This window comes from Paracoccus sp. TRP, assembly GCF_000185925.1.
Classification (GTDB): domain Bacteria; phylum Pseudomonadota; class Alphaproteobacteria; order Rhodobacterales; family Rhodobacteraceae; genus Paracoccus; species Paracoccus kondratievae.
Genome location: NZ_AEPN01000031.1, coordinates 1 through 45,000, shown reverse-complemented (window position 1 = coordinate 45,000; position 45,000 = coordinate 1). Strand labels below are relative to the sequence as shown.

Below are 45,000 nucleotides of genomic sequence, written 5' to 3'. Positions count from 1 at the left end.
AGTAAAGGAAGGATCATCTCTGCCTGTCTATTCACTCGCGTGAACCGACAAACAGTGAAGCTGACACCTGGATCATCGGGGAAATCCCCTACCAGGCCGATATGCAAGTCATCCGTCGACTGAACGACCAGACCGCCCGCATATCCCTTCAGATATCCAATAATGTCAAAAAGCAGAGGAAACAAAATAACCCGAACAACACCACATCCATGGCGCCATCCAAGCCATCAGGTCTCCTGAATTTTCAGACTTGGCGTTGCTTTCGCGCCGCTTCGTCCGTCCGCCGCAGCGCCTCGCCGCGTCGGTGAAGCGGTATCTAGGCCCTGTAAGATGATCTTGCAAGCACAAAAATGCGCGTTCCGAGTAAGAAAAGTGCAACCATATGATTTATTGTCATTTTTATGTCGTAATCTTCGGGGAGAATTCCGATCTTTCTGACAGCGCAGCCATAGGTTGCACCCTGAATAGCGCGCGACCGGTGCCTGACGACTCGGACTGAGCGGAATCGGAGGCCGAAAAAGCAAGACGCGGCCCCAATGGGACCGCGCCAGGAAGCAAAATCGAAAGGCCGATCAGCGTTTCGAGAACTGGAACGAACGGCGAGCTTTGGCTTTACCGTATTTCTTCCGTTCAACCACGCGCGAGTCGCGGGTCAGGAAGCCAGCAGCTTTAAGTGCAGCGCGTAGCGACGGCTCGTGCAGTTGCAGAGCTTTCGAGATACCGTGCTTCACGGCACCCGCCTGCCCCGACAGACCGCCGCCGGCGACGGTGGCATAGACGTCGTACTGGCCCGAAACGCCGGCCACTTCGAAAGGCTGGCGCAGGATCATCTGCAGCACCGGACGGGCGAAATACTCGGCAATATCCTTGCCGTTCACCACCACCTTGCCCGAGCCCGGCTTGACCCAGACGCGAGCAACCGCGTCTTTACGCTTGCCGGTAGCATAGGAGCGGCCAAGCGAGTCGCGCTGCGGCTCACGCGAAGGGGTCGCTGCAGGAGCCGCCGCCGCGACCGATTTCAGATCGTCGAGGGTCTTGATGTCTTCGGCCATGGCTTACGCGCTCCGGGTGTTCTTGGCGTTCATGGACTTGACGTCCAGCACTTCGGGCTGCTGCGCCTCGTGCGGGTGCTCGGCACCGGCATAGACGCGCAGGTTGCTCATCTGTTTGCGGCCCAGCTTGTTACGCGAGATCATTCGCTCCACAGCCTTGATCACCACGCGCTCGGGGTGGGCGCCTTCCAGGATCTGACGCGCAGTCCGGTGCTTGATGCCGCCCGGATGGCCGGTGTGCCAGTAGTATTTCTTGGCGTCACGCTTGTCGCCGGTCATCTGCACCTTGTCGGCGTTGATGATGATGACATTGTCGCCCATGTCCATGTGCGGGGTGAAAGTCGGCTTGTGCTTGCCACGCAGGCGCATGGCGACGATCGAGGCGAGCCGGCCCAGAACAACGCCCTCGGCGTCGATCAGGATCCACTTCTTCTCGATCTCCGCCGGTTTCGCGGTATAGGTTTTCATTTGTCGGTCCCTTTGGGGGCTGCAATTCGAGATGGGGGTATATCGGCAAAACTCGCGCGCAGGTCAAGCGAGATGGTTCTGAATTTATATCGCAGTTTCATATAGTTATGAAATAGGTATTATAATACCCCATTGTAACCCCCGCCAATATCACCGGTTCGGCGGAATCGAATAGGTCATCGAGCAACGCGCGACCGGCTCATCGCTGCCTTCCGAGCGCATCAGCACCTCGCCGACCGCCAGTACCCGCCCAAGCTTAAGGATACGACAATCGGCCAGTAAATCGCGCCCAGACTCAGGTTTGCGCATGAAGTCGATTGAGGCGTTGGTCGTCACCGCCAGCGCCACCTCTCCGATGCGGGCAAGGATCGCCAGATAGATCGTCACATCGGCAAGGGCAAACATTGCCGGACCGCTGATGGTACCTCCCGGGCGCAGATGTTGTTCATTGACCAGCAGCCGGGCAGTCATTTGCTGCTCATCTAGCGCCTCGACGCGGATCTGCCCCGCGACTTGCGGAAAATTCCGGTCAAGAAATACGTTCAGTGCCTCGCGGTCCATCACCAATGCCATGCTTCCCCCCTGTCGGAACCACAGCTAGAGTGATCGGCAAGGCAGGGAAAAGACAAGCCGCATCATAGCTGTCAGGAGGAAAGCATGAAGGACGGAAATCCCGAACCGCTGGTGCTGCGTCAGGACGAAGGCGCCGTTGCCCGGCTGATCCTGAACAGCCCAATGAATTACAACGCTCTTTCCACGGCGATGATCGATGCACTTTCCGATGCGCTGGACGAGGTGGCGGGGGATGAGGGCATCCGCGCCATCATACTTGCCGCGCGGGGCAAGGCTTTCTGCGCCGGTCACGACCTGCGCGAAATTCAGGGCGCGCGGCGTGACGAAGATAGCGGTCGCAACGCCTATGAACGGCTGTTTTCACGCTGCGCGGCGATGATGCAAAAGCTCCCTGCCCTGCCCCAGCCGGTGATTGCCGAGGTGCAGGGCATCGCCACCGCTGCCGGCTGCCAGCTGGTCGCCAGTTGCGATCTGGCTGTCGCGGCAGAAGGCGTGCGTTTTGGCGTCAACGGCGTGAACGTCGGGCTTTTCTGCTCAACCCCCATGGTGGCGCTGTCGCGCGCCATTCCGCCCCGCGCTGCATTCGAGATGTTGGTTACCGGCGATTTCATCGACGCCGCCCGGGCGCGCGAGTTGGGGTTGGTAAACCGGGTGACTCCGACCGCAGAGCTTGGGGCAGAGGCTATGGCGCTGGCGCAGCAAATCGCCGCCAAACTGCCCGCAGCGGTGCGGATGGGCAAACGCGCCTTTCACGCTCAGCGCAACCTCGGCCTTGCAGAAGCTTACGCGACCACCGGCGCAGTGATCTGCGAAAACCTGCTACGGCCCGACACAGCCGAAGGCATTCAGGCTTTTCTGGAAAAACGGCCGCCGAACTGGGATTAACCCAGCCCCGCCAGCCAAGGAAAAGTTTCAAGCAGCCAATAGGCAAACGCAGGGAATGCACCAGTCAGCAGCGCGATACCGACCACGACCAGAAGCCCGCCCATAATACGCTCGATCAGCTTCAGATGCGGCTTGATCCGATTCATCAGGCCGATGGCACGGTTGATGAAAATGGCCGAAAGCAGAAAGGGAATGCCCAGCCCTAAAGCATAGATCGCCAGCAGCGCCGTTCCCTTGCCCATCGCCCCGCCGGTCGCGGCCAGGGACAGGATCATGCCAAGCTGCGGTCCGATACAAGGTGTCCAGCCAAAGGCAAAGGCCAGCCCCAGCACATAGGCACCAAGTGCGCTGCCGCCCTGCTCTTTCGCATCAATCCTTGCCTCGGTATCAAGAAAGGGAATGCGCAGGACATGCAGGAAATGCAGGCCAAGCAGGATCACCACCACACCAGCGCCACGCGCCAGCAGGTCCTGCCATTGCAGGAACATCCGCCCAAAGGCCGATGCCGCCATGCCCATCAGCAGGAAAACAGTAGAGAGCCCAAGAACAAAGAACAGCGCCGGCACGACCGCGCTGCGCTCGCCCGATTTTAGCCCGCCAACACCGACCCCGGTCATATAGGCCAGATAAGGCGGCACGATCGGCAGCACGCAGGGCGACAGAAAGGACAGGATACCAGCCAGCAACGCAACCGTCGCGGCAGGCAAGAAGGCAGCATCTGCAAGCTCGATTCCCAACATGCCCGGTACCTTGGCTTATGAAGAGGGCGCGGGAAAGCCCCGCGCCCCTCACGCTTTCGTGGAAAGCTGCGACAGATCAGCCCATCGACCACCAGCCGCGACGCTTGGGCCGGGACGCTTCCTCGACAGCGGGTGCGGGCGCGGGTTCAGGTTTTGCCGTGACAACCTCTTCGACCAGCGCTGGTTCAGGCTGGGCCTCGACATCGGTTACCTCGTTTACCGGCTCATCAGCTATCGTGGGCTCCGGCTCGACAGCCTCGACTGGTTCGACAGCAGGCTCTGCCTGATCGACAGTCCCGGCTGGCGCGCCCTCGGCCACGGCCTCTTCCGCAGGCGCGGCGGTGACCGGATCAGCAGAGGCGACAACCTCGGCTGCCTCAGCCTCGGCAGGTTCGTCAGCCTTGCGACGGCGGGCACGAGTGCGGCGACGGGGCTTGGCTTCCTCCTCGGCCTCAGCAACAGGGGCGGGTTCAGCGACCACCTCGGGCTCAGGTTCCGCCACGTCCGGCGCTTCGGCGGTCACCTCTGCCTCGGCCTCATCTTCACCCTCGGCCAAGGCGTCATCAGCCCCGTCCTCACCGTGATGGGCATCACCTTCACCATTGCGGCCACCCCGGCGACGGCGGCGGCGGCGGCGGCGCTTGCCAGCCGCATCGCCATCCCCATTTTCGGCCCGCGCATCATCGATGCGCTCTTCGGTGGCATCCTCTTCGGTTTCCGCTTCCTCGGCGGGCTCTTCGCCGTCGATCTGCGCCATCAGCCGCGCATCGACCGAGACAACAGGCGTCACCACCTCAGGCAGGTTGCGGGTTGCGGTCTTGAATTTCTCAAGCGCGTAATCGGGCGAGATCAGCGTCGGGTCGGCCTCGACCCGCACGGACAGGCCATAACGTGCCTCGATCCCGGCGATATGTTCGCGCTTGGCGTTCATCAGGAAGTTCGCCACAGCGACGGGTGCCTTGACCAGCACTTCGCGCGAACGCTTACGGGTACCCTCTTCCTCAATGGCACGCAGGATGGTCAGCGCCAGACTGTCGTCCGAGCGGATCAGACCGGTGCCATGGCAGTGCGGACAGGGCTGCGTGGTCGATTCCAGCATGCCTGGCCGCAGGCGCTGGCGCGACATCTCAAGCAGACCAAAGCCCGAGATGCGCCCGACCTGAATGCGCGCCCGGTCGGTCTTGAGCCGTTCCTTGAAACGCTTCTCGACCGCAGCGTTGTTCTTACGCTCTTCCATGTCGATGAAGTCGATGACGATCAGACCGGCAAGGTCGCGCAACCGCAGTTGCCGCGCGATTTCCTCGGCAGCCTCAAGGTTCGTCTTGAGCGCGGTTTCCTCGATCGAGCCTTCCTTGGTGGCGCGGCCCGAGTTCACGTCGATGGCGACCAGCGCCTCGGTCACGCCGATGACGATATAGCCACCCGATTTCAGCTGCACGACCGGGTTGAACATGCCAGCCAGATAGCTTTCGACCTGATAGCGCGCATAAAGCGGCATCGGATCGCTGTAATGCTTCACGTTCTTGGCGTGGGACGGCATGATCATCTTCATGAAGTCCTTGGCCGTGCGATAGCCACGCTCGCCCTCGACCAGAACCTCGTCGATCTCTTTGCTATAAAGATCGCGGATCGTGCGCTTGATAAGATCGCCTTCCTCATAGATCGGGGCGGGCGCGATGGACTTGAAGGTCAGATCACGGATCTGCTCCCACAGGCGCATCAGATATTCATAGTCCCGCCGGATCTCGGTGCGGGTGCGCTGGCTGCCAGCGGTGCGGATGATGAGGCCCGCCCCCTCTGGAACCGCCAGTTCCGAGGCGATTTCCTTAAGCTTCTTGCGGTCGGCAGCATTGGTGATTTTGCGGCTGATCCCGCCACCACGCGCGGTATTCGGCATCAGGACACAATAGCGACCGGCCAGCGACAGATAAGTGGTCAGCGCAGCACCCTTGTTGCCACGCTCTTCCTTGACGACCTGGACCAGCATGATCTGCCGGACCTTGATCACCTCCTGGATCTTATAGCGGCGGGCGCGCGGCTTTTTGGGGGCCCGGATTTCCTCGGCCACGTCCTCTTCGGCGACGGATTCGATACCATCATCCTCATCGCTGTGCTCGGACGCGTTTTCCTCGGCGGGTTCGGCCGTCTCGGCGGGCTCGTCGCCGGCGTCACCGCTCGTCGGCAGTTCTTCGACCAGAACGGTTTCACCCTCCGACGGGTCCAGCACGGTCATGCCGGCGATCTCTTCCGAGACCTGCACAGCATCGCCATTCCCGGTAGCGGCTGGTTTGGCGGATTTGCGGCGACGGCCATTGCGGCGGGGCTTTTCGCCCTCATCAGAGTCGGCCACGGCGGCCTGACGCTCCTCTTCCAGAAGCGCCTGCCGGTCGGCAGCGGGGATCTGGTAATAATCGGGATGGATCTCGGCAAAGGCGAGAAAGCCGTGGCGGTTGCCGCCGTAATCCACAAAGGCCGCCTGCAACGAGGGTTCGACCCGCGTGACCTTGGCCAGATAGATATTGCCGGTTATCTGTCGCTTGTTGACTGTCTCGAAATCAAATTCTTCGACCTTGGTCCCATCGACCACGACAACCCGAGTCTCTTCGGGATGCGTGGCGTCGATCAGCATTTTCTTTGACATGTTTCCGTCTTTCGGACAGCCGGACCAACCCGCCCAAAGGCGGGGGCAAGACCCGGCTGCTGTATGAGGGGACGGCGAAAGCCGCGCGGCCAGCAGCAATCGCGGCGGTCAGGGTTTTCCCCTGCCACCGTTGCCGATCAAGCTGCGCTGCGCGATCCATCGCGTCTGTTTACCTTTCTTGGCCCCTTGCCGCTTGCGCGGCTAAAGGGCGGCGATCACGATTGCCCAGAGGCCCGACAGGGCATGGGCAGATTTTCCCGCGCGGGACACCACCGGCACGTCATACGTGTCGCGGCTGGCTGGCGCGCTGCGAAACTGGCAAGAGGGGGCGTCCGTAAATTGAAGGCGCCCCGCCCTACAGGGGCAAGATAGCGGGGAAGGGCACGCAGATACAATCTGTTTTTGGCCCAGGCCCCGTTTGGCCCCCGAATGGGCGGCGCCCTGCCCTGCTCAGGACAGATCCAGCCGCCCGGACAGCCGGGCCCGCCTAGAGGTAATCGCTGCGGCTCAGCCCGTATTTCGCCATCTTTTCGTTCAGCGTACGACGCGGCAGGCACAGTTCGTCCATGACTGCGGCAATACTGCCCTTGTGACGGCGCATGGTGTTGTCGATCAGCATTTTTTCAAAGCTTTCGACATATTCTTTCAGCGGCTTGCCCTCGGTCGTGGTGGCCTGCTGCATATCCTCACCATCCGCCATCAAGAGCGAGGCGATCGACCCCGAGCCACGGCGGTTTTGCAGAACGGCACGCTCAGCGACATTGATAAGCTGACGCACGTTGCCCGGCCATGGAGCCTGCAAAAGCTGCGCCGCCTCTTGCGCGGTGACCTGCGGCGGCTCGCAACCGTACTCCTCGGCAAATTGTTCGGTCATGCGGGTAAAGAGCGCAAGGATATCCTCGCCTCGCGAACGCAGCGGCGGCAAGGTGATCTTAAGCGCGGTCAGCCGGTAGAACAGGTCGGGACGCAGCGAATCCTCGGCCCGCCGCCCCTCACCACGCGCATTCGAAATGGCGATGATCCGCGTCTCGGCCGGGGTGCCCTGATCGGCGATAAAGGCCAAAAGCCGGGCCTGCAGCGGGTCCGACAGCGCCTCGATATCTTCAAGGCACAGGGTGCCGCCGCGCGCCTCTTCAACTGCGGGCAGGCCACTTTCAACGGGGCCGAACAGCTTTGCCGCCAGAATCTCGTCATTATAGGCAGCGCAGGAAATCGGCACGAATTTCTTGGACGCGCGCGGCCCCACGGCATGCAGCGCATGAGCAACCAGCGTCTTGCCGGTGCCGGTCTCGCCGTCGATCAGCACATGGCCGTCGGCCTGCCCCAGATCAAGGATATCCTCGCGCAGGCGGTCCATGACCGGGCTGGTGCCGATCAGTTTGGACATGACCTGCTGGCCTTCGGACAGGTCACGGCGCAGGGCACGGTTGTCCAGCGTCATACGACGCGCCTGCGTCGCTTTCTTGACCAGCTCGGTCAGGCGCTCGGGGTTGAAGGGCTTTTCCATGAAGTCCATGGCGCCGATGCGCATCGCCTCAACCGCCATCGGCACATCGCCATGGCCGGTGATGACGATGACCGGCAGACCGGAATCTATATTCATCAGGCGTTTGAGGAAAGCCATTCCGTCCATGCCCGGCATACGGATATCCGAGATCACGACCCCCGGCCAGTCGGCGCCGATCATCTTCAGCGCCTCATCGGCGCTGGCAAAGGTTTCGGTGTCAAAGCCTGACAGCGCCAGCCACTGACTGATCGATTCACGCATGTCGGGTTCGTCATCGACAACGGCTATCTTCAACGTGCGGCTCATGGGCCCTTACCTCATTTTTATCATTCTGCCGCCAGTTGCTGCTTTCCCGGTTGCTGGCCGGGATCGTGCAGCGGCAGCTCTAATTCGAATACGGCGCCGCTTCCCCCTTCGTCCGAGGCGTTATGCGCTGTCAGACGCCCTCCGAAATCAGCGGCAATCCCAGAAGAAATCGCCAGACCCAGCCCGGTTCCCTCTCCGGGCTTTTTTGTGGTAAAAAATGGTTCAAACAGATTTTCCAGATCCGATACACCCGGCCCATTGTCGCGTACGGACAAGAATGCGTGAGAGCCCGAGCTGACGGTGATCTCGATTGCCGGGTCGCGAACGTCCTTGATCGCATCGACGGCGTTGCGCAGCAAGTTGATGATGATCTGCTCAAGCCGGATGCGGTCGCAATAGACCATTACCGGATAACGCGGGATATTGCGCTGCAACCGAATGGTGCGGGAACGCAGCTGCGGCTCCATCATCACCAGCGCGCCGGATAGCGCAACGCGCAAATCGACCGGCTCAAACGCCTCGCCGCCCTTGCGTGCAAAGGATTTCAGCTGGCGCGTGATGGCGCCCATACGCTCGACCAGATCGTCAATCCGCTGAAAGCTAGACAGCGCCTCTTCGGCCCGGCCGCGCTGCAACAACAGGCGCGCGCCAGCCAGATAGGTCTTCATCGCGGCAAGGGGCTGGTTCAGCTCATGGCTGACGCCCGCCGACATCTCGCCCAGGGCGGCCAGTTTGCTTGACTGTTGCACGGTCTGTTCGGCGACGCGCAGCTCGCGTTGCATGCGCTCACGTTCGGCAATCTCGCGGGTCAGCCGCGCGTTCAGCGCCCGCAGATCGGCCGATTCGCGCATCCATGCCGCCGATTCCACCCGCGCCCGACGCGAGAACAGGTAAAAGACCGCCGCCAGCAGGATGGCAAAACCCATGATCACCATGGCCAGCACCGCGTTCACCCGCTCGCGCACCGATTCATAGGTGGTAAAGGCGATCATCTTCCAGCCGCGGAAGGGGATGCGGGTCTCGGCCTGCATCACCGCACGTCCTTTGACATAGGCATCGGCCGGGGGTGCGGCCCAATCCGCCGTGACCTGAAAAGCCCGCGCGATTGCCGAAGGGGCCGAGCGTACCGCCAGCGCCTCGGGCAGTGTCAGCCCGCGCCAGCGCGGCTCAGTGGACAGGATAATCTGCCCCTCACTGTCGGTAACAGCAATCGCGTCCGAGATCCCTGCCCAGGACCGCACCAGCCGGGTCAGATCCGCCCCAACGACCACAACGCCCAGCGTTCGCCCATCAGCAACGACCGTACGGGAGTAAGTGAATTCATAGGCCCCCTGCGGCGAGGATGAGACGGTAAACACCGTATCCTTTGAACGCAGCGCCTCGACAAAGAACGGCTCCTGCACGTAATTCGTGCCGATCAGGTTGCGGTCGGTTGAGCCGACCACCCGGCCCGAAGCATCCAGCAGCTTGATCGAAGCAGCCGCGATTTCCTTTTGCGCCGAGATCAGCCGCGCCGAGGTGCCCGAGAAATCATTGCCCGACAGGGCCGAGATCAGCGCAGGGTCGCGCGCCAGCAATAGCGGCACCACCGAGGTACGCTGCAATTCCGACAGAAGGTTGCCGATATACAGTGCCGAGCGCAGTTCGGTCCGGACCCGGGTGGTTTCGGAAAATCTTGCCGTCAGCCAGGCGTTAGTAAACCAGACCGTTGCCGCAGCGACGATCAGCAGTACGGCAATGACGCCGCGCAGACCCCAGCGACTGGTCAGGCTTGACCTGCCTTCCGGGTATCTGGTGGATTCGTCATCCTCTTGCATGCGCCTCCGAGACCGCCCCCTTCCGGGACCGGTGCAGTCTAGTGCGCGAAGGATCGCGGCTCAAGTCAGGCTGCGACCAGCTCACGCATCAGCGAGGCAAACAGCCCTGCCCCGTCCGTACCGCCATGGGTCGCGTCAACAGCACGTTCAGGGTGCGGCATCATGCCCAGCACCCGGCGATTTTCCGACAGCACACCGGCAATATCGGCGACCGAGCCGTTGATGCCCGGCGCATAGGTAAAGGCGATACGGTCCTGATCCTTCAACACGGCAAGCCCTTCGGCATCAATCTGATAATTGCCGTCGTGATGCGCAACCGGCAGGCGGATAGCCGTCCCCGCCGCATAGGCCGAGGTAAAGGGGCTTTGCGCGGTTGCTACCTTCAGCTCAACCTCGCGGCAGATAAAGCGCAGCCCGGCATTGCGCATCAGTGCACCGGGCAGAAGGTTCAGTTCAGTCAGGACCTGAAAGCCGTTGCAGATACCCAGCACATAGCCGCCGCGCGCCGCATGGGTGCGGACCGCATTGGCGATGGGCGAATGCGCTGCAATGGCGCCGCAGCGAAGGTAGTCCCCGAACGAAAAGCCGCCGGGCACGGCGACCAGATCAATGCCCCCGGGCAGCGCCTCGTCCTTGTGCCAGACCCGTGTCACCTTGGCCCCTGCCTGTTCCAGCGCGACGGCAAGGTCACGGTCGCAGTTCGATCCGGGAAAGGTGATGACGGCAGCTTTCATGGCGGGCCTCCGGGATAATGCCTCGCCCCTCCCATACGCCAAGCCGGAGCGACTGTTAAGCTGCTTCGCGCCAAATCGGGAAACTTCTTCGCAACAAGGCGCGCCGCCAAAGAAAAAGGGCCGGGATCAACCCGGCCCTTTCCCCATGTCCGACGGATCAGCCCGCCAGCGCCTTGTTCAGATATTCGTCGACCTTTTCCAGGTAACCCATGGTGGTCAGCCATTTTTGATCCGGACCGACCAGCAGGGCGAGGTCCTTGGTCATGAAACCATCCTCGACGGTCTGGACGGTAACCTTCTCCAGCGTCCTGGCAAAGTTCATCAGCGCCTCGTTGTTGTCGAGCTTGGCGCGATGCTTCAGACCGCCGGTCCAGGCAAAGATCGAAGCAATCGAGTTGGTCGAGGTCTGGTTACCCTTCTGATGCTCGCGATAGTGCCGGGTCACGGTACCATGAGCAGCTTCGGATTCCACGATCTTCCCATCCGGGGTCATCAGGACCGAGGTCATCAGGCCAAGGCTGCCGAAACCTTGCGCGACGGTGTCGGACTGCACGTCACCATCGTAGTTCTTGCAGGCCCAGACATAACCGCCCGACCATTTCATCGCCGAGGCGACCATGTCGTCGATCAGACGGTGTTCGTAATGGATGCCCTTTTTCTTGAACTCGGCTTCAAACTCTTCCTCATAGACCTTTTGGAACAGGTCCTTGAAGCGGCCGTCATAGGCTTTCAGGATGGTGTTCTTGGTCGACAGATAGACCGGGTAGCCACGGTTCAGACCGTAGTTCATCGAGGCGCGGGCAAAGTCGATGATCGACTGGTCAAGGTTGTACATCGCCATGGCGACGCCGGCGCCGGGCGCCTGATAAACCTCATGCTCGATCACCTCGCCGTCATCGCCGACGAATTTGATCGTAAGCTTGCCCTTGCCCGGGAAGCGGAAGTCGGTCGCCTTGTACTGATCGCCAAAGGCGTGACGGCCGACGACGATGGGCTGGGTCCAGCCGGGCACCAGACGCGGCACGTTGCGGCAGATGATCGGTTCGCGGAAGATCACCCCACCCAGGATGTTGCGGATAGTGCCGTTCGGCGATTTCCACATCTTTTTCAGGCCGAATTCCTGAACGCGTGCCTCATCCGGCGTGATGGTGGCGCATTTCACGCCAACGCCGTATTTCTTGATCGCCTCGGCCGCATCAACAGTGATCTGATCCTCGGTACGGTCACGCTCTTCGATGCCGAGGTCGTAATATTTCAGGTCGATGTCCAGATAGGGAAGGATCAGCTTCTTCTTGATGAAGTCCCAGATGATCCGGGTCATCTCGTCGCCGTCAAGCTCGACGACGGGGTTCTCTACCTTGATCTTCGACATGGGTGGTCCCTTCGATTAGGATTCGGCTCGCAGCCCTATAGCCGCATTCCTGACGAAAGGAAAGCCCGGTATGCGATTGCATACAGATCGGGGCGAACAGGTTTCAGACCCCGAAATAGACCCGCGCGCTTTCGCTCAGCCATGACCACAGCGCGGGCGCGCCGCGGTCGATGCGCTGACCCACGCGTTCGACCAGTTGGGTATAGGTCACGCGGTATTCAGCCCAGGTCCCGCCACCTGACGCGATGTTCTGCATCACCGGCTGAGCCCGGTCGAGCGATTTGGCAAAGACCGCATCCGGGGTCTCATTGGCCTCGAACTCAGCCCAGAGGGCATGCAGCTCGCGCCCCTGAGCCTCGGGCAAAAGACCAAAGATGCGTCGGGCGGCCGCCTCTTCGGCAGCAAGCTGCGCCTCGCTGTGATGTGCCTGGCCGTTTTGCGAGTGGATTGGCACGTCGCCGGTGTCAATCTCGACCAGATCATGCAGCAAAAGCATGCGGATCACCCGGCCGATATCGACCCCCGGCCCGGCATGTGCCGCCATGACCAGCGCATAAAGTGCCAGGTGCCAGCTATGTTCGGCGCTGTTTTCACGTCGCGAGGCATCGCAAAGCAGGCTGGCCCGCAGGACCGATTTCAGCCGGTCAGCCTCGGCCAGAAAGTCCAGACGTTGGGCAAGCTCACCCCCGGGTGTCTGCCCGGCCAGCATGGCCCCGGCCGCGGCCATCACTTCGGGCCATTCGGTCCACAGCCTTTTGGCGCGACCCGAAGCCATATTGTCACGAACGATGGTGACGTGATCGGGCAAGGGCCGAGGCGCGCAAAGTACCTGAAACAGCGGCTGGACATGATCCATCCGCTTGGCCATGCGGGCATCCGCACTTTCGCCCGCCTCGAATTCACGCCACAGCGCCAGTGCGTCCTCGCCACCCGGGAACATGCCGAAAAGCCGGCGCGCCGCAGCGTCTTCTGCGGCATGAACGGCGGCAGCGTCATGGGCCAGATGGATTGGATGGTCGCCGGTGTCGATCTCGACCAGATCATGCAGCAAAAGCATTGCGATGGCGCGATCCGAGGCGCCAAAGACCAACCCGTACAGCGCGACATGCCAGCTGTGCTCGGCGCTGTTCTCGGGCCGCGACAGGTTCATCAGCACATTCGCCCGCTCGACCGATTTCAGGCGGTCAGCCTCGACCAGAAAGGCAAAACGCCGGGTCAGATCGGACATGTGCAAAGCCTCCGGTGGCAGCGAAGGCCGGGACCAGCAGCCCGGCCCCGCAAGTGTCAGCGCGTGGTTTCAGTCAGGCGGCGGCGGACATAGGCCTGAACCGTCTCGATCATCGGCTTCATGTGGACTTCGTCATCGCGGAAGAAGTGGTCCGCGCCCTCGATTTCCTCATGGGTGATGGTGATGCCCTTTTGCTCGCGCAGCTTGCCGACCAGCGCGTGAACATCCTTGGGCGGAGCGACGCGGTCAACAGTACCGTTGATGATCAGCCCCGAGGACGGACAAGGCGCAAGGAACGAAAAATCATACATGTTCGCGGGCGGCGCGACCGAGATAAAGCCGGTGATCTCGGGCCGGCGCATCAGCAGCTGCATGCCGATCCAGGCGCCAAAGCTGAAGCCCGCGACCCAGCAGTGCTTGGAGTTCGGGTTCATCGCCTGCAGATAGTCCAGCGCGGCCGCCGCGTCCGACAGCTCGCCGACGCCCTGATCGAATTCTCCCTGGCTGCGGCCGACGCCGCGGAAGTTGAACCGCATGACGGTAAAGCCCATGCGATGGAAGGCATAGTGAAGGTTATAAACAACCCTGTTGTTCATCGTCCCGCCATATTGCGGATGCGGGTGCAGAACGATGGCGATGGGGGCATCAGGATTGGGTTGCGCGTGATAGCGCCCCTCAAGACGACCTTCGGGACCGGGGAAAATCAGTTCAGGCATGGGCTTCCTTTGAAACTCGGGTTTCTTGACCCTGTGGCGGCGCGGCTCTAGATCGTCAATCTGGGAAGCGCGCCCGTCATAGGCAAGACGCATTCAAAGACGGCGGTGGCCGATTAGCCTTTGGTTAGCGCCTCGTCAATCCGTTTGCGCCAGGAGGAGATGCAAGATGAAACTATCCACCAAGGGGCGTTATGCAATGGTCGCCTTGGTCGACCTGGCCACAGCCCAGGGCGATGATCTGACCTCGCTGGCGGAAATCTCGCGTCGTCAGGACATCTCGCTGCCCTACCTTGAGCAGCTGTTTGTACGCCTGCGCCGCGCGGGCCTGGTCGATTCCGTGCGCGGCCCCGGCGGCGGCTATCGTCTGGCCCGAGCGCCTGAAACCATCCGCGTCGCCGATGTGCTGGAAGCGGTGGACGAAACCGTCAGCGCGCTGCATGTCGGGGCGGGCGTGTCGGGCGGCGTCTCGGGCTCGCGGGCGCAGACGTTGTCGAACCGGCTGTGGGAAAGCCTGTCGGCACATGTCTATGTGTTCCTGCACAACCATACGCTGGCGGATGTGGCACGCAACCAGCTCTTGCCCTGCCCCGCCCTGCCCAAGATCCTCTCGATCGTGGACGACTAAGCCATGCGGGTTCTGGTCGCAGGTCTGGGCAATATGGGACGCAGCCATGCGGTTGCGTGGCTGAAGCAGCCGGGGGCCGAGATCGTCGGCCTCGTCAACCGCTCTCCGGTCGAACTGCCGCCGGAACTGGCCGCCATTCCGCAAAGCCAGGATTATCACGAAGCGCTGCGGCGCCTGCGGCCGGATGTCGTGGTCGTCGCCACCTATTCCGACAGCCATGCCGAATATGCGCTGGCCGCGCTGCGGGCCAGGGCGCATGTCTTTGTCGAAAAGCCGCTGGCCACCACGGTCGAGGATGCCCGCCGCGTCGTCGAATGCGCGCAAGATACCGGGCGCAAACTGGTCGTCGGATATATCCTGCGCCACCATCCCAGCTGGCAGCGCCTGATCACCGAGGCACGGGCACTTGGCGGCCCCTATGTGTTCCGCCTGAACCTGAACCAGCAAAGCTCGGGTCCCACCTGGCAGGTGCACAAGGCGTTGATGCACACGACACCGCCCATCGTTGATTGCGGCGTGCATTATGTCGATGTCATGTGCCAGATCACCGATGCCGCGCCGGTTGAGGTCCGCGGCATGGGGCTCCGCCTCTCGGACGAAATCGGGCCGGACATGTATAACTATGGCCATTTCCAGGTGCTGTTCGAGGACGGCTCGCTTGGCTGGTATGAGGCCGGCTGGGGGCCGATGATGTCCGATGCCGCATTTTTCGTAAAAGATGTGGTCAGCCCGCGCGGCGCGGTCAGCATCCGCATGCCCGAAGATGCGCGTTCGGACGATATCGACACCCACACCCGCACCTCGACCCTGCGCCTGCACCGGGTCGGCGAACCTGATCAGGATATCTCGATGCAGGGAGAGCCGGGCCATCAAGAGCTTTGCGATGCCGAGGCCGCTTTCATGGCCCGCGCCATCACCGAGGACATGGATCTGTCGCGTCACATGCAGGACGCAGTCTCGTCGCTGGCCGTCTGTCTGGCGGCTGATGAATCGGTGCGCACCGGCCAGCCGGTCCGATTGCGCTGATCTGTCGTCACGCGGCCGTCACGCTTTCTTGCGAAATGCGGCGCGTGGCCCTAAATGAGCCCTTCGTTTCAGCTTTCACGGTCGCCAGACCCAGAGGACCAGCGCCATGTCCGATCTGCAGACCCCCTATTACGTGATCGACCTCGCCCGGCTGCGCGTGAACATGGAGCGCGTCCAACGCCTGCGTGAACGCTCGGGTGCGAAATGCCTGCTGGCGCTGAAATGCTTTGCAACCTGGTCGGCCTTCGACTTTATGCGCGAGTTCATGGACGGCACCACCTCGTCCAGCCTGTTCGAGCTGCGGCTTGGCCATGAGGAATTCGGCAAGGAAACCCATGCCTATTCAGTCGCCTGGGCCGATCACGAAATCGACGAGGCGCTGGGTTACGCCGACAAGATCATCTTTAACAGCCTGGGCCAGCTTGACCGTTTTGGGGCCAAAGCGGCTGAACGCGGCATCACCATGGGGCTGCGGCTGAATCCGCGCTTTTCGACCTCGGGCTTTGATCTGGCCGATCCGGCACGCCCCTTTTCCCGCCTTGGAGAATGGGATCTTGGCCGGCTTGAACAGGCGCTGGACCGCATCAGCGGCGTGATGATCCACTATAATTGCGAAAACGGCGATTTCGACCTCTTTGACGCCCAGCTTGGCCGGATCGAAAGCGAATTCGGCGCCTTCCTGGAAAAGCTTGACTGGGTCAGCCTTGGCGGCGGCATCCATTTTACCGGCGAAGGCTATCCGCTGGACCGGCTGGCCGACCGGCTGAAGGCCTTTTCGCAGCGATTCGGCGTGCAGGTCTATCTTGAACCGGGCGAGGCCAGCATCACCCGTTCGACCTCGCTTGAGGTGACTGTGCTTGACCTGATCCACAACGGCAAGGACGTCGCCATCGTGGACAGCAGCATCGAGGCGCATATGCTCGACCTGCTGATTTACCGCGAAACAGCGAAACTGCCGCAGGACGGCGCGCATGTCTATCAGATCGCAGGCAAGACCTGCCTTGCAGGCGATATCTTTGGCGAGGGCCGCTTTGCCGAGCCGCTGAAGGTCGGCGATCGGATCAGCATCGCAGACGCAGGCGGCTATACCATGGTTAAAAAGAACTGGTTCAACGGCGTCGCAATGCCCGCAATCGCCATTCGCGACGAGAACGGAACGATCCGCGAGGTTCGCCGGTTCTCTTACGACGATTACAAAGCCAGCCTGTCCTGATCAGGCGCAAGCCATCCCCTTTCCCAGCCCCGAAAAGGAGACTGAATTGGCCAAGAACGTGCTCATCATCGGCGCCGGCGGCGTCGCCCAGGTGGTCGCGCATAAGGTGGCGCAGAATGCCAAGGAATTCGGAACGCTGCATATTGCCAGCCGAACACCTTCCAAAGCCGATAAGATCATCGCGAGCATTCGTGAAAAGGGCCATGAGGTCGAATTCACCGCCCATGGGCTTGACGCCATGGACAGCAAGGCTGTCGCCGATCTGATCCGCAAGATCGACGCGGGAATCGTCATCAACGTCGGCTCGGCCTTTATCAACATGACGGTATTGCAGGGCTGTATCGAGACCGGTGCAGCCTATCTCGACACCGCCATTCACGAAGACCCGGCCAAGATCTGCGAAACGCCGCCTTGGTATGCCAACTACGAATGGAAGCGCCGCGAAGATTGCGAAAAGGCCGGGGTCACCGCCATTCTGGGCGCGGGCTTTGACCCGGGTGTGGTCAACGCCTATGCGCGCCTCGCCGAGGATGAATATTTCGACAAAATCGACTCGATCGACATCGTGGACATCAACGCCGGTTCGCATGGCCGCTATTTCGCCACGAACTTTGACCCCGAGATCAACTTCCGCGAATTCACCGGCACGGTCTATTCGTGGCAGGGCGGCGAATGGCGTCAGAACAAGATGTTCGAGGTCGGCCGCGAATGGGATCTGCCGGTGGTCGGCAAGCGCACCGCCTATCTGTCAGGCCATGACGAGGTACACAGCCTTTCCGCGCGTTATCCCCAGGCGGATGTCCGCTTCTGGATGGGCTTTGGCGATCATTACATCAACGTCTTCACCGTGCTGAAGAACCTTGGACTGCTATCCGAACAGCCGGTCAAAACTGCCGAAGGTCTTGAGGTCGTGCCACTGAAAGTGGTCAAGGCCGTGCTGCCCGACCCGGCGAGCCTTGCGCCCGATTACGAAGGCAAGACCTGCATCGGCGATCTGGTCAAGGGCACGCTGAACGGCAAGCCGGGCGAGGTGTTCATCTACAACGTCGCCGACCACAAGGACGCCTATAACGAGGTGGGCAGCCAGGGCATCAGCTACACGGCGGGTGTGCCGCCGGTCGCGGCGGCCATCCTTGTCGCGCGCGGCATCTGGGATGTGAAAAAGATGGTCAACGTCGAAGACATGCCCGCCCGTCCCTTCCTTGAACTGCTGGGCGAGCTGGGGCTGCCCACGGGCGTGATCGACGCCACGGGCGATCATCCGCTGTAAGCGCGAACCCGGACCGGCAACCCCGTGGCTGCCGGTCCTTTTTCCGCCTTTCGCCTGATCGCGCGGCGGCTCTTCCTAAATAAATAAAATATGGCATGATTGCGACGTCATCTATTGGTGAATCACGTCAATGTCTGAACATGCCTCTTCGCCTGATCCCAACCAACCCCGGCTGCGCATCGGCTTTCTGCTGACGCCGCGCTTTACGCTGTCAGCCTTTGCAACCTTCGTGGACGTGCTGCGGCTGGCAGCAGACGACGGCGATGGTTCGCGCCCGATCCGCTGCCGCTGGCGGGTGCTGTCGCCCGACATGGCACCGGTGCAGTCCTCGTGCGGCATGCGCATCGAACCTGATGAGCGGTTGGGCGATCCGGCCCGCTTTGACTATATCGTCACCGTGGGCGGGCTTATCGACGGAGGCCCCGGCCTGTCGCCTGAACAGGTCACCTTCCTGCGCCGGGCCGCTGCGGCACGGGTCGCGCTTGGCGGGCTTTGCACAGGCGTCTTTGCCTTGGCCCGCATCGGGCTGATGGACGGCTATCGCTGCTGCGTCAGTTGGTTCCATCATCAGGACTTTCTGGCCGAATTCGAAAAAATGCGCCCGGTCTCGGATCAGATCTTTGTCGTGGACCGCGACCGGCTGTCCTGCTCGGGCGGGGTCAGCGCCGCGCATCTGGCGGCCTTTCTGGTCGACCGTCACCTTGGCCGCGCGGCAGCACGCAAGGCACTGTCGATCCTGATGATCGACGAACCGATGGAGGGCGACCGCCCCCAGCCCGGCCTGCCACTGGAGCTGAACGCCCACGACCCCCTTGTTCGCCGTGCTCTGCTGGCGATGCAGCAAAACCTGCATGCCCCACTGCCCATTGCCCGCATTGCCCGCGATCTGGGCGTCGGGCGGCGAAAGCTGGAACGGCATTTCAACGCCGATCTAGGCATCCCGCCCGCCGATGCCTCGATCCGCATCCGGCTCGCACAGGCGCGGATGCTGCTGGCGCGCACCGACCGCACCGTTACCCGGATCGCCGAAGAAACCGGCTTCTGCGACGCGTCGCACCTGATCCGCGTCTTTCGTGAGGCCGAGGGCACGACCCCCGATCTGTGGCGCCAGAACCGCAGCATGGCCGCCGAAGAGGGTGCCTGACCGCTCTCTGTCAGGGGCGTCAGCAAAACGCATCACCTTGCGCCAAACCTCCCGCGCAAGGGCGTTTTTCTATGGACATCGCGGCCCATGTCGCAACACTTTCCCATCGAAAATAGCGGAGGCCGGTCATGAACCTGACCCTTGACGAAGCTCTGAGCCAGGGCGGCGCGGGCCGTTTTCAACAACGCCTGCTGGGGATTTTTGGGCTGGTCTGGGCAGCTGACGCTATGCAGGTCATCGCCATCGGCTTTACCGTCGCCTCGATCGCGGCAAGCTTTGGCCTGACCGTGCCGCAGGCGCTGCAAACGGGTACGCTGTTCTTTCTGGGCATGTTCGCGGGTGCGACGCTGTTTGGGCGCATCGCGGACCGTATCGGGCGGCGCAACGTGCTTTTGCTGACCGTCGGATGCGACGCGGTCTTTGGCCTCGCCTCGGTCTTTGCCCCCGATTTCTGGTCGCTGATGCTGCTGCGCTTTCTGACCGGCATGGCGGTCGGGGGAACCCTGCCCGTCGATTACGCGATGATGGCCGAGTTCCTGCCGCCCCGGAACCGGGGGCGTTGGCTGGTCTGGCTGGAGGGATTCTGGGCCGTGGGTACCATCATCATCGCGCTGGCGGCATGGGTCGCACATCTGGCGGGCGCAGCCGAACCCTGGCGCTGGATATTTGCCGTCGCTGCCCTGCCGGCGCTGATCGGCATCTGGCTGCGTCTCTGGGTGCCGGAATCACCTATGTATCTGCTGCGCAAAGGTGACGAAATCGCGGCGCGTGATGTCGTAAACCGTGTCCTGACCGCGAATGGCGCGCGCGCCCTGCCCTCTGACACCCGCCTTGTCGTACCAGCCGCCGCCCCTGTCGAGGCCCGGCTCTTTGGGCCCGAATTGCGCAACCGCAGCCTTGGGATCTTTGCGGCGTGGTTTCTGGTGTCGCTCTCCTATTACGGGGTGTTTGTCTGGCTGCCGGCAGAGCTTGCCAAGGGCGGCTTTGGCTTTGTGCGTGGCTACGGCTTTCTGGTGCTGATGGCGCTGGCGCAGCTGCCGGGTTACGCGCTGGCGGCGCACGGCGTCGAAAGCTGGGGCAGAAAGCCGACCTTGCAGATATTCCTGCTGCTCAGCGCGGCGGGCTGCCTGCTGTTCACCGTTGCGGGGAACCCGTGGCTGGTCGCGGTGTCGCTGCTGCTGATGAGCTTTGCGCTGCTTGGCACATGGGGTGCGCTTTACGCCTATACCCCCGAGCTTTATCCGACCGGCCTGCGCGGCACCGGCATGGGCACTGCCAGCGCGGTGGCCCGGGTGGGCGGGCTCCTGGCGCCGTCGCTCATGAGTTATGTTGCAGTGCGCGACTTTGGCACCGCCATCGGCATCTTTGCTGCGCTGCTGCTGCTTGCGGCCATCGGCACGCTTTTTATCCGGGCCGAGACACGCAACCAGTCCATCGTCTAAGAAAGACTACACTGACTGCCAGGCAGGGTGCGCTGAACCCCTTTCCGAGTCATGCAGGAATCGCTTGCGTACTGGAAATACAGGATTATCCTTGACGAAGGCCGTGGAATAATTTCCCCGGCCAAAGGGCGGCGCAAGCGGTGCCCTTTGTGGGAGGCGCTTTTCTGATCCGTACTGATTGTATGATCAGGGTCATGCCAAAGGGCCTTGACGCAATGTCTGGAGGCTGGCGCATGCGACCCGCGATTCATCAATCACGTCTCAATGAGGATCACCCATGTTGAAACCCGCCATTCTGGCGCTGGGTCTGGCGTTCGGCCTTGCCGGTTGCGCCACCACCTGGGAAACCGCCTATGAACAGCTAGATCCGGCTCAGACCGCGAACTGGCGTGTGGCCTCGGTCGAGGTCGCCGTGCCCGAGACCCTGACCACCAGCGAGCAGAACACCTATGTCCCCGATTTCGATATCGTCTGGCATGGGGAACCGGCCGGAGACCGTCGCGCGCAGGTCGCGGCCATCGTCAAGGAAGGTATCGAAAAGGGTGCGTCAGGCCTGCGCGGCAAGAACCGGGTCCGCATCGTCGCAACGCTAAGCCAGTTCCACGCCATCACTCCGGTGGTGCGCGAGAACCTGCAAAGCTCGGGCGTGCATAACATCCACTACACCGTTCAGGTCTTTGACGCCCGCACCGGGGCCGCTTTGACCGAGCCTCAGCCGATCAAGGCCGAACTGCCCGCGCTTGTCGGACAGGCAGGCGATGCAGCAGACGCCAGGGGCCAGACACAGCGCGTGCAGATCGTGAACCACATCGCATTGGTCACGCAGAACTGGCTGGGCCGCGGTGGACCCGATCCGCGCGGCGCCTTCCAGCGCCGCGGTCGCTGAACCTTAGAAAAATTCACAGGAAATCCGGAACCGGCCCTTGCGGGCCGGTCCTTTCTTTGGCAGGGGGCGGATATGGTAAGCGTATCCGAACTTTACGAGGCCCGCGTTACAGCGGGGCAACTGGAACCGGACTCTGCCCAGCGTGGCGTTCTGCCGATGCTGGACCGCGTCGTGCGTGAACTGGGCCAGTCGCCACAACCCATCACCCACAAGACCGGCTGGGTTGCCCGGGTGCGCAGCGCGCCCCCCGCGCCTGCCCGCCAGGTCAAAGGGGTTTACCTTTGGGGTGGGGTTGGGCGCGGCAAGTCCATGCTGATGGATCTGGTTATGGAAGCCGCGCCCCTGACGGCCAAACGCCGGGTGCACTTTCACGAATTCATGCAAGAGATCCAGGCAGCACTGGAAGAGGTGCGCAAGACCGGACAGCAGGACACCGTTCGCCCGGTAGCCGAGAAAGTCGCGAAAAGCGCGCAGCTGCTTTGCTTTGATGAGATGCAGATCACCGATATCGCGGATGCGATGATCGTCGGGCGGCTGTTTCAGGTGCTTTTTGACAAAGGGGTCACGGTCGTCACAACATCGAACCGGGTGCCCGAGGATCTGTACAAGAACGGGCTGAACCGTCAGCTTTTCCTGCCCTTCATCGGGCTGATCCGCGATCGGCTTGACGTAGTCGAGCTGGCCAGCGCCACCGATCACCGCCAGAACCGTGATGAGGGCGGGCAGGTCTGGTTCATCCCCGCCGATGCCGAAGCCCACGAACAGATGGACGCGCTGTGGCAGGCCGAGATCGGTGGCGCGGCAAGCTCTCCGCTGATCCTTGAAGTCAAGGGACGCAAAGTCGAACTGCCCGAGCATACCGGCCGCATGGCGCGCGCAAGTTTCTGGGATCTTTGCGGCAAGCCGCTGGGTCCGGGCGATTACCTTGCCATCGCCGAGGCGCTGGATCTGCTTTTCATCGACGCGATCCCGCGCCTGTCGCAGTCGAACTATAACGAGGCCAAGCGCTTTGTCACATTGATCGACGCGCTGTACGAAGCCCGGGTGCGGCTGATTGCCAGCGCAGCCGACGAACCCGAACGGCTTTACGCCGAGGGAGAAGGTGCCTTTGAGTTCGAGCGTACTGCAAGCCGCCTGCGCGAGATGCGCGACGCCGATTGGGGGCGGCGCGCCTAGCCGTTCTCGCGCAGCACCTGCCCCGCAAGGTAAAGCGAGCCGCAGATCAGGATACGCGCACCCGGCTGGTCCACCGCCAGCCGCTGTACCGCCGTCAGCGTATCCGCTGCGGTCGCGGCCGAAAGACCGACCGAGGCAGCGGCCACGGCGGTTTCTTCTGCGGACAGCGTGTTCGGCTCACCCGGGATAGTCACGGCGGTCAGGCTTTGCGCCACACCAGCAAGCGGGCGCATATAGCCTGTGACATCCTTGGTGTTCAGCATCCCGCAGATCAGATGCGTCGGCTTGCGCGACATTGCGGCAAGGGTCGCGGCCACGGCCTCTCCGCCCGCCGGGTTATGGCCACCGTCAAGCCAAAGCTCGCACGAGCCCGCCGCCTCGATCAACGGGCCGTACTGCAGGCGCTGCATGCGGGCCGGCCATTCGGCCTCGGTCACGGCGGCGCGGGCTTCGATACGGCCAAAACCAAGCTCGCGCAGCGCAGCAATCGCCGTGCCAGCGTTCACGATCTGATGCGGCCCGGGCAGGTTCGGCAAGGGCAGATCCATCAGCCCATGATCGTCCTGATAGATCAGGCTCGTCCCCTCGCGCCGGCTTTCCCAGTCCTGACGGCCGATGCGCAGGGGGGCGGACAGGCGCTCGGCTTTTTGCTCGATCACCTCGCGGGCAGCCGGGTCCTGCGGCGCAACGATGCAAGGCACGCGGCGCTTGAGAATACCAGCCTTTTCGCCGGTGATATCGGCCAGCGTCTCGCCCAGATACTGGGTGTGGTCGATACTGACCGGAGTAATCACCGTCAGCGCCGGGTTCTCGATCACATTGGTTGCATCCAGCCGACCGCCAAGCCCGACCTCCAGCAGCGTATAATCAGCAGGCACGCGCGAAAAGGCAAGAAAGGCAGCCGCTGTGGTGATTTCGAAAAAGGTGATCGGCTCACCGCCGTTCGCGGCCTCGCACTCCTCAAGCGTCGCGGCCAGATCCGCCTCAGAGATCAGCGAACCGGCAAGGCGGATGCGCTCATGAAACTGCGCCAGATGCGGCGAGGTATAGGCATGCACACGCTTGCCAGCGGACTCCAGCCCGGCGCGGATCATTGCCTGAGTCGAGCCTTTACCATTGGTCCCGGCAATATGGATCGCGGGCGGGATGCGGCGCTCGGGGTTGCCCAAAGCGCCAAGGATGCGGTGCATCCGGTCCAGCGACAGGTCGATGACCTTGGGATGCAGCTGCATAAGCCGCGCGAGGATAGCGTCGGACGAGATCATCGCGATCTGGCCATCGCTTAAGCGGACTGCTCGTCAGCCCCGGCGGGCTGGTCCTGATCAGCCGAAAGATTGCCCGGCGCAGGCAGATCCGCCGCGACCGGAGCGGGCAACCCGCCCAGCATGCGCAGGATCGAGATCAGCTCTTCGCGCAGCTTCTTGCGGTGGGTGACGCGGTCCAGCATCCCGTGCTCAAGCAGATATTCGGCGCGCTGAAAGCCTTCGGGCAACTTTTCGCGGATGGTCTGCTCGATCACGCGCGGGCCGGCAAAACAGATCAGGGCGTTCGGCTCGGCAATCTGGATATCACCCAGCATCGCATAAGATGCAGTGACGCCGCCGGTCGTCGGATGGGTCAGGACGACGATATAGGGCAACCCCGCCTCTTTCAGCATCTGCACTGCAACCGTGGTGCGCGGCATCTGCATCAGGCTAAGAATTCCCTCTTGCATCCGCGCGCCACCAGCGGCCGAGAAAAGAACCAGGGGACGCTTGAGCTTTACTGCCCGCTCGGCCGCCGCGATGATCGCGTTGCCGACATACATGCCCATTGAGCCGCCCATAAAGGAAAAGTCCTGTGCGGCGGCGACAATGGGGGTGCGGCCCATCTCGCCCTCGGCGACCAGCATCGCCTCTTTCTCGCCCGTGCTTTTCTGGGCAGCCTTCATGCGGTCGGGATATTTCTTCTGGTCGCGAAAACCCAGCGGATCGGTGATCGGCTCGGGCACCTTGACCTCATTAAAGACACCGCCGTCAAACAGCGCGGCAAAGCGCCGGCGCGGGCTGATCGCCAGGTGGTGATCGCAATTGGTGCAGACATTCAGGTTGTCCGCCAATTCACGGTGGAACAGCATGGTTCCGCATTCCGGGCATTTCGTCCACAAATTCTCGGGCACCTCGCGCCGCGAGAACAGCGAATTGATGCGCGGACGGACATAATTGGTAATCCAGTTCATCGGCGGGCCCCCTGCGCTGCGTTCAAGGCCGTCAGATAGGCAAAGCGGTGCCGAATTGCAATTCCGGCCTGTCCGGGCTTTGATGCAATCATGTGGACTGAAGCCCTTGTGTTCATGCATTACGTAGCTGCGCTGACCGTCTCGGTCCGCGTGCTGCTGCGACCCCAGCTTGAGCCGACAGTCCGTCTGTCATGGCTTTTGGTGATCGAACTGGTGCCCCTGATCGGCATTCTGGCCTATCTGCTTTTTGGCGAGATTCGCATTCGCGGCGCCGAGGCCGAGACGATGGCGAACGTCCGCTCGCATCTTTCCGGCCTGTGGCAGCCAAGCCCCGAAGAGCTGAAAACCCTGCCCGATTTTGCCGCGCCGGTCATCAAGGCGAATCGGGCCACGACCGGTTTTGCCGCCGTCGCCGGCAACCGCGCCGCCCTTTTGCCCGAGGATGACAGCGCCATCTCGGCCCTTGTCGAGGCGATCGACGGGGCAAACGATCACGTCCACATGCTGTTCTATATCTGGCTTGACGATCCTTCGGGCCGTCAGGTGGCCGAGGCCGCGATCCGTGCCGCCCAGCGTGGCGTCAAGGTACGCGCGATCATCGACGCTTTCGGCTCGCGCGCCTTCAGCCGCTCAGAGGCATGGGCACGAATGAAAGAGGCGGGTGTTGAATGCGTTATCGCCCTGCCGCTGAGGATCCCGGTAATCGGGATGCTGTTTCAGCGCATGGACCTGCGCAATCACCGCAAGATCGTGGTGATCGACCACATCCTTGGCTTTACCGGCAGCCGGAACTGCGCCGACCGCGCCTTTGCCATCAAGCCGCGTTACGCACCCTGGATCGACGTCTTTCTGGCCATCGAAGGTCCAGTGGTGCGCCAGATGCAGGCGGTCTTCTTACAGGACTGGATGAGCTATACGGGCGAGGATCTGGGCGAGATGTTACGCATGACCCGTCCGGTCACCGCCCCGGGCGAGGTGGCGCAGGTCGTCGCCACCGGTCCTGATGAGCGGCGCGGTTCGCTATCGGATTGCATGGTGACGATGATCCATGCCGCGCGTGAACGGCTGGTCATCACCACCCCCTATTATGTGCCCGACAGCTCGCTTGATTCGGCGATCCGCATGGCGGCACGGCGGGGCGTCGACGTGACGGTGATCCTGCCCGAGCGTAATGATTCGCTGGTCGTGCAGGCAACTTCCGAGGGCTTTTACTATGGGCTCGTCTCAGCCGGGGTAAAGCTGCGGTTGTTTCAGGGCGGTCTTTTGCATTCCAAGATCATCACCGCCGATGGTCGCATGGTGATGCTTGGCAGTGCCAATATGGACCGCCGCAGCTTTGAGCTGAATTACGAGATGAACATGCTGTTTCTGGGCGGCGACATCACCGAACGACTGGACGAGCGTCAGGACGGCTATATTGACCGTTCGCGTCCGCTGGAACTTGACGAGATTCGCAGCTGGTCGGTCTGGAGACGACTGCGCAACAACCTTCTCGCGCTGGCCGCGCCGATCCTGTGACGGAGGCTTTGATGACCGGACTGGACAAGGGCAGGATCGTAGATGGCGCCCCGGCGCTAACCCCCGATGAGCTGGACAAGGCGATAGCCGCCCTGCCCGATTGGCAACTGGCCCAAGACGGCAAGGCCATCCACCGGGAATGGCGCTTCAGGAACTTCAAACAAGCCGCACAGCTCGCCAATCTGGCCGCATGGCAGGCCGAGGCGGCCGGGCACCATCCCGATATCGCCTTTGGCTGGGGCTTTGCCCGGATCACCTATTCGACCCATTCAGCAGGGGGCGTGACCCGGAATGACCTGATCATGGCCGCCCGACTGGACGCTGCGACGCGCTAAACCCTGAAAGGCCCCTTGCCGCAGCGGCTCACCGGCCCTATCCAGAGCCAAGCCTAGGGACAACGCCATTGAAAATCCTCCGCATCAACAAGCCGTTCACGTCGAGCTGTCTTACCCTGGGCAATGCCGCATGTGCAGGTACTGCGCGATGGAAGGATGGCAGAGCACGACGTGATTGCGCAGTCACCGCCCCTAAGGGCATGGCGGCTGAAGCCCATGTAAAAATGGATCAGTGACAGGAACCAGTATGGCAATACGTCCAGACAAATGGTTGGAACGCAGGGTCCGCGAGCGGGCACTTCAACAATGGACCCGTCTGGGTAACGGGGTAGGCACGCTCAGCTCAGCCAGTTTGCGGCATCTGCGCGACGATGCGATAGCCTTGCGAAGCCGCCTCGACCGTTTTCTGATCCGGGCTGATGAACGCGCGGCAAGGTCGCGCGCGGCACTTGACGCGCTGCACCTGCCCGGCGGCACCGACTGGCGCTGGCGGCCTGAATTCATGGCTGCCCCGGTTTCGCCCCATGGTGTGGCCGAGCCCGAAAACGGCGCCCAGCTGGGCGAAGGCGTGGCGGTATGGCACGATTGCCCGGAAAAAGCACTGATCATTGAACAGATAGCCAACACCGGCGCCAGCGACCTGTCGCCCTTTGGCGTCCGGCTGGAGGTGTTTGGCTTCGCGGGCAGTTTCCTGTCGATGTCTGTCGACCTGCCGACCGCGGCCTTGCTGGGCCTGACCCGCGGCCATGTCGTGCGGCTTGAAACCAGCATCCGGGTCGAGCGTCCGCTGAACATCTATGCCCGCCTAAACATCGGCCATGGGCCGAACACCGATGACATGACGCTGCATGTTGGCGGTTTGCAGCCCGGTCAGTTCGGTCAGCAGGTAATCGAGTTCGACCTTGCCTACACGCCCATGAACGAAAAGCGGCTGGAAAAGATCTGGCTGGATCTGATCTTTGAATCCCCCCGTATGAATGCAGTAGATATCCGTGAATTGTTCCTTTCCCGCCACCTGCGGGCCGAGTTCTGAGTAAAGGCATCTCTATGAGCGACTTTGAATCCCATGAGTTGAAGGGCGGCATCTGGCAAGGCGTGATCCGCCGTGACGAACGGCCGGGACGGCTGGTGCTTGTCCATATGGGCTGCCGGGTGGCAGAGGCGCAGATCAAGCCCGAGGCCAAGGGGCACTGGCATGTCGCGGTCGGCATCCCGACCGGCCGGCTGTCGGACGGGGTGCAAAGTTTTCTGCTGGTCGAGGATCAGGGTGCCGAGGGCGAACCGCCCCGGCCCGACGCCCGGCAGCTTGGCAGCCTGACGCTGGTTGCAGGCGAGCTGCTGCAAAACGACCTGCGCGCCGAACTGAGCCTGCTGCGCAGCGAGCTGGAGCTTGTCAAGAAAGAGCTGCGCCGCCTTGCAGCCGACGGCTGACGGGGTGGGCCCAGGCCCTTCAGTCTTTGCTCCAATAACCGTAGCCACCCAGTTCAGCAAAGCCAAGCCGATCATAGGCCGCCCTCGCGGCCGTATTGGCGCGGCTGACTGCCAGCGCCAGCCGGTGGGCGCCGCCTTCCTGCGCCCATTCCGCCGCAGCACGGATCAACCAGCCTGCCATGCCCTGCCGGCGCAGTGCAGGGACCACCTCGATTGCGTGTATCATCGCAACCGGCCCGTCCAGCGCCACAAAAGCCGCGCCCGCCGCACGGTCCTGCATCCGGCCCAAAAGCGCGGTCTTGGGCAGGTCAACGCGCTGCATCACCTCCTGCCGCGCCGCGGAGATATTGCCCGCACTCCAGATATCGCGTTGCATGGCAAGCGGCGGCCATAGCGGAAAGGCCAGCATCGGCGGAATCGGCTCGGCAAGCAGCGTTGCACAATCGGCGGCAAGGATCGCGGTAGGTGTACCGTGTCGATACCCCTGCCCTGCCAAAACCTCGGCCAAAGCGGTATCGTCATCGGCAACGCGAAACATCGGTCGTTCGCCCCAACCACGCTGCACAGCCTCGGTGCGGGCAATGTCGCCCGCGTCCCAGTCATGTTCGACCGCACGGACAGAGCTGACCCGTCCGCCGCCGCCCTTGCCGCGTCCGACCTCAAAACCGCCAACACGCATATACTCGGCGGCGGGCCATGTCGTCTCAAAGGCGCGGGCGATATCGGGGTCAGCGATCACAGAGCCAGCCTTTCGCGCAGCGCCGTCATGGCATCGGTCACGCGCCGTTCATCTATTCCACGAATGACAAGATTGGTTCCATAACGTTGCCCCCTCTGGAAAGGATAAGAGCCAAGGGACAGATCCGGGAATGCTTCGGCCACTTCGCGCAGATCGTCGGCGACATCGGATTCGGGACGCAGAACCTCCAGCGCCTCACTGACCGAAGGGCGCCCGGTCGGCAATCCGGGCACGATCGCCTCGACCATGGCGCGAAAGACCTCGGGTACACCGGCCATGACATAGGTGTTGCCGATATGGAAACCCGGTGCTGCTGACCACGAGTTCGGGATCAGCTCGGCCCCCAGCGGAATGCGCGCCATGCGCAGCCGGTTGCCGGTGACCTCGACGCCGCGCGCTTCCCAGCGCTCGACCATGACGCGGCGCGCTTCTTCGTTGATTTCGATCCCGACGCCAAAGGCCGCAGCCACGGCATCGGCGGTGATGTCGTCATGGGTCGGGCCAATACCGCCGCTGGTGAACAGCATGTCCCAGGCACCGCCCAGCGACTTGTCCAGGGACCTGATCGCCGCGACGATATGATCGTGGTCATCGCCGACGATACGGACTTCGCGCAGGTCGATTCCGATGCTGTTAAGAACCTGCGACAGGTAATGGGCATTGCCCTCACGCGTGCGGCCGGACAGGATTTCATCCCCGATGACGAGGATTGCGGCAGTTGGGTTGTCGGATTGCATCGCTGCGCTTCTCCTCGCGAACGGGTCCTTTCGCAAATGTATAGGTCCGCGCGCGGGGCTGGAACAAGTGCCGCCATGGGACTATCTGTGGGGGCAGACGAATATGAGGACGCCATGAACGACGCACGCCAGACCCGCGAGGGAATCCGTATCCACGACCCGCAGGATTTTGCTGGCATGCATGCAGCCGGCCGGATCGCGGCCCAGATCCTTGATGAGGCCGGCCCGCTGGTCCAGCCCGGCGCCACCACCGGCGGGCTTGATGATTTCATTCGCAACCGGGTCGAGGAACTGGGCGCGACCAGCGCCACCATCGGCTATCGTGGCTATCAGCATGCCAGCTGCATCAGCGTGAACCATGTCGTCTGCCACGGCATTCCTGGCGACAAGGTTCTTGCCGACGGTGATATTCTGAACATCGACGTCACTGTGATCGTGGACGGCTGGTATGGCGACAGTTCGCGGATGTATGTCGCCGGCAGGCCCAGCGTCAAAGCGCGCCGGCTGATCCAGGTCACCCATGATGCGCTGATGAAGGGGATCGAGGCCGTCCGGCCCGGCGCAACCTTTGGCGATATCGGCTGGGCGATCCAGTCCTATGTGGAATCGAACCGCATGTCGGTGGTGCGCGATTTCTGTGGCCACGGCCTTGGCCGTACCTTCCACGCCCCGCCTAATGTGCTGCATTTCGGCCGTCCCGGCAAAGGTCCGGTGCTTGAGGAAGGCATGTTCTTCACCATCGAGCCGATGGTGAACCTTGGCCGCCCCGAGACCAAGATCCTTGCCGATGACTGGACTGCCGTCACCCGCGACAAATCGCTTTCCGCCCAGTTCGAACATTCGATCGGTGTCACCGCGACGGGCTGCGAGATATTTACCCTCTCGCCCGGCGGGCTGTTTTTCCCCGAACTTGGTTAAGTTTTCAGGGTAGCCCCGGAAACGAGGCTGCCGTTCCCCACCGGCCCTACGGATTTTCCCGGATCGTATCGCCGTGCAGAATGGTCGGAGCCAGCACGATCTGGCCATTTTCAGGGCGCGGCTCTTTGCCTGCAACGATCCGCGCCGCGCGTCGGCCGACATCAATACGCCGTGCATCGGTGGTGGTCAGCCGTATCGGCAGCCCGTCCAACAGCTCGACACCATTGAACCCGGCGAGCCCCAGCTTGCCGGGAATGTCATAGCCGCGCTCCATGCACCAAAGCAGCCCCCCGGCCCCGATCATGTCGTTCGAGAAATAGAGGAAATCCAGATCCGGCTCGCGGGTCAGGATCCGCTCGGTCAGTTCGCGCCCCTTCAATAGCGACGAACCACCCTGATAGTATTCGCGCGCGGCAAGCTGCACGCCATGCTCGCCCAGCCGCTCTTCAAATCCGGCCAGCCTTTTGCGGGCGCGGTGATCTTCGGGCATATGGGTCCCGATAAAGCCGATGCGACGATAACCGGCAGCAAGGATCTCATCCGCCATCTCGGCCCCGGCGCGGCGGTGCGAGATGCCGACGGCGGTGTCGATCGGATCTCCGTCGACATCCATGATCTCAACCACCGGCAGGCCGGCGTTATCGAGCATTGCCCGCGCCGCCTTGCTATGCTCAAGCCCTGCAAGGATCACCCCCGAAGGGCGCCAGCTCAGCATGTCGTACAGCACTGCATCCTCACGCGAGGGGCTGTAATTCGTCACCCCGACCACCGGCTGCAACCCGGTATCGTCAAGCTCGGCCGAGATCCCGCCAAGCACGTCGGGAAACACCATATTGGAAAGTGAGGGGATGACCACGGCAACCAGGTTGACACGCTGGCTGGCCAACCCCCCGGCAATCTTGTTGGGGACATAGCCCAGTGTGCGGGCAGCGGTCAGCACCTTTTCACGCGTGGCAGCCGAGACATCGCCACGGTTGCGCAGCACGCGGCTGACGGTCATTTCCGACACGCCCGAGGCTTCGGACACATCACGCAATGTCAGGGGACGGCGGGGTCTTTTCGTGTTCATCGCAACTACCAGGACGCAATCATGTTACCGTTATCTTCTCCATCCGGTCGCGGCAAGCTTGCCATTTCGCCCCTTGCAAGGCAAAAGGGCGCTTAAGCGGCCCCGTGGCTCAACTGGATAGAGCAGCCCCCTCCTAAGGGGCAGGTTACAGGTTCAAGTCCTGTCGGGGTCACCATCCTCCTGATCAGAGCATGAGCTGGCCTAGCGATGATGCACGGAGGCCTAGCTTTGGCCCCTTTAGGATAAGCGGCGCCGTGGAACCCGCGACGCCCTCTATTCTTTGACCAAACGGCCGGACGAGACCCTGCCTCAGAGAAAGCCCCGAGGCGAAGGTCACATGCCCTGCCCTTCTTTCAGGCTTTACGGCGCCGCGTAACGACAAAGGTCGCAGCTGCGCCGATCAGGCCAAAGAACACCCACGTATAGGGCAGAATGTCGGCCGTTTCACTGCGGATCGGCAGCACAGCCACCGTTCCTGGCCGGGTTTCGTAACCGGGTTTTCCCTGCGCCTGAGCCTCGGCGATCTGCTGGGGAGAGACGACCCATTCCGCATTTCTTTTCTTGTCCCTGATCATCGCGCCCGCGCTGATGACGATGCCGACAATCAGGGCGATGATCAGGCGTTTCGTAAGGGTCATCCCGTAATCCTTTGAATTATTGCGTTTCGCCTGCGATCCACAAATCAGCGCAGCAGGCGGCAGTCTTACGAGGTGCTGCGTAATCACCCCGGCAAGGGACCGCAATACGATTACGCCCACCGGTATGGAAACGCAGGAGGTGCATTCAGCGACACGCAAGCAAGCCGGGCGATTAAAAAGAGAAAACCCACGCAGCCGATTGACGGCGCGTGGGTTTTCTCTGGTTCATGGTGCCGCTGAAGGGACTCGAACCCCCGACCCCATCATTACGAATGACGTGCTCTACCAGCTGAGCTACAGCGGCATCTTGTACGCCGCGCCAGATAGCAGGTTCCCGCGCGGACGAAAAGGGGGGATCAGAGTTTTTTCCCCGTATTCGTCAAGTCATCCTCTTCTGGCGGCTCGACATCAGGACGCACCGGCAGAACGTCACCCCCGACCGCAGGTACAGGCTTGCGTGCAACTTCGGGGGCGGCGGGGGCTGGCTCGGGCTCCGGGTCCGGATCGGTAACGGTCATCGCGGGCTCAGCCCCGCCAACACCGGGGGAAACGCGGCGATAATCCGATTCGCGCGGCACCATCCCCGGCGAAACATCCGGTATCTCGACTGGCGCGGCAGCCACCTTGGCCACGGCCGGGTCAGAGCCGATCAGCCCCGGCTCTGCCGGGTGCGGTGCAGGATCGAGGGAGGGAACATCGACAGAAACAGGCGCCGCCCCAGCCCCTTCAGGCTTGCTTCCGACCAGCAGCGGCAGCATCTCAACCCCGTTCGGGACAGGTGCGCTCCAGGCCGGTGTCTCGGGCTCGCGCCAGGTCAGCGTATCGAACCCGCCACAGCTGTCGCAAGTCGGAGACCAGTCGGCCATGACGTTGTGGCACTTGTCGCAGACCCATTGCGGCCCACGGCTTGCAACCAGCGCCCGGGCCAGAATGCCACGCACCACCGCATCATCAGAACCCTCGCCCCGTTCGACCGCGGCAAGGATCGACAGCGAACGCACCGTCGGATGCTTCTCGGCCAGATCGCCCAAGGCTCGCCGTGCGCCGGGAAAGTCCTCGACAGCAAGCAGCAGCTCTGCCCGCAGAAGTTTGGTTTCCTCGTGATCGGGGTTCTGGCGCATAAGATCTTCGAAGCGGCGCAGCCGGGCGGCCGGCTTTTCGTCGGGGGCGATCTCGGCATAGGTCGCCGCAACCGAGGGATGAGGCCGGACGCTCCAGGTTTTCTGCAGCACCCGGCTGGCGTTGCGCGCGTCGTTTTGTGCGATATAGCTGCGCGCGGCCAGAACCGCCGCCGGAATCAGGTCCGGGCTGGCGCGGTTAGCCGAAATCGCCGCCTCGCGGGCGCTGATCGAATTGCCCTGAGCCAGCACCTCGGATGCCTCTTTCAGCGCCAGAACCGCATCGCGGCGGATATGAACATCCTTGGGCAACAGGCCCTGCTGGCGCTTGTCCTTCAGAACCGCGCGCGCGCCTTTCCAGTCGCCTTCACGCGTCTGCAGCTGCAACAGCGTATCCTGCAACTCGGGATGCTTCGGTCTCAGCGCGTAGGCTTTTTCGGCCAATTTCAAGGCAGTTGTGGTATCACCTTCATCCAGTTTCTGCCGCATCAGACCACGAATACCGACAAAGCGGGTACGCTGGTCAGACAGCAGACGACGGTAGATCTCGCCCGCCTTGCGGCTATCGCCGGCAACCTCAGCGGCCTGCGCGGCCAACAGGTCGGTGACATGGGGCTTGTCAAGGAACTTGGCCGCTTTGGCTGCCTTGTCCTGCGCAAGCTTGCCCTCGCCCGAGGCGACGGCAAGCATCCCTTCGGACAGAGCCTCATAACCCTTACGCTCACGCGAGCGGGCAAAATAGCGATTGATCGCGGTCTCATCGCCCAAAAGAAAGCGCATGAATGCCAGCAGTATGCCAAGGATGCGCACCAGCGCCCAGCCCAGCAACACCACGATCAGCGCCGCGATGATCAGCTGTACCGGACCCAGGGTGTATTCGGTGCCGCCATAGACCATGCTAAGGCCGCCGCCGGTTTCCGATAGCTGCATAGCCCCCAGCGCCAAGACCAGAACTATGGCAAAAAAGATCAGTATTTTCAATGCCGAAAGCAGCATGGCGCGCCCCTTACATGCTGCCCGCGGCCAAAGCGGCCAGCGCGGCATTAGCTTCGATCCACAGCCCGGCCGAGGCGGTCCAGTCCGCCATCGCCTGCTGCCCCGATTGGGGCAGGCTGGCGATTTCTTCCAGCGCACCCTTGATATCGCCGGCTTTCACAGCAGCATCGGCACGTGACAGGATGGCGTCGGGATCGTTGCCTTCGCGCGGCTCGACCGAACGCGCGCCAGTCTGCACCCGCAAGAAATCACCGATCATCCCCAGCGCGCCATTGCTGCCTTGCACCTCTTGCAGCGCAGCGGCCAGCCCCTCACGCGCGGCGGCGGGAAAGTTTGCGCGCAATTGCTCAAGAGTCGGCACATCCCCGGTCAGCACTGCCGGAGGCTCGACCCCAGCCGCGCGCAGACCGGCAAGCGCCTGATCGCGTTGACCACCAGTCTCGATCGCGACGCGCAATGCAGCGGCAGCCGTAGCGGCCTGAGCGCGACGGTTCGCGGCCTCGGCATTGCTTTGAAGATCGGCGGCCTGGGCCTCAGCCGCAGCGATGCGCCGCTCCGCCTCTTCGGCGGTGGCAGCGATCTGGTTGCGCAGCGCCTCGGCTTGCGCGGCAAAGCTCTGCATCTGCTCGGCGGTCGCGCCGCCGCCAGCCCCGCGTGAGGCAAGCTCATCAATGCGTTGCTGCTGCGCCGTCAGCTTAGCGGTCAGTTCATTCAGAAGCTGCTGCAACTCGTCACTGTTTTCGCCAGACACCACCGGGGCGACAACAGGTCGGGCATTCAGATCAGCCAGCGATTTTTCCAGCACTGCCAGCTTTTGCTCCAGCGCCGACAGGGCCTCGGCATCGCCACCCTGCTGCTGCGGAGCGTCGGCCAAAGCCTGCCGTGCCGCATCCGCGCCCGCATCGGCAGCGCGGGTGGCAAAAGCTTCGGCCTGAGTTTGGATTTCTGCCCGGGCGGCCTCAATACCAGCCTCGCGGGCGGCGGCAATCTGTGCCTCGGTCGGGGCGGATTCGCTTGCGCCGGGCTGCCACGCCGGGGGCAGATGCGGGATCGCCCACCATGCCGCCGCAGCGCCAAGACCGGCAGCGACGACACCGCCGACAAAGGTAGGCACGAAACCGCCCTTGCGCACCTCAACCACGCGGGTTTCGACCTTTGCTGGTCCAGAGGGGGCGGTTGATTTTGCCGGAACTGGCTCAAAGGTGGTGGGCGAAGGCGCTTCGGCAGGCTTGGGGGCGGCCGGTTTCGATTCGGCTGCCGTCTTTCCCGCATCGGGTTTGAGCGCCGCAGCAGCCAAAGAACCGCCTTTACCAACCAGCACTGATTCGACCGGCGGCTTGGATTCAACCGCTGCTGCCGAGGCCCCCTCGCCCGAGCTGACCGGGCGGCTGTCGATAGCCGCGCCCGAAACTGCCTTTTTCTTTCCGTCTTTTCCGGGGCTTGCCTTGTTTTCGCTGGAATTGATCTCTGGCTTTTTCACAACTCTTCCCCGTTCCCTTTCACATCGCGGCCCGCTGCGGGGGGCTATGGTCCCGCCGTCCTGCACCTGCGATCATGCCTGGCTCCGGCAGGCAGTCTAGTCGCCGGGACGTGGGGCCTCAACCCGCCCTCGCGCGGATTGTTCCGTCGCAAGCAGACGCGAGAGGGCATAGCAGATCCCGTCGGCATCGGGGGTCGGGGCAAGTTCGATGCGACTCGCCGGCCCCAGCCACGCACCCCGCGCCGCCGCGCTGATCGGGGCCAGCCACAACGGGGCCTGCGCATCCTCAGCCTGCGGCGATAAAAGCCGCGCCGAACGTGGCGAAAATAGCGGCAAAAGCACCGGCGCTGACCCGGCAAGCACCTCTTTTGCCTCGGCGTTCAGCCGCTCGGGCGCCTGATCATAGACGACCATGCCCGGCACCGGCAATCTGCGGGCGACATGGGTGCCGTGGGGATGCAGCCAGCCGTCATCCAGACCTTTCAGCAGCGGCATCATCCGCTCGGCGTCCCCGGGCCCGACGGTTACTTCATAGCCCGCTGCCTGCGCGGCCTCGGCCGTGGCAGGCCCGACGCAGATCGCGGGCCGCCCGCGTCCCGGCCCTGCCGCGGGGACCGCGTTGACCGAGGTAAAGACCAGTCCCCGCGCAGCACTTAACCGCACCGCATCATGCGCGACCGGTATGATGCGCAGCACGGGTGAGATCACCAACCTGACACCCGGCAGATCAAACTCTGCGGCAAATCGCCGCGAAGCAGGCTCGGGCCGGGTCAAAAGCAGGATAGGCTGGGGGTTGGACGGCATGGCAATCGCTCGGGCAAGATGCTACTTCCCCTCTGCCTAGGCCCTGGGCGGCGCGCAAACAAGGATGAGCATGGGACTGACCTTTCTGGGCATCGAGAGCAGCTGCGACGACACTGCGGCGGCGGTGGTGCGCGAGGATCGCACGATCCTTGCCTCGGTCGTGGCCGGGCAGACATCGCTGCATGCCGATTTCGGCGGCGTGGTGCCGGAAATCGCCGCCCGCGCCCATGCCGAGAAACTGGATATCTGCGTCGAAGAGGCCCTGCGCAAGGCGGGCCTGCGCCTGTCCGACCTGGACGGGATCGCCGTTACCGCCGGGCCCGGGCTGATTGGCGGCGTGCTTTCGGGCGTCATGCTTGCCAAAGGGCTGGCGGCGGGGAGTGGCCTGCCGCTGATCGGGGTCAATCATCTGGCCGGCCACGCGCTGACCCCACGCCTGACCGACGGCATCGGTTATCCTTATCTGATGCTGCTGGTTTCGGGCGGGCATTGCCAGTTCCTCTCGGTCGCGGGGCCAGAACAGTTTACCCGGCTGGGTGGAACCATCGACGACGCCCCCGGCGAGGCCTTTGACAAGGTTGCCAAGCTTTTAGGCCTGCCCCAACCGGGCGGCCCCGCAGTCGAGGCAGCGGCGCGCGCGGGTGATCCGCGCCGCTTTGCCCTGCCGCGACCGCTGCTTGACCGGCCGGGGTGCGATCTTAGCTTTTCTGGGCTAAAGACGGCGGTGCTGCGCCAACGTGACGCGCTGGCAGCGGCGCAAGGCGGGCTGCACGAACAGGACCGCGCCGATCTTTGCGCCAGCTTTGAGGCGGCCGTGGCCGATGTGCTGGCCGAAAAGACCCGTCGCGCCCTGGCCCTGGCACCAGCACCTGCGCTGGCCGTGGCCGGAGGTGTCGCGGCTAACCAAAGCCTGCGCACCGCGCTGCAAACCGTCGCGGCCGAAACCGGCGCGACCTTTCTTGCGCCGCCCTTGCAGCTTTGCACAGACAATGCCGCAATGATCGCCTGGGCCGGGATCGAGAGCTACCTTGCTGGCCGGCGTGACGGCATGGATCTGGCCGCCCGCCCGCGATGGCCGCTGGACCAGCGCGCCGCTCCGATGCTTGGTGCTGGCAAGCGCGGAGCCAAGGCATGAGCGTCGCAGTCATCGGATCAGGCGCATTCGGCACCGCGCTGGCAGTATCCCTGGCGGCCAAAGGACCCGTTACGCTTTGGGGGCGGGAAACCGGCTGGGCCGCTGCTGGTGAAAACCCGCGCCTGCCGGGCGTGCCCCTTCCCGCCAGCCTGATCGTCACAAAAGAGCTTAAGGATATCACTGCCCCCACCGTCCTGCTTGCCCTGCCCGCGCAATCACTGGGTGGTTTTCTGACGGACCATGGCGCGCGGCTTGATCGCCGTAATCTGGTCAGCTGCGCCAAGGGGATCGACCTGACTACGCTGACCGGTCCTTCGGCACTGATCGCTTCCGCCTGCCCGCATGCGACCGTAGCGGTGTTGACCGGACCAAGCTTTGCCGCCGATATCGCCCGTGGTTTACCGACCGCGCTGACACTCGCCTGTGCCGATGCTGCCGCCGCCGAGATTTTACAGCGCCAGCTTTCGACCGCCTCGCTGCGGCTTTACCGCACGACCGATGTAACCGGGGCCGAACTGGGCGGGGCGCTGAAAAACGTCATCGCCATCGCCGCAGGGGCTGCGATCGGCGCCGGCTACGGCGACAGCGCAAGGGCAAGCATTGTCACGCGCGGCTTTGCCGAGATGACGCGGCTGGCCGTAACGCTGGGCGCAAGGCCCGAAACGCTGGGCGGGCTTTCAGGGCTTGGCGATCTGGTGCTGACCTGCACCTCGGAGCAGTCGCGCAACTTTCGCTATGGGTTGGCCCTTGGCGCGGGCAGCGAGTTCGCGCCCGGCACCACTGTCGAAGGTGCTGCCACCGCCCGTGCCGTTTCGCGTCTGGCCGAGGGGTTGGGGATCGAGATGCCGATCTCGAATCTGGTCGCCGGTCTTGCCCAGGGCAGTATCGTCATGGAACATGCGCTGGATTTTCTGCTCAAACGCCCCCTGAAGGAGGAATGATGCCCCTTTTCGCCGTGATCTGCCGCGACCATCCCGGCAAGCTGCAAACCCGTCTCGATACCCGCGAAAATCATCTGGCATTCCTGAAGGAACAGCCCGGCCTGCAAATGGCAGGTCCGCTGATCGAAAATGGTGAGATGCGCGGCTCGCTGCTGGTGGTTGAGGCTGACGAGTTGACGCAGGTCAAGGAATGGGCCGCCCGGGATCCCTACAAAGCGGCAGACCTGTTTGCCTCGGTCGAGGTGATCGAGTGGAAGAAGGTGATCGGCTGATGGCATGCTGGCTGTTCAAATCCGAGCCGGACGTGTTCAGCTTTGACGACCTGATCGCCCGGGGCGAAAAGGGCGAAGAGTGGGACGGCGTGCGCAACTATCAGGCCCGCAACAACATGCGCACCATGAAAAAGGGCGAACGCGGCTTTTTCTATCACTCGAACGTCGGCAAAGAAATCGTCGGCATCTGCGAGGTGGTGACCGAGGCCCACCCCGACTCGACCGCAGACGATCCGAAATGGGAATGTGTGGATGTCCGCGCCGTCGCCTGGCTTGAGCGGCCCATCTCGCTGGACATGGCCAAGACCGAGCCGAGGCTCAAGGATATGGTGCTGGTCAACAACTCGCGCCTCTCTGTGCAGCCTGTTTCGGACGCGGAATGGCAGGTCATTCTGGAACTCGCGGGCGGCACCCGGACACTCTGAACATCACGCAAGGCACCATCGGGGCGCCCGAGGGGAGAAGACATGGCACGCGGACCCAAACCCATCGCGGACCGTCCGACGACGAAACGCATCAGCGCACTCAGGGCGCTTGGCCCTTTCCTGTGCCCCTATCGCGGGCTGGTCGCGGCCGCCCTTGGCGCGCTGACGCTGACGGCGACGATCAGCCTGATCCTGCCGCTGGCCGTGCGCCGGGTGGTCGATGGGTTTGACGGCGGCGCAGGCATGCTCGACCAGTATTTCGGCGCCGCGATGATCATCGTCGTGCTGCTCGCTATCGGGACGGGGATGCGCTACTTTCTTGTCACCCGGCTGGGTGAACGGGTCGTCGCCGATATCCGCAAGGCAGTTTTTCAGCGCGTCATCGGGCTGAGCCCCGCGTTCTACGAACGGGTCCTGACCGGCGAGATTATCAGCCGCATCACCACCGACACGACGCTGATTCAATCGGTCATCGGCTCATCGGTGCCAATCGCGCTGCGCAACATCCTGCTGCTGATCGGTGGCGTGGCGATGCTGGTCTGGACCTCGGCCAAACTGTCGGGTCTCGTATTGCTGTTGGTGCCGCTGGTGGTCGTGCCCATCGTCGTGCTGGGCCGGCGGCTGCGCAAACTGTCGCGCGAAAATCAGGACTGGATCGCCCAATCATCAGGCGCGGCCTCCGAGGTTCTGCTTTCGGCACAGACCGTGCAGGCCTTTACCCATGAAGGCCCGACCCGCGCACGTTTCAACGAGGTGACCGAGCGCGCCTATGACTCGGCCATGAACCGGGTGCGGACGCGCACGGCGATGACAATGATCGTGATCTTCCTCGCCTTCTCGGGCGTGCTTGGCGTTCTGTGGATCGGCGCCCGCGATGTGCGGCTAGAGGTGATGACCGTTGGCCAACTGGTGCAATTCGTCATCTACGCCGTTCTGGTCGCCGGGGCCGTAGGCGCTCTTTCCGAGATCTGGGGTGAGCTGCAACGTGCTGCCGGCGCGACCGAGCGGCTGAGCGAACTGCTGACCGCCGAAGACACGCTGAGCGATCCTGCCGATCCGGTCACCCTGCCCCAGCCAGTCAAGGGCGCGATCCGGTTCGATGACGTCACCTTCCATTACCCCTCGCGCCCCGACCGCTCGGCTTTGGACGGCGTGACGCTGGACATCCGCCCGGGTGAGACGGTTGCGCTGGTAGGCCCCTCTGGGGCGGGCAAGACCACCGTGATCCAGCTGCTTTTACGGTTCTGGGACCCTGATGCGGGACGGGTGCTGATCGACGGCATTGATCTGCGCGATATGGCCCGTGCCGATTTCCGTCAGTCCATCGCGCTGGTGCCACAAGACCCGGTGATCTTTGCCGCTACCGCCCGCGAGAACATTCGTTTTGGCCGCCCCGATGCCTCGGATGCCGAGGTCGAGGCTGCGGCCCGCGCAGCCCATGCCGACGATTTTCTGCGCGTGCTGCCCGAAGGCTATGACAGCTATGTCGGCGAACGCGGCGTGATGCTTTCAGGCGGGCAAAAGCAGCGCATTGCCATTGCCCGCGCCATCCTGCGCGATGCGCCGATCCTGCTGCTGGATGAGGCGACCTCGGCCCTGGACGCCGAATCAGAACTGCTGGTCCAACATGCGGTCGATGAACTGTCCCGTTCGCGCACCACGATCATCGTGGCCCACCGTCTGGCAACAGTGAAAAAGGCCGACCGTATCGTTGTCTTTGACGGCGGCCGGGTAGTGGCACAGGGCCGACATGATGAACTGGTCGCCGAGGGAGGGTTATACGCCCGGCTGGCGCGGCTGCAGTTCACCGCAGGTCCAGCGGACGAAGAGACACCCGCAGAAGCCGAAACAGGGGCTGGTTAAACCCGCCACCCAAAGCAAATCGCAACTGACGCCCGCGACGCCTTCAGGGTATGCGGGCGTCCATCATTGCGACCGGCCAGCGTAGCGCGCTGCTCAACGTGGTGCGCTAAAAACCGCCGCCCAATACACGGTCTTGCCATCCGGCCCGACCGCCCGGCCGATACCGTAATGCCTGACCTGCGGCAGCAGGATATTGGCGAGGTGCCCTGGCGATTGTGACCATGCTGCCAAAACCTGCTCTTGCCCCCAGGGGCCGGCAGCGATGTTTTCGGCGGCAATGCGGGGCCTGTACCCTTCTTTCTTCAACCGCTGCATCGGCCCTGAGGTCGCACTGCCGCGATGCGTCATCTGACCGCGCCGGGCCATGTCGCAGGCGTGGCGGGCGGCAGCGACGGCCAGATCGCGGTTGGGCTGCAGCGAGGACAACCCGCGGGCTTTGCGCAATGCGTTGGTCGCACTGGCAGCTGCCTGATTTTCCTGCACCGACGTTTCATAGCAGGTGACCTGCCCGGCCCTGGCCTCTGCAGGTTTGGCGGGTACGGGCCCAGCCTCCCCCGCAACGGCAGGAGCCGTCATGGCGGGTAGAAAAACAAGCAAAGACATAATCTTACGTGAAATTTTCAACATCTGGCACCCTTTGAACTGCTGCAATTTACGAAACGCAGCCGGGACGTTCAACCTGAGGTTGCCTAAATTTCTCTGGAACCGTGGCTTCGGCAAAACGTTGCCGCTAGAATGCAGTTGGAAAGGAATATCTCATGGCGATCTGGGATTTCGTGAAGGATGCCGGCAAGTCGCTGTTCGGGTCAGAGGCAGAGGCACAAGAGGCCCCCTCGCAGCCCGCGCAAAGCGACACCGACCGCAAAGTGGCGGCGCTCAAGGCTGAGCTTGCCTCACTGGGGCTGACGGCCAGGGACGTGCACCTGACGCTGCGGGGCGATACGGTTGTGATCTCGGGCAAGGCGCGCGATCAAGAGACGCTGGAAAAGCTGATTCTCGCGGTCGGCAACATCAAAGGCATCGCACGTGTCGAGCTTGCCGAAGGCGCGGGTACCGAGACCCCGGCACCACAGGCCGCCAAACCCGTGTTCCACACCGTACAAAAAGGCGAAACCCTGTCAGCCATCGCACAGAAATATCTGGGCAAGGCAAACCGCTATAATGAGATCTTTGAGGCGAACCGCCCCATGCTAAGCCATCCCGACAAGATCTATCCCGGCCAGACGCTGCGTATCCCCCAGAACTAAGGGGTCCCGACACCGCCAGCGCGGTTGCGACGCTGCGTTTCCCCCCGGATTAGCGCTGCGGAATGCTTGCCAGCATACTGATAGTTGGACCATTCTGCCTGTAAGTGGGGCACTGCCCCGGGGGGAAAACTGGGAGGTCTGAGAAATGGTGGTCAGGTTTGCAGGCGTCGCAGACCGCGATGCGGTCGAGACGGAGATGCCCTATGCGCAACGCATCCTGCCGGGCACACTGTATCAGGCGCTGACCGAAACCCGGGACCGTCATCCTGAACGCCCCGCGCTTAGCTTTCAGCTTTTTTCGGACCCGACAGCCCCGGCGCGCACCCTGAGCTGGACTGAACTGCACGAGCGTGTGACCGAAACCGCGAACCTGTTTCGCGAACTAGGGGTCGGGCCCACGGACGTCGTGGCATATCTGCTGCCAAACTGTCTTGAAGCGCCGATCGTGCTTTTGGCCGGTGCAACTGCGGGTATCGTGAACCCGATCAACCCGCTGCTGGAGCCCGACCACATCGCCTCAATCCTGCGGGAAACCGGCGCCAAGGTCCTGGTGACGCTGAAAAGCTTTCCCAAATCCGACATTGCGCAAAAAGCAGCCGCGGCCGTTGCGCAAGCGCCCAATGTGCAAACGGTGCTTGAGGTCGATCTGCGCGGCTATCTGACCGGGTTAAAGCGCCTGCTGGTGCCTTTGATGCGTCCCAAGGTCACCACGCGCCACCACGCCAAAGTGCTGGATTTCGAGGCTGCCGCCAGCGCGCGTAAACACAACCGCCTGACCTTTGACGAACCTGCCGGAGACCGGGTCGCCGCCTATTTCCACACCGGCGGGACCACCGGTATGCCCAAGGTCGCGCAGCACAAGCAATCGGGGATGATCTACAACGGCTGGCTGGGCGGCACGCTGCTGTTCACCGAAACCGATGTGCTGATGTGCCCGCTGCCGATGTTCCACGTCTTTGCGGCCTATCCGGTGCTGATGTCCTGTCTGATGTCAGGCGCTCAGCTTGTGATGCCGACACCGGCTGGCTATCGCGGCGAAGGTGTCTTTGACAATTTCTGGAAGCTGATCGAGCGCTGGCAGGCAACCTTCCTGATCACCGTTCCGACTGCCATCGCGGCACTGATGCAGCGCCCGGTAAACGCGGATGTTTCGTCGCTTCGCACCGCGATCTCGGGCTCGGCACCCCTGCCGATCGAGCTGTACAACCGTTTCAAATCCGCCACCGGCGTCGAAATCGCCGAAGGTTACGGCCTGACCGAGGCGACCTGCCTTGTCTCATGCAACCCCATTGACGGGCTCAAGAAGGTCGGCTCGGTCGGCATCCCCCTGCCCTATACCCACATCCGCATCCTGCAGCGTCAGAATGGCGGCTTTCGGGAATGCGGCATCGAAGAGGTCGGCGAAATCTGCATTGCCAACCCGGGCGTTTATGAGGGCTCGACCTATACCGAGGCCGACAAGAACCGCGACCTGTTTGCCGAAGGGCGCTTTCTGCGCACGGGCGATCTGGGGCGGATGGACGCCGACGGCTATCTGTGGATCACTGGCCGGGCCAAGGACCTGATCATTCGCGGCGGCCACAATATCGACCCGGCAGAGATCGAAGATGCGCTGCTCTCTCATCCCAAGGTCGCTGCCGCCGCAGCCATCGGCCAGCCCGACAGCTTTGCTGGCGAACTGCCCTGCGCCTATGTCGAGCTGGTCGCCGGGGCCGAGGTCGCAGAGGATGAGCTGATGCAGCACGCGCGCAGCCACATCCACGAACGTGCTGCGGTGCCCAAACATATCGAGATCCTGCCCGAACTGCCCAAGACTGCGGTCGGCAAGATTTTCAAGCCTGACCTGCGCAAGCTCGCAATCGGGCGCGTCTACAACGAGATGCTGCAAAGCGCGGGCCTTGCCGCCGAAGTGGCCGAGGTGATTGATGACAAAAGACGGGGTCTCGTCGCGCGGATCAAAACGACGGGCGAAGTGGACCGCGATGCTATGGCCAAGCTGCTTGGCCAGATGGCGCTGCCATGGGAATGGGCCTGAAGCTGCGTTGCAATTAAACCCTGTGGCGCGCGGCCTTTCGCCATGCGCCAATTTGGGTTGCACAGCCAGGTATATATTGCCAAACAAGGGCAAAGTCGGGGGAGACCTGTCTCTCACCGACGAATCGATGTGTTATAATTTGAGAGAGTAAACGTGAGCGAGCCTTGTCCTCCGCTGCCTGATCAGGGTTGGTCCAGAGAAACAATCACTCTCGCAGATGCGATTGTGGCCCCTCCCAAGGAATCCCGCCCCCGAACCCC

Annotated in this window: 42 protein-coding genes and 2 tRNA genes; 22 read left to right on the top strand and 22 right to left on the bottom strand. The window is 62.7% G+C overall.

Annotation, left to right across the window (positions count from 1 at the left end):
- Positions 1-572: 572 nt before the first annotated feature.
- The 3 genes from rpsI to PARACOCCUSGL_RS0114960 all read right to left on the bottom strand — a co-directional run bounded on the left by rpsI (position 573) and on the right by PARACOCCUSGL_RS0114960 (position 2,093).
- Complete coding sequence (rpsI, locus tag PARACOCCUSGL_RS0114970; RefSeq protein ID WP_010398189.1) at positions 573-1,052, bottom strand: 30S ribosomal protein S9; 480 nt, start codon at positions 1,050-1,052, stop codon at positions 573-575.
- Positions 1,053-1,055: 3 nt separating this feature from the next.
- On the bottom strand, positions 1,056-1,520 hold the full coding sequence (rplM, locus tag PARACOCCUSGL_RS0114965; RefSeq protein WP_010398186.1) for a 50S ribosomal protein L13: 465 nt from the start codon (positions 1,518-1,520) through the stop codon (positions 1,056-1,058).
- 150 nt (positions 1,521-1,670) lie between these two features.
- Positions 1,671-2,093, bottom strand: a complete 423-nt coding sequence (locus PARACOCCUSGL_RS0114960) for a PaaI family thioesterase (RefSeq protein ID WP_029372362.1) — start codon at positions 2,091-2,093, stop codon at positions 1,671-1,673.
- Positions 2,094-2,177: 84 nt separating this feature from the next.
- On the opposite strand from PARACOCCUSGL_RS0114960, the gene PARACOCCUSGL_RS0114955 reads away from it, so the two are divergent.
- Positions 2,178-2,978, top strand: coding sequence for an enoyl-CoA hydratase (locus tag PARACOCCUSGL_RS0114955; RefSeq protein WP_010398183.1), 801 nt, complete (start codon positions 2,178-2,180; stop codon positions 2,976-2,978).
- Here the strand turns inward: PARACOCCUSGL_RS0114955 and PARACOCCUSGL_RS0114950 are convergent.
- The 8 genes from PARACOCCUSGL_RS0114950 to PARACOCCUSGL_RS0114915 form a co-directional block, all read right to left on the bottom strand.
- On the bottom strand, positions 2,975-3,718 hold the full coding sequence (locus PARACOCCUSGL_RS0114950; protein ID WP_010398180.1) for a cytochrome c biogenesis CcdA family protein: 744 nt from the start codon (positions 3,716-3,718) through the stop codon (positions 2,975-2,977). The genes PARACOCCUSGL_RS0114955 and PARACOCCUSGL_RS0114950 overlap by 4 nt on opposite strands.
- A 76-nt stretch (positions 3,719-3,794) precedes the next feature.
- Positions 3,795-6,359, bottom strand: a complete 2,565-nt coding sequence (locus PARACOCCUSGL_RS0114945) for a ribonuclease E/G (RefSeq protein ID WP_010398177.1) — start codon at positions 6,357-6,359, stop codon at positions 3,795-3,797.
- A gap of 487 nt (positions 6,360-6,846) precedes the next feature.
- On the bottom strand, positions 6,847-8,172 hold the full coding sequence (locus PARACOCCUSGL_RS0114940; RefSeq protein ID WP_010398174.1) for a sigma-54 dependent transcriptional regulator: 1,326 nt from the start codon (positions 8,170-8,172) through the stop codon (positions 6,847-6,849).
- A 20-nt stretch (positions 8,173-8,192) separates the two neighbouring features.
- Complete coding sequence (locus PARACOCCUSGL_RS0114935) at positions 8,193-9,989, bottom strand: ATP-binding protein (RefSeq protein WP_010398172.1); 1,797 nt, start codon at positions 9,987-9,989, stop codon at positions 8,193-8,195.
- A 65-nt stretch (positions 9,990-10,054) separates the two neighbouring features.
- Entirely contained in the window at positions 10,055-10,723 is a 669-nt protein-coding gene (purQ, locus tag PARACOCCUSGL_RS0114930) for a phosphoribosylformylglycinamidine synthase subunit PurQ (RefSeq protein WP_010398171.1), read from the bottom strand.
- Between the two features lie 157 nt (positions 10,724-10,880).
- A complete protein-coding gene (locus PARACOCCUSGL_RS0114925; protein WP_010398169.1) occupies positions 10,881-12,095 on the bottom strand; it encodes an NADP-dependent isocitrate dehydrogenase in 1,215 nt (404 codons plus the stop codon).
- A 103-nt stretch (positions 12,096-12,198) separates the two neighbouring features.
- A complete protein-coding gene (locus tag PARACOCCUSGL_RS0114920; protein ID WP_010398166.1) occupies positions 12,199-13,323 on the bottom strand; it encodes an HD domain-containing protein in 1,125 nt (374 codons plus the stop codon).
- 56 nt (positions 13,324-13,379) lie between these two features.
- A complete protein-coding gene (locus tag PARACOCCUSGL_RS0114915; protein ID WP_010398164.1) occupies positions 13,380-14,039 on the bottom strand; it encodes an alpha/beta hydrolase in 660 nt (219 codons plus the stop codon).
- 166 nt (positions 14,040-14,205) lie between these two features.
- Between PARACOCCUSGL_RS0114915 and PARACOCCUSGL_RS0114910 the strand changes: the two genes are divergently transcribed.
- From PARACOCCUSGL_RS0114910 to zapE, 8 genes are all read left to right on the top strand, one after another.
- Positions 14,206-14,664: an Rrf2 family transcriptional regulator gene (locus tag PARACOCCUSGL_RS0114910; RefSeq protein ID WP_010398162.1), complete on the top strand. Its 459-nt coding sequence runs from the start codon at positions 14,206-14,208 to the stop codon at positions 14,662-14,664.
- Between the two features lie 3 nt (positions 14,665-14,667).
- The gene (locus PARACOCCUSGL_RS0114905) at positions 14,668-15,690 is read left to right on the top strand and encodes a Gfo/Idh/MocA family protein (RefSeq protein WP_010398158.1); all 1,023 of its coding nucleotides are present in this window, start codon (positions 14,668-14,670) and stop codon (positions 15,688-15,690) included.
- Between the two features lie 106 nt (positions 15,691-15,796).
- Entirely contained in the window at positions 15,797-16,903 is a 1,107-nt protein-coding gene (gene nspC / locus PARACOCCUSGL_RS0114900) for a carboxynorspermidine decarboxylase (protein WP_010398156.1), read from the top strand.
- Between the two features lie 46 nt (positions 16,904-16,949).
- Entirely contained in the window at positions 16,950-18,173 is a 1,224-nt protein-coding gene (locus PARACOCCUSGL_RS0114895) for a saccharopine dehydrogenase family protein (RefSeq protein ID WP_010398155.1), read from the top strand.
- A 130-nt stretch (positions 18,174-18,303) separates the two neighbouring features.
- The gene (locus tag PARACOCCUSGL_RS0114890) at positions 18,304-19,317 is read left to right on the top strand and encodes a GlxA family transcriptional regulator (RefSeq protein ID WP_010398153.1); all 1,014 of its coding nucleotides are present in this window, start codon (positions 18,304-18,306) and stop codon (positions 19,315-19,317) included.
- 128 nt (positions 19,318-19,445) lie between these two features.
- Positions 19,446-20,759, top strand: a complete 1,314-nt coding sequence (locus PARACOCCUSGL_RS0114885) for an MFS transporter (RefSeq protein ID WP_010398152.1) — start codon at positions 19,446-19,448, stop codon at positions 20,757-20,759.
- A gap of 277 nt (positions 20,760-21,036) precedes the next feature.
- Positions 21,037-21,645, top strand: a complete 609-nt coding sequence (locus tag PARACOCCUSGL_RS0114880) for a DUF6778 family protein (protein WP_010398150.1) — start codon at positions 21,037-21,039, stop codon at positions 21,643-21,645.
- 72 nt (positions 21,646-21,717) lie between these two features.
- The gene (gene zapE / locus PARACOCCUSGL_RS0114875) at positions 21,718-22,821 is read left to right on the top strand and encodes a cell division protein ZapE (protein ID WP_010398148.1); all 1,104 of its coding nucleotides are present in this window, start codon (positions 21,718-21,720) and stop codon (positions 22,819-22,821) included.
- Here the strand turns inward: zapE and PARACOCCUSGL_RS0114870 are convergent.
- The gene (locus PARACOCCUSGL_RS0114870) at positions 22,818-24,086 is read right to left on the bottom strand and encodes a folylpolyglutamate synthase/dihydrofolate synthase family protein (RefSeq protein WP_010398145.1); all 1,269 of its coding nucleotides are present in this window, start codon (positions 24,084-24,086) and stop codon (positions 22,818-22,820) included. The two genes, zapE and PARACOCCUSGL_RS0114870, sit on opposite strands and share 4 nt — an antisense overlap.
- 17 nt (positions 24,087-24,103) lie before the next feature.
- Positions 24,104-25,039 (bottom strand): acetyl-CoA carboxylase, carboxyltransferase subunit beta, encoded by a 936-nt coding sequence (gene accD, locus PARACOCCUSGL_RS0114865; protein ID WP_010398143.1) that lies wholly within the window; start codon positions 25,037-25,039, stop codon positions 24,104-24,106.
- A gap of 90 nt (positions 25,040-25,129) precedes the next feature.
- Between accD and cls the strand changes: the two genes are divergently transcribed.
- The 4 genes from cls (at position 25,130) to PARACOCCUSGL_RS0114845 (ending at position 28,323) form a co-directional block, all read left to right on the top strand.
- A complete protein-coding gene (cls, locus tag PARACOCCUSGL_RS0114860; protein ID WP_010398140.1) occupies positions 25,130-26,557 on the top strand; it encodes a cardiolipin synthase in 1,428 nt (475 codons plus the stop codon).
- A gap of 11 nt (positions 26,558-26,568) precedes the next feature.
- Positions 26,569-26,892, top strand: coding sequence for a 4a-hydroxytetrahydrobiopterin dehydratase (locus tag PARACOCCUSGL_RS0114855; protein ID WP_010398137.1), 324 nt, complete (start codon positions 26,569-26,571; stop codon positions 26,890-26,892).
- Positions 26,893-27,139: 247 nt separating this feature from the next.
- Positions 27,140-27,925: a DUF6478 family protein gene (locus tag PARACOCCUSGL_RS0114850; RefSeq protein WP_010398136.1), complete on the top strand. Its 786-nt coding sequence runs from the start codon at positions 27,140-27,142 to the stop codon at positions 27,923-27,925.
- A 14-nt stretch (positions 27,926-27,939) separates the two neighbouring features.
- Entirely contained in the window at positions 27,940-28,323 is a 384-nt protein-coding gene (locus PARACOCCUSGL_RS0114845; protein ID WP_010398134.1) for a hypothetical protein, read from the top strand.
- Between the two features lie 19 nt (positions 28,324-28,342).
- On the opposite strand, the gene PARACOCCUSGL_RS0114840 is transcribed toward PARACOCCUSGL_RS0114845, so the two are convergent.
- A complete protein-coding gene (locus tag PARACOCCUSGL_RS0114840; protein ID WP_010398131.1) occupies positions 28,343-29,062 on the bottom strand; it encodes a GNAT family N-acetyltransferase in 720 nt (239 codons plus the stop codon).
- Complete coding sequence (locus tag PARACOCCUSGL_RS0114835; protein ID WP_010398129.1) at positions 29,059-29,799, bottom strand: molybdopterin-binding protein; 741 nt, start codon at positions 29,797-29,799, stop codon at positions 29,059-29,061. The genes PARACOCCUSGL_RS0114840 and PARACOCCUSGL_RS0114835 overlap by 4 nt, the downstream gene beginning before the upstream one ends.
- A gap of 114 nt (positions 29,800-29,913) precedes the next feature.
- Between PARACOCCUSGL_RS0114835 and map the strand changes: the two genes are divergently transcribed.
- Positions 29,914-30,717 carry a type I methionyl aminopeptidase gene (gene map, locus PARACOCCUSGL_RS0114830; RefSeq protein ID WP_029372359.1) on the top strand — a complete coding sequence of 268 codons (804 nt, stop codon included), beginning with the start codon at positions 29,914-29,916 and terminating at the stop codon, positions 30,715-30,717.
- Between the two features lie 46 nt (positions 30,718-30,763).
- Here map and PARACOCCUSGL_RS0114825 read toward each other — a convergent pair whose 3' ends face one another.
- Entirely contained in the window at positions 30,764-31,786 is a 1,023-nt protein-coding gene (locus tag PARACOCCUSGL_RS0114825; RefSeq protein WP_010398125.1) for a LacI family DNA-binding transcriptional regulator, read from the bottom strand.
- A 98-nt stretch (positions 31,787-31,884) separates the two neighbouring features.
- On the opposite strand from PARACOCCUSGL_RS0114825, the gene PARACOCCUSGL_RS0114820 reads away from it, so the two are divergent.
- Positions 31,885-31,961 (top strand) — tRNA-Arg (locus PARACOCCUSGL_RS0114820).
- A gap of 178 nt (positions 31,962-32,139) precedes the next feature.
- Here the strand turns inward: PARACOCCUSGL_RS0114820 and PARACOCCUSGL_RS0114815 are convergent.
- The 5 genes from PARACOCCUSGL_RS0114815 to PARACOCCUSGL_RS20695 form a co-directional block, all read right to left on the bottom strand.
- Positions 32,140-32,424, bottom strand: a complete 285-nt coding sequence (locus tag PARACOCCUSGL_RS0114815; RefSeq protein ID WP_010398122.1) for a hypothetical protein — start codon at positions 32,422-32,424, stop codon at positions 32,140-32,142.
- 228 nt (positions 32,425-32,652) lie between these two features.
- Positions 32,653-32,728: transfer RNA gene (locus tag PARACOCCUSGL_RS0114810), tRNA-Thr, on the bottom strand.
- Positions 32,729-32,780: 52 nt separating this feature from the next.
- A complete protein-coding gene (locus PARACOCCUSGL_RS0114805; protein WP_040602184.1) occupies positions 32,781-34,538 on the bottom strand; it encodes a heme biosynthesis protein HemY in 1,758 nt (585 codons plus the stop codon).
- Positions 34,539-34,548: 10 nt separating this feature from the next.
- On the bottom strand, positions 34,549-36,018 hold the full coding sequence (locus PARACOCCUSGL_RS0114800; RefSeq protein ID WP_010398116.1) for a COG4223 family protein: 1,470 nt from the start codon (positions 36,016-36,018) through the stop codon (positions 34,549-34,551).
- A gap of 96 nt (positions 36,019-36,114) precedes the next feature.
- On the bottom strand, positions 36,115-36,822 hold the full coding sequence (locus tag PARACOCCUSGL_RS20695) for a uroporphyrinogen-III synthase (RefSeq protein WP_010398114.1): 708 nt from the start codon (positions 36,820-36,822) through the stop codon (positions 36,115-36,117).
- Between the two features lie 64 nt (positions 36,823-36,886).
- On the opposite strand from PARACOCCUSGL_RS20695, the gene tsaD reads away from it, so the two are divergent.
- Genes tsaD through PARACOCCUSGL_RS0114770 form a run of 5 tightly spaced genes read left to right on the top strand, consistent with a single transcriptional unit; the run spans position 36,887 to position 41,458 of the window.
- Positions 36,887-37,957, top strand: a complete 1,071-nt coding sequence (tsaD, locus tag PARACOCCUSGL_RS0114790) for a tRNA (adenosine(37)-N6)-threonylcarbamoyltransferase complex transferase subunit TsaD (RefSeq protein ID WP_029372358.1) — start codon at positions 36,887-36,889, stop codon at positions 37,955-37,957.
- Positions 37,954-38,898: an NAD(P)H-dependent glycerol-3-phosphate dehydrogenase gene (locus PARACOCCUSGL_RS0114785; protein WP_010398110.1), complete on the top strand. Its 945-nt coding sequence runs from the start codon at positions 37,954-37,956 to the stop codon at positions 38,896-38,898. Before tsaD ends, PARACOCCUSGL_RS0114785 begins: the two co-directional genes overlap by 4 nt.
- Positions 38,898-39,170, top strand: coding sequence for a YciI family protein (locus PARACOCCUSGL_RS0114780; protein WP_040602183.1), 273 nt, complete (start codon positions 38,898-38,900; stop codon positions 39,168-39,170). Before PARACOCCUSGL_RS0114785 ends, PARACOCCUSGL_RS0114780 begins: the two co-directional genes overlap by 1 nt.
- Positions 39,170-39,595: an EVE domain-containing protein gene (locus PARACOCCUSGL_RS0114775; RefSeq protein ID WP_010398105.1), complete on the top strand. Its 426-nt coding sequence runs from the start codon at positions 39,170-39,172 to the stop codon at positions 39,593-39,595. The genes PARACOCCUSGL_RS0114780 and PARACOCCUSGL_RS0114775 overlap by 1 nt, the downstream gene beginning before the upstream one ends.
- 42 nt (positions 39,596-39,637) lie before the next feature.
- Positions 39,638-41,458: an ABC transporter transmembrane domain-containing protein gene (locus tag PARACOCCUSGL_RS0114770; RefSeq protein ID WP_010398104.1), complete on the top strand. Its 1,821-nt coding sequence runs from the start codon at positions 39,638-39,640 to the stop codon at positions 41,456-41,458.
- 93 nt (positions 41,459-41,551) lie between these two features.
- Here the strand turns inward: PARACOCCUSGL_RS0114770 and PARACOCCUSGL_RS20690 are convergent, their stop codons facing one another.
- Positions 41,552-42,136, bottom strand: coding sequence for a CAP domain-containing protein (locus tag PARACOCCUSGL_RS20690; RefSeq protein WP_227493405.1), 585 nt, complete (start codon positions 42,134-42,136; stop codon positions 41,552-41,554).
- Positions 42,137-42,216: 80 nt separating this feature from the next.
- On the opposite strand from PARACOCCUSGL_RS20690, the gene lysM reads away from it, so the two are divergent.
- Both lysM and PARACOCCUSGL_RS0114755 read left to right on the top strand, forming a co-directional pair.
- Positions 42,217-42,705: a peptidoglycan-binding protein LysM gene (gene lysM / locus PARACOCCUSGL_RS0114760; RefSeq protein ID WP_010398098.1), complete on the top strand. Its 489-nt coding sequence runs from the start codon at positions 42,217-42,219 to the stop codon at positions 42,703-42,705.
- 148 nt (positions 42,706-42,853) lie between these two features.
- The gene (locus tag PARACOCCUSGL_RS0114755) at positions 42,854-44,740 is read left to right on the top strand and encodes an acyl-CoA synthetase (RefSeq protein ID WP_138918362.1); all 1,887 of its coding nucleotides are present in this window, start codon (positions 42,854-42,856) and stop codon (positions 44,738-44,740) included.
- Positions 44,741-45,000 lie beyond the last annotated feature (260 nt).

What these genes read in the sequence shown, in the direction of transcription:
- rpsI (WP_010398189.1), bottom strand. Translation starts at nt 1,052, where the DNA reads ATGGCCGAAGACATCAAGACCCTCGACGATCTGAAATCGGTCGCGGCG.
- rplM (WP_010398186.1), bottom strand. Translation starts at nt 1,520, where the DNA reads ATGAAAACCTATACCGCGAAACCGGCGGAGATCGAGAAGAAGTGGATC.
- PARACOCCUSGL_RS0114960 (WP_029372362.1), bottom strand. Translation starts at nt 2,093, where the DNA reads ATGGCATTGGTGATGGACCGCGAGGCACTGAACGTATTTCTTGACCGG.
- PARACOCCUSGL_RS0114955 (WP_010398183.1), top strand. Translation starts at nt 2,178, where the DNA reads ATGAAGGACGGAAATCCCGAACCGCTGGTGCTGCGTCAGGACGAAGGC.
- PARACOCCUSGL_RS0114950 (WP_010398180.1), bottom strand. Translation starts at nt 3,718, where the DNA reads ATGTTGGGAATCGAGCTTGCAGATGCTGCCTTCTTGCCTGCCGCGACG.
- PARACOCCUSGL_RS0114945 (WP_010398177.1), bottom strand. Translation starts at nt 6,359, where the DNA reads ATGTCAAAGAAAATGCTGATCGACGCCACGCATCCCGAAGAGACTCGG.
- PARACOCCUSGL_RS0114940 (WP_010398174.1), bottom strand. Translation starts at nt 8,172, where the DNA reads ATGAGCCGCACGTTGAAGATAGCCGTTGTCGATGACGAACCCGACATG.
- PARACOCCUSGL_RS0114935 (WP_010398172.1), bottom strand. Translation starts at nt 9,989, where the DNA reads ATGCAAGAGGATGACGAATCCACCAGATACCCGGAAGGCAGGTCAAGC.
- purQ (WP_010398171.1), bottom strand. Translation starts at nt 10,723, where the DNA reads ATGAAAGCTGCCGTCATCACCTTTCCCGGATCGAACTGCGACCGTGAC.
- PARACOCCUSGL_RS0114925 (WP_010398169.1), bottom strand. Translation starts at nt 12,095, where the DNA reads ATGTCGAAGATCAAGGTAGAGAACCCCGTCGTCGAGCTTGACGGCGAC.
- PARACOCCUSGL_RS0114920 (WP_010398166.1), bottom strand. Translation starts at nt 13,323, where the DNA reads ATGTCCGATCTGACCCGGCGTTTTGCCTTTCTGGTCGAGGCTGACCGC.
- PARACOCCUSGL_RS0114915 (WP_010398164.1), bottom strand. Translation starts at nt 14,039, where the DNA reads ATGCCTGAACTGATTTTCCCCGGTCCCGAAGGTCGTCTTGAGGGGCGC.
- PARACOCCUSGL_RS0114910 (WP_010398162.1), top strand. Translation starts at nt 14,206, where the DNA reads ATGAAACTATCCACCAAGGGGCGTTATGCAATGGTCGCCTTGGTCGAC.
- PARACOCCUSGL_RS0114905 (WP_010398158.1), top strand. Translation starts at nt 14,668, where the DNA reads ATGCGGGTTCTGGTCGCAGGTCTGGGCAATATGGGACGCAGCCATGCG.
- nspC (WP_010398156.1), top strand. Translation starts at nt 15,797, where the DNA reads ATGTCCGATCTGCAGACCCCCTATTACGTGATCGACCTCGCCCGGCTG.
- PARACOCCUSGL_RS0114890 (WP_010398153.1), top strand. Translation starts at nt 18,304, where the DNA reads ATGTCTGAACATGCCTCTTCGCCTGATCCCAACCAACCCCGGCTGCGC.
- PARACOCCUSGL_RS0114885 (WP_010398152.1), top strand. Translation starts at nt 19,446, where the DNA reads ATGAACCTGACCCTTGACGAAGCTCTGAGCCAGGGCGGCGCGGGCCGT.
- PARACOCCUSGL_RS0114880 (WP_010398150.1), top strand. Translation starts at nt 21,037, where the DNA reads ATGTTGAAACCCGCCATTCTGGCGCTGGGTCTGGCGTTCGGCCTTGCC.
- zapE (WP_010398148.1), top strand. Translation starts at nt 21,718, where the DNA reads ATGGTAAGCGTATCCGAACTTTACGAGGCCCGCGTTACAGCGGGGCAA.
- PARACOCCUSGL_RS0114870 (WP_010398145.1), bottom strand. Translation starts at nt 24,086, where the DNA reads ATGATCTCGTCCGACGCTATCCTCGCGCGGCTTATGCAGCTGCATCCC.
- accD (WP_010398143.1), bottom strand. Translation starts at nt 25,039, where the DNA reads ATGAACTGGATTACCAATTATGTCCGTCCGCGCATCAATTCGCTGTTC.
- cls (WP_010398140.1), top strand. Translation starts at nt 25,130, where the DNA reads ATGTGGACTGAAGCCCTTGTGTTCATGCATTACGTAGCTGCGCTGACC.
- PARACOCCUSGL_RS0114855 (WP_010398137.1), top strand. Translation starts at nt 26,569, where the DNA reads ATGACCGGACTGGACAAGGGCAGGATCGTAGATGGCGCCCCGGCGCTA.
- PARACOCCUSGL_RS0114850 (WP_010398136.1), top strand. Translation starts at nt 27,140, where the DNA reads ATGGCAATACGTCCAGACAAATGGTTGGAACGCAGGGTCCGCGAGCGG.
- PARACOCCUSGL_RS0114845 (WP_010398134.1), top strand. Translation starts at nt 27,940, where the DNA reads ATGAGCGACTTTGAATCCCATGAGTTGAAGGGCGGCATCTGGCAAGGC.
- PARACOCCUSGL_RS0114835 (WP_010398129.1), bottom strand. Translation starts at nt 29,799, where the DNA reads ATGCAATCCGACAACCCAACTGCCGCAATCCTCGTCATCGGGGATGAA.
- map (WP_029372359.1), top strand. Translation starts at nt 29,914, where the DNA reads ATGAACGACGCACGCCAGACCCGCGAGGGAATCCGTATCCACGACCCG.
- PARACOCCUSGL_RS0114825 (WP_010398125.1), bottom strand. Translation starts at nt 31,786, where the DNA reads ATGAACACGAAAAGACCCCGCCGTCCCCTGACATTGCGTGATGTGTCC.
- PARACOCCUSGL_RS0114815 (WP_010398122.1), bottom strand. Translation starts at nt 32,424, where the DNA reads ATGACCCTTACGAAACGCCTGATCATCGCCCTGATTGTCGGCATCGTC.
- PARACOCCUSGL_RS0114805 (WP_040602184.1), bottom strand. Translation starts at nt 34,538, where the DNA reads ATGCTGCTTTCGGCATTGAAAATACTGATCTTTTTTGCCATAGTTCTG.
- PARACOCCUSGL_RS20695 (WP_010398114.1), bottom strand. Translation starts at nt 36,822, where the DNA reads ATGCCGTCCAACCCCCAGCCTATCCTGCTTTTGACCCGGCCCGAGCCT.
- tsaD (WP_029372358.1), top strand. Translation starts at nt 36,887, where the DNA reads ATGAGCATGGGACTGACCTTTCTGGGCATCGAGAGCAGCTGCGACGAC.
- PARACOCCUSGL_RS0114785 (WP_010398110.1), top strand. Translation starts at nt 37,954, where the DNA reads ATGAGCGTCGCAGTCATCGGATCAGGCGCATTCGGCACCGCGCTGGCA.
- PARACOCCUSGL_RS0114780 (WP_040602183.1), top strand. Translation starts at nt 38,898, where the DNA reads ATGCCCCTTTTCGCCGTGATCTGCCGCGACCATCCCGGCAAGCTGCAA.
- PARACOCCUSGL_RS0114775 (WP_010398105.1), top strand. Translation starts at nt 39,170, where the DNA reads ATGGCATGCTGGCTGTTCAAATCCGAGCCGGACGTGTTCAGCTTTGAC.
- PARACOCCUSGL_RS0114770 (WP_010398104.1), top strand. Translation starts at nt 39,638, where the DNA reads ATGGCACGCGGACCCAAACCCATCGCGGACCGTCCGACGACGAAACGC.
- lysM (WP_010398098.1), top strand. Translation starts at nt 42,217, where the DNA reads ATGGCGATCTGGGATTTCGTGAAGGATGCCGGCAAGTCGCTGTTCGGG.